We start from the raw sequence: 56,765 nt of genomic DNA on the forward strand, positions 1-56,765 counted from the left end.
GACGGACAACCGTCCGTCGCGCCACCGGCATATCCGCTTGAGTTCTCCCGCGGCGAGACCGGATCGCCGCGTACGGGAGAACGGGGGTGCCACGCGTGCGGATCGGCTTACTGACCGACGGTGGTTCGAGGCAGTGGTGCGACCGGCTCGTGCGCGGTCTCCCACAGCACGAGTTCACGCTCTACGCGCAGCCGCGGGGCGGGGCCGACGACGGCCGCCGCGGGCTCCGCCGCCGGGACCGGGCGCGGTTCGCGTCCGCGTTCCGGCTCCTGGCCGGCGCGATCTGTGCGACACCGGACCCCGGTGCCGGTGCGGATGCGGGCGGCCGGGCGAACGCGGGCGACCGGGCGGATGCCGGCCCCGGCCACGGCCGGGCCTTCGCAGGGGGGCTGTACGCCCTCGCGGAACTCGCCCAGGAGCAGGGCGGACTGAGCGCCGCCCTGCGTTCCGAGGACGCCCTCCGCGCACTGGAGGCCGGCTGCCGCGCCCCGGGTGCGCACCGCGCCGTCCAGGGGGCCGGCGCCGCGGACCTGGCGGACGCCGCGGCCGCGCTGGAACGGGCGCTCCGCCCGCTCTCCCTCGACTGGTACGAGAGCCTGGGCGCGGCCGACGTGGTGCACGCCGCAGCGGGTGGGACGGCGGCGCTTCCCGGGCTGGTGGCCAAACGCTTCTGCGGGGTCCCGCTGCTGGTCACCGAGTACGGCGTCCAGCTCCGCGCGCACTGCCTGGAGCAGAGCGGCACCAGGGCCGTACGGGCGCTGACCGGAGGCTTCCAGGCGCGGCTGGCGGCCGAACTGTACGACCGGGCCGACCTGCTGACCCCCGGCAACGCGCACGTCCGGCGCTGGCAGGAGCGGTGCGGGGCTCCGCGGGTGCGGGTACGGACGGTCTACCCCGGCATGGAGGCGGACCGATTCGCCGGAGTCGGGGAGGCGGAACTCGCCGGGGCCGACCCCGTGACGCTGGTCTGGGTCGGGCGGGTCGAACCGGCGAAGGACCTGATCGGACTGCTGCACGCGTTCGCGGAGGTCCGGCGCGCCGAACCGGCGGCCCGGCTCCGCATCTTCTGCACGAACCCGACGGCCACGACGGCCACGACAGCTCCGACGGCCACGGCAGCTCCGACAGCCGTGGCGGCCCAGTCGGCCCCGTCGGCCCCGGCCGACTCCCGTTACCTGGCGGACTGCCGGGCCCTCGCGGCCCAGCTGTTCCCCGACGAGGCGGCGGACCGGGTCTCGGCCGGGGAGAACCCGGTGAGCTTCGAGGAGGTCGGCGGCCCCTACGCGCCGTCGGTGGCGGAGGCGTACGCGACCGGACGGGTGGCCGTCTCCTCCTCCGCCGTGGAGGGCTTCCCCACCACGCTGGTCGAGGCGATGTTCTGCGGCCGCGCGACCGTGTCCACGGACGCGGGCGCGGTGTTCGAGGTCATCGGCGGCACCGGCCTGGTGGTCCCGACGCGCAACCCGCGGGCGCTGGCCGAGGCGTGCGTGTCCCTGCTGCGGGACCGGGAACGAGCGGCCCTGCTGGGCGCCGCCGCCCGCGCCCGGGCGCTGGAACTGTTCGCCGCGGAGCGGACGGTGGAGGCGTTCGGGGAGATGTACGTCGACCTGATCGCGGCCGCGGGCGGGAGCACGGGCCGCACCGGCCGCTGGGAGGTCCCCTTCGCGGTCCCGGCCGAGGCGAGGGTGCCCGGCCACTGGACCACCCCGAGCCGAGTGGCGGAGGCGCCGGTATGAACCCCTCCCGCCGGAACCCGAACCCGCCGACGTACACGCTCCCCGCCCCTCGGCCCGCCCCGGTGGCTCCCGCCCCGGAGGGCGCCGCGGCCGAGAGCGGATCGAGGGGACCGAGGGGATCGAGCGGATCCCGCCCGGTCGTCCTGGGATCCGCCTCCGACGGCAGGTCCCGCCGGGCCGGTCAGGGCTCCGCCCCGCGACCGTTCCGGGGGGCCGCCCCGATGGCCGTGCCGGACCTGTCCGGCCGGGGCGCGGCGTCCGCGGGCGCACGCCGACCGGACCCGCGGGGCTCCGTCCCGCGCCCGGCGCCGCGGACACCGGCGCGGCCGGCCCCCGTCCGCTCCGCGGCGGACCGGACGCCGGCGAGGCGCACCGCCGCCGGCTCCGCCGTGGGCCGGGGCGAGGCGGACGCCGCCGTACTCGTGGGTGTGCCGCAGCCGGACACGTGGGACGGAGCCGCGCGGGAGACCCGGACCGGGCCGCGCGCCGTCGAGCCGTTGCAGATCGTGTGGAGGGGGAGCGTCGTGCAGGGATTCGGCCCGGAGCCGGTGCCGCCGGCCCGTCGTACGGACGAGGCCCCCGGGTCCGGCATCCCGGCCCCGTCGGCCGACGGCGACCGGGTCCGGCACCACCCGGAAGCCTCCGCAGGACCGGGCACACCGTACGGAACCCCCGGCGCCGGCTCGGCCGGCTCGACCGGTTCGGGGGCAGGAACGCCCTCCGGCCGGGACGGCACGGCCGGGTTCCCGCGGCGGCGGGCCGGCGGGGATCCCGTCAAGGCGCTGATGCACCGGCACCGGGAGCTCTGCGAACGGGCCGTCGGGCCGCTGGAGATCGCCGCCGGGCTGGAGGCCGCCGGGGTCACCGACCGGACCGCCGCCCGGTGCCGCCACCGCGACGTGTTCTCGCTGGCCGAGGAGATCCACGCCAGGGTGCCCAGGCCCGCCACCGGCTTCGCCCCGGAGACCCGGCCCGCGCCCCCGCGCGACCGGCTCGCCGCCCTCCGGACCACCGCCCGGGCCGTGTCGCCCGCCGGTCTCGCCGCCCTGGCCGCCTTACTGTCCGGGCCCGTCGCGGGCGGCTGGGCGGCGGTGCTGACCGGGATCGCGGTCGCGCTGGCCTTCCTCTGGCCGGCCGGGCCGCACGCAGCCGTCCGGGCGAAGGCCGCGGCCCTGCCCCGGTGGGCCGCCGCGGCCGCCGCCGCCGGAGTGGCGTACGCCGTCCACGTCCACGGGGCCGCTCTCGGGGTCGGGCTCGCGCTGGCCGCGCTGCCCGCCCACTGGGCCGCGGCCTGGTACTCCGACCGGGCCCGGCGCCGCCTGCGCACCGCCCCGACACTGGACGACTTCGCCGCCTCCGTCCGCCCGCTGCCGTTCGCGGCCACCGCCGGGTACGCGGCCGCCGCCCTCCCCGTGCTCGCGCTCACCGGCGCACCGCTCGGCACCGCGGCGCCGGTCGCCCTGCTGCTCTTCCTCGCCCGGCTGCTCTGCGCCCACCGGGGCCGGCGGGCGGCCGCCGCAGCCCTCGCGCTCGGGCTGCTGCCCTTCCCCGGCCTCGCCGTCGTACTCGCCGGAGCCGCCGCCGTACACGTCACCGTCGCGCTGTCCCGAGCCTCCGCGCACGTACGGCGCCCGCACCCGGGCCCCGGCCGAGGACCCGGACACCCCGTTTCCCGACACCCCGAACCCAGACGAGGAGAAGACATGAACTGCCGGCGAATCGAGCAGGGGGCCGCGCGATGAGGGTGCTGCTGATCGGAGCCAACGGATACCTCGGCCGCTACGTCGCCGACCGGCTGCTCGCCGACCCCGCCGTCCAGCTCACCGCCCTCGGGCGGGGGGACGACGCCGACGTCCGCTTCGACCTGGCCACGGGGAGCCCCGGCGCGCTCACCCGGTTCCTGGACGCCGTCCACCCCGGCGTGGTGATCAACTGCTCCGGGGCCACCCGCGGCGGCGCCCGCGAGCTGACCCGGCACAACACCGTCGCCGTCGCCACCATCTGCGAGTCGCTGCGCCGCAGCGGCTGCGGCGCCCGGCTCGTCCAGCTCGGCTGCGCCGCCGAGTACGGACCCAGCCAGCCCGGTTCCAGCACGGCCGAGGACGCCGTGCCCAGACCCGGCGGTCCCTACGGCGTCAGCAAGCTGGCCGCGACCGAGCTGGTGCTCGGCTCCGGGCTGGACGCCGTCGTGCTCCGGGTGTTCTCACCCGTCGGACCCGGCACCCCCGCCGGGTCCCCGCTCGGCCGTCTCGCCGAGGCCATGCGCCGCGCCATGCAGTCCGGGGACAGCGAGATCAAGCTCAGCGGCCTCGGCGTGCAGCGCGACTTCGTCGACGTACGGGACGTGGCGCGCGCCGTGCACGCCGCGAGCCTGTCCGCCGCCCAGGGCGTGGTCAACATCGGCACCGGCCGCGCCGTCCGGCTCCGGGACGCCGCCGCCGTGCTCGCCCGGGTCGCCGGATACGGCGGCGCCCTGCACGAGATCGACGCCCCGGACCGCCCGCACGCACACGGGCTGCCCGCCCGGCACGCCGGGATCGGCGCCCCGCGCACCGAGCCCACCGCCGAGCAGCTCGCCGCCGCGGTCCCGCCCCCCTACCCCTACCCCGACGGCTGCGGGGCCTGGCAGCAGGCCGACGTCCGCACCGCCCGGGACCGGCTGGGCTGGCGGCCGCGGATCAACCTGGAGGAATCCCTCGCGGACATCTGGATGGAGGCGGCATGCCGCATCTGACCACCCCGCCGGGCGCCGCCCCGGCCGCCACCGAGGCCGGCCGGCTCGGCCTCGGCGTACCCGGCTACGCGCACCCGCTGCTCGCCCCCGCCGAGTGGGGTGAGCTGGCCCGGCCCGGCACTCCGCTGCACTGGGCCGTGCTCAACGTGGCCGACGGGCCCGGACAGCGGCCCGACCCGCACTGCTCCGAAGCCGCGCACAAGCTGCGCGAGGCCGGCGGCACCCTGCTCGGGCACCTCGCCGTACGGGACGGGGAGCGGACCGTCGGGGAGCTGCTCTCCGACGCCCACCGGTACGTGGACTGGTACAAGGTCGGGGGCTTCTACCTGGCCGAGGCCCCCTCGGACCGGGCCTCGCTCGCGGCCGTGCGCCGGGTCGTGGACACCCTGCGGACCCTCGGCGACGCGCCCCGGATCGTGCTGGGGCACGGCACCCATCCGTACGCCGGCTACGCCGAGACCGCCGACCAGCTGGTCACCTTCTCGGGGGCCTGGGCGGACTACCGCTGGTCGCAGGTGGCCGAGTGGACCGCCGAGTACCCGCCGGAGCGGTTCTGCCACCTGGTGCACGGGGTGCCGCGCACCCATCTGGAGGAGGCGATGCGGATCGCCCGCTGGCAGGGGGCCGGGACGATCTGGTTCACCGACCGGTCGGACCGCGCCGGCCACCGCGGGAACGGGGACCCATGGGCGGGAATGCCCGCGTACTGGGACGAAATCGTCTCGCGTATCGGACAGGGTGTCTCGGAATGAAGAAGGGCGTGGCACTGTTACGGGAAGTACAACCATCAGTTTGCTCCCCGCGCGAGCGGGGACGCTCCCCATCTACGGAGTGCCCGTGTCGCTGCCACCCCTGGTCGAGCCAGCTGCTGAGCTCACCGTTGACGAGGTCCGTCGGTACTCCCGGCACCTGATCATCCCGGATGTCGGGATGGACGGCCAGAAGCGCCTGAAGAACGCCAAGGTGCTCGCGGTCGGCGCCGGCGGCCTCGGCTCGCCCGCCCTGATGTACCTGGCGGCGGCCGGTGTGGGCACGCTGGGCATCGTGGAGTTCGACGAGGTCGACGAGTCGAACCTGCAGCGCCAGATCATCCACAGCCAGTCGGACATCGGCCGTTCCAAGGCCGAGTCCGCCCGTGACTCCGTCCTCGGCATCAACCCGTACGTGAACGTGATCCTGCACGAAGAGCGGCTCGAGGCCGACAACGTGATGGACATCTTCAGCCAGTACGACCTGATCGTCGACGGCACGGACAACTTCGCCACCCGTTACCTGGTGAACGACGCCTGCGTGCTGCTGAACAAGCCGTACGTGTGGGGCTCGATCTACCGGTTCGACGGCCAGGCGTCGGTGTTCTGGTCCGAGCACGGCCCGTGCTACCGCTGCCTCTACCCGGAGCCGCCGCCGCCGGGCATGGTCCCGTCCTGCGCCGAGGGCGGCGTGCTGGGCGTGCTCTGCGCGTCCATCGGTTCCATCCAGGTCACCGAGGCCATCAAGCTGCTCGCGGGCGTCGGCGAGCCGCTGGTCGGCCGTCTGATGATCTACGACGCCCTGGAGATGCAGTACCGCCAGGTCAAGGTCCGCAAGGACCCCGACTGCGCGGTCTGCGGCCCGAACGCGACCGTCACCGAGCTCATCGACTACGAGGCCTTCTGCGGCGTCGTGTCGGAGGAGGCCCAGGAGGCGGCCGCCGGTTCGACGATCACTCCCAAGCAGCTCAAGGAGTGGATCGACGAAGGCGAGAACATCGAGATCATCGACGTCCGCGAGGTCAACGAGTACGAGATCGTCTCGATCCCCGGCGCCAAGCTGATCCCCAAGGGCGAGTTCCTGATGGGCAACGCCCTCCAGGACCTGCCGCAGGACAAGAAGATCGTCCTGCATTGCAAGACGGGTGTCCGCAGTGCGGAAGTCCTCGCGGTGCTGAAGTCCGCGGGCTTCGCAGACGCGGTGCACGTCGGCGGCGGCGTGATCGGCTGGGTCCACCAGATCGAGCCGTCGAAGCCGGTCTACTAGACCGGACCGGTCCCCCGTGGACCGGTTCCACGCTCACCGGACGGGGTCGGGCTGGCGGTGCCGCCGGACCTGTCCGATGATGTGACGACCCGGAGGGGCCGTACCGCGCGGGATGCGGTACGGCCCCTCCGTGCGTCCGGACCCCGACCGGTGTGGCGTCAGCCGGCGGCGGACGAGGCGGGGGGTGTCGCCGGGAGGGTCTCGGGGGGTGCCGAGGGGGCGGTGCAGACCGTCTTCGCCGGCGGGACCGTGCCGTTGAGCAGGAAGCCGTCCACCGCCTTCTGCACGCACGGGTCGCCGCTGTTGTACGCCCCGTGGCCCTCGCCCTGGTAGGTCATCTCCACGCCGACCCCGGGCCCGAGCCGTTCCACCATGTGCTGGGCGCCCTCGTACGGGGTGGCCGGGTCGCCCGTGCCGCCGATCACCAGGATCGGACCGGCGCCCGGCGCGCTCACGTCGGGGGTGTTCCAGGCGCCGCCCACCGGCCAGCCGGTGCAGCTCATCAGCGCCCAGCCGAGGAACTCGCCGAACACCGGCGAGGCCGCCTTGAACTGGGGCAGCTTCGCCTTCGTCTGCGCCAGGTCGAACCGCTGCTTGGAGTCGGCGCAGTTCACGGCGGTGTTGGCGGAGAGGATGTTGCTGTAGTTGCCCTGCTGGTCACGGCCGTTGAGGTTGTCCGAGAGCGCCATCAGCAGCTGGCCCTGGCCGCCCTCCGCCTCGTCCAGCCCCTGCTCCAGCAGCGGCCACAGCTCCTTGGAGTACAGCGCCTGCGCGATGCCGTTGGTGGCGGCCGACTGGGTGAGCTTGCGGTCGCCGATCCCGGGGATGGGCTCCTTCTCCAGCCGCTGCTGCAGCTTGATGATGTTGTCCTCGATCTCCTTGACGGTGCTGCCCTGCAGCTGGCAGGCGTCGCCCCGGTCCACGCAGTCCTGGGCGAAGTTGTCCAGCGCCAGCTGGAAGCCCTTCGCCTGGCCCAGTGCGCCCTGCTCGGCCGTCTGGGTCGGGTCCACCACCGCGTCGAACACCGTCCGGCCGACCTTGTCGGGGAAGAGGTGGGCGTAGACCCCGCCGAGCTCGGTGCCGTAGGAGATGCCGAAGTAGTTCAGCTTCTCGTCGCCCAGGGCCTGCCGGAGCACGTCCATGTCGCGGGCGGCGTTCGTCGTGCCGACGTAGGGGAGGAGGGCGCCGGAGTTCTTCTCGCACGCCTTCGTGTACGCCTGGAGGCCGTCGACGAAGTCCTTTTCCTGGGCGGGGGTGCTCGGGGTGCTGTCCTGGGCGTAGTACTTGTCCAGCTGCTGGTTGCTCTCGCAGATCACCGGCTCGCTGGCGCCGACCCCGCGCGGGTCGAAGCTGACCAGGTCGTAGCGCTGGTTCAGGGCGGCGTAGTCCTGGGCGGCGCCCGGCAGGGTGGTGACGCCGGAGCCGCCGGGGCCGCCGAAGTTGTAGACGAGCGAGCCGAGGCGCTTGCTCTTGTCCTTGGCGGGGGAGCGGATCAGGGCGAGCTCGATCTGCTCGCCGCCGGGGTCGGCGTAGTCGCGCGGCACCTTGAGGGTGGCGCACTGCCATTCCTTGGACGGCGTCTCACCGCCACCCTGGGCCGTGGTGGGGGGTGGGCAGGTCTTCCAGTCGAGCTTCTGCGGGGCGGCCTGTGGGCTGCCGGTGCCACCGGTGCTCTCGGTCTGCCCCGAGCCGTCGGAACAGCCCGCCGTGGCGAGCAGGGTGGCGGTGAGGGTGGCGGCAGCGGTGGCCCGCAGGGCTTTTCCCGTCATGAACCCATCCTGTGGGTGATTCCGTCGTCCCGCCCCCCGCCGAGACCCGTTCGGGGGTGGGCGTTCCGTGCCGGTCCGTGGTGACCTGGTGGGTATGAACGGCGAGACGGACGATACGGCCGGTATGCGCGGGACGGCCGGGATGCACGAGACGGCCGGTACCGGCGTGGACGGCGAACGGGACGGGCTCGGCGGGGGCCGGGACCGGCACGGCGGGAGCCGGACGCACCGCGGGCGGACCACGGTCGGGATCGGTGAGGCCGCGGTGCTGGCCGGGACCACGCCGACGGCGATCCGCCACCATCACCGCGCCGGAGTGCTCCCGGAACCGGAGCGCGGGCCGGACGGCCGCCGCCGGTACGGGTACGACGACCTGGTCCGGATCCTGTGGGCGGTGCGGATGACGGAGCTGGGGCTGCCGCAGGCGGACGTACGGTCGGCCCTCGATCCCGGTACCGGAGGCGAGGGGCTGCTGGCCGGGCTGGACGCGGCGTTCCGGGCCAGGCGGCCGACGGTGGCCGGGCCGCGGCCGCACCCGCTGGGCCGGGAGGTGGCGGCGTACGAGGCGGCCGGGCGGCACGTGGAGGCCGCGCACCCCAGGCTCCGGGCGGAGCGGACGCGGCTGGAGGCGGAGCTGGAGGCGCTGGCGGAGGCGGCGGCGGAGGACGTACGGGTGGAGCGGCTGGCCCACGACTGGTTCGTGCACATCCAGGCGCTGGAGGCGGCGGCCCGGGCGACGGGGTTCCCGGAACCGGACTTCACCGACGCGGAACCGGACCTCGCGAGGACGGAGCGGATCCCCGTCGGCGGCCCCCCGCCGAGGGAGCCCTCCCCGGCCCAGTCCCGCTGCGCCCAGCTCCTGGGCGTCCTCCTGGACGACTGGTGCCCCCCGGAACCGAAGCCGGACCCGTACGGCTGACCCGTGCTGACCCGTACGGCCGGCCCCTGCGACCGGGCCCGCGCCCCTGAGACCTGCCCCGTGCGGCCCTGCCGGCGGGCGGTGCCGGACCGCCCGCCGGGACGCTAGATCGCTTCCTTGCGGGTGAGGTAGTTGAACGACAGCCACCCCGGCAGGACCGGCAGCCAGAACGTCATCAGCCGGAACAGCAGTACCGCCGAGATCGCGATCTCCTTGTCCAGACCGGCCGCGATCAGACCCAGCGTCAGCGTGGTCTCCACCGCGCCCACACCACCGGGCGTCGGCGCCGCCGAGCCCAGCGCGTTGCCCGCCAGGAACACCACCGCGATGCTCGCCAGCGAGATCGTGTTGCCGCCGCCGAATGCGCGGATCGACGCGTCCAGGCACATCACGAAGCATCCGGTCAGCAGCAGCATGCCGCCGATGCCGGTCAGCAGCTTCTGCGGCCGCTGCAGCACGTCCAGCATGCGCGGCACCACGCCCGCGAACAGCGCACGCACCCGGGTCGCCACGAACTTCCGCATGAACGGGATCGCCGTCACCACCAGCACCAGCACCGCGACCGTCAGCAGGCCCGCGATGACCGTCCGCGAGGGAGTCATCTCCGGGGTCTTCTCGGTGCCCGTCAGATAGCCGAAGGACAGCAGCAGCAGGATGTGCGCCCCCAGCCCGAACAGCTGGGACGCGCCCACGCTCGCCACCGCGAGACCCGGCCGCACTCCCGCGCGCTGCAGGAAGCGGGTGTTCAGCGCGACGCCGCCGACCGCCGCCGGGGCCACCAGCTTCACGAACGACCCCGCCACCTGCGCGCACACCGTCCGCAGGAACGGAACCCGCTCGGGTACGAAGCCGAGCAGGCTCATCGCCGCGGCGAAGTAGCTGAGCGCCGAGAAGGCCACCGCCGCCCCGACCCAGCCCCACTGCGCCTCGCCGACGATGGTCCCGAAGTCCACGTGCGTGAGCTGCGACAGCAGGAAGTACGCGGCGAAGGCACCGGCGATGAACGACACCAGCGTGCGCGGCCGGATCCGCTCCAGGCGGGCGGGCTCCACCGGGGCCTGCGGCCGGATCAGCAGCACCTGGCGGCGGATCTGGCTGAGCAGGTCCTCCTCCCGGGCCTCGTCCAGCGCCACGTCCAGCGCCCGCTTCTCCGCCCGCTTCTCCGCCTTGGACTCGGCCTTCGCCGACTTCGCCGAGGCCGGCGCCTTCCGGGCCGCGGCCTCCGCCTCCCGCTGTTCCTTCGCCAGCCGGGAGGACTCCAGGACCGCCTCGCGTTCGCGCTCCGCCCGTTCCCGGGCCAGCCGCCGGAGCGTCGCCCGGGTGGACCGGCTCAGTGCGATCGGCTGGAGCAGCGGCAGGCAGTCCGCGACCGCGTCCCCGCCGAGCACCGACACCGCGGCGGCCACCGACCGCTCCGCACCCACCCGCAGACCGAGGGTGGTCAGCAGCTGGGCGATGTCCATCCGCAGCACCAGATCGCCCGCGGCGATCTCGCCGCCGCGCAGGTCGGTGAGGGTGACATTGCCGGAACGATCCACCACCAGGGCGTCTCCGGTGAGCCGCCGGTGCGCGATGCGCCGCGAGTGCAGGGCCCGTACCTGCTCCCACGCGTTGCGGGTCAGCGCGTCGGTGATCTCCTCGTCGGAGAGGGAGTCCAGGCTGCGTCCGCCCAGGTGCTCGTAGACGAGCATCACGGCGTCCGGGCCGAGCTCCGAGGTGGCGATCAGCCGGGGCGCGTTGGCGCCGGCGGCGATGGCGGCGTAGGCGAGCAGGGCCTCCTGCTCCAGCGCCTGGCGGAGCGACTGGAGGCTGCGCCGGGTGGTGATGCCGCGGAGGGTGAGGCGGCGCCAGACCCGGTAGAAGAACCCGTGCGCCTGCTGCTCGCGGTCGACGACGGTGACGTCGAGCGGCGGGCCGTCCTCCAGGGTCACGTGGTACCGGCGGCCGCGGTCCCGCTGCTCGGGGACCTCGGGGCCCTCCAGCGGCTCGGCGCGCATGGCGGTGACCGGCTGGAAGCCGACCCGGCGCAGGCCGGCGAGGAGGTTCTGGCCGGTGGGCCGGACGTTCGGGGAGCCGACCGCGTAGAGGGTCCCGTACGCGACGGTCCAGCCGATCAGCACCGTGAGGATGATCGAGAAGGGGGTGGTGTAGCCGCCGACGAGCATCGCGAAGGCGTCGAGCAGCAGGACCGCCCACAGCGCCACCCGCCAGCGGGGGCGCCGGGTCATGCCGACGGCGGTCATGTACGCGATCACCGGCGCGAGGTAGCCGTGCACGGGATCGGTGAGGCCCTCGCCGACGCCGGTGGCGCGGGTGAGGGCGTCCTGGATGCTCTCCGGGGCGGACCGGGACACCCACAGGTCGGTGGCGAGCGTCACCCCGTGGGCGAGGACGGCGGCGAGCACGCCGTCGGCGATCCGCAGGCCGTCGCGTTTGATCAGCCGCTCGATCGCGAAGGCGACCGGGACCAGGAGCACGGCGATGCTGCCGACCAGTCCGGCCACCTTGATCAGCAGCGGCGGCGCCTCCTGGGTGCCGGCGCTGATGTCGGCCTCCAGACCGGCGGCGGTGCCGTGCGCGAAGGCGGCGATGCCGAGCACCAGGACGATGCCGAGGATGCCGATCAGCAGCCGGACCAGGTCGGAGGGCCGGTGCACGCGCGCGGCGAGCAGCGGCTCGTCGATCTCCACCCGGTCGGCGGTGGGGTGACCGGTGCGGGGGTCGGTGTCGGGGGCGGGCCCGCGGTCCGAGCCGGAGCCGGAGTCGGAGCCGGAGCCGGAGTCGGGGTCTTGGTTGGGGTTGGGCTTGGGCTTGGCGTTCGCCCCTGCCCTTGCCCTTGCCTTGGCCTTTCCGTTCGGCTTTGCCCCGGACGTCACCTGCACGTCCGGCTTTGCTCCGGTTCCTTTGTCTGGGTCCGCTTCCGGCTCGGCTTCCGGCCCGGCTTCCGCGTTGGCGGTGGCGTCGCCGTCGGCCGCGGCCGTGACGTCGGTCGCTTCCTTGCCGTCGGTGCCGTTCTGCGCACCGCCCGTGCCGGAGCCCGGCTCCGGCACGGCGGGCGCGTTTCGCCGCGCCTCCGCGTCGTCCGGAGGACTCGCACCCCGCTGGTTCGCCGTCACTTCCGTCTCTTCTTGATCACGTATCACCGGTCACCGCCCGCACGATGGTGGCACGGACGGACGGTACGGCGGGGCACCAGGGTGCGACCCGGTACGGAAAGAAACGTTCCGTGCACCTCTCCGGTACGTACGGCACCATGTCCCGAATGAGCGAGCAGACCCCCGCCCCGGCTGCCCTGCCCGACTACGCGGAGCGGGTGCTGGAAGCCGCCGAGCGCATTCCGCCCGGCCGGGTGATGACCTACGGCGACGTCGCCGAATGGCTGGAGGAAGGCGGCCCGCGCCAGGTGGGGCGGGTGATGGCCCTCTACGGCGGAGCCGTCCCCTGGTGGCGCGTGGTCCGCGCGGACGGCGTCCCGCTGCCCGGCAGCGAGCGGCGCGCCCTGGAGCACTACCGGGCCGAGGGGACCCCGCTGCGCGAGTCGACGGCCGGGCCGCGGCTGGACATGCGGCGGGCGCGCTGGGACGGCCCGGACGGCGGACGAGGTCTGTCTCACACTTGACAGCTTCCGTGATTCCGGCGCCGCGCGGAGGCTCTTCCGGACGATCACGGACCCGTACGGGGGATGCGCGGACGGAACTGCGCCGGGCGCGCGGGTTGCCGTAGCGTTGCCTCTTCGGCAGACGCAGACCCACCCCTCAGGACCGGACCGGCACCCCACGTGATCACCTCTTCCTCCCACGGCCGCACGCGGAACCACGACGCGTACCGGCTGCTGCGCGGCGGACCGGAACGCGTGGCTCCCCCCGTGCTGGACGCAGCACAGCGCGCGGTGGTTGACCATACGGAAGGGCCGCTGCTCGTGCTCGCCGGGCCCGGCACCGGCAAGACCACCACGCTGGTCGAGGCGGTCGCGGCCCGGGTCGAGGCCGGGGCGGATCCGGCCAGGATCCTGGTCCTCACCTTCAGCCGCAAGGCCGCGGTGGAGCTCCGCGACCGGACCGCGCTGCGACTGGGCGGCGCGCGGGCGCCGCAGGCCACCACCTTCCACTCGTTCTGTTACGGGCTGCTGCGCGCCCACCAGGACGCGGACCTGTTCACCGAGCCGCTGCGCCTGCTGTCCGGCCCCGAGCAGGACGTGACCGTACGGGCCCTGCTGGAGGGGCAGCGGGAACTGGGGTCCATCCCGTGGCCCGACGACCTGCGGGCCGCGCTGACCACGCGCGGCTTCGCGGACGAGGTCAGGGCGGTGCTCGCCCGGAGCCGCGAGCTCGGCCTCGGCCCGGACGCACTGGCCGGCTTCGCCCGGCGGATCGGCCGTCCCGACTGGGCGGCCGCCTCGGCCTTCCTCTCCGAGTACCTGGACGTCCTGGACATGCAGGGCACCCTGGACTACACGGAGCTGCTGCACCGGGCCGTGCTGCTGGCCGAGCGCACCCCGTCGGTGGCCTCCCTCTACGACACGATCTACGTCGACGAGTACCAGGACACGGACGCCTCGCAGATCCGGCTGCTCCAGGCGCTGACGGGCGGGGGCGCCCGGCTGGTCGCCTTCGGCGATCCCGACCAGTCGATCTACGCCTTCCGCGGTGCCGACGTGAACGGCATCCTCGACTTCGCCGGGTCCTTCCCCGGCGCGGCCGTCACCCCGCTGACGGTCTCCCGCCGCTCCGGAGCCACGCTGCTGGCGGCGACCCGGCTGCTCACGATGCGGATGCCGGTGCCGCGCCTGCCCGCCGCGGCGGTGCGTGCGCACCGTGACCTCCGGGCGACCCGGGAGGGCGGCCGGCTGGAGGTCTTCACGTACCCGTCGCCGGCAGCCGAGCTCGACAACATCGCCGACATCCTGCGCCGGGCCCACCTGGAGGACGGCGTGCCGTGGCAGGACATGGCCGTCCTGGTCCGCGCGGGCGGCCGTACGCTCCCCTCGATGCGCCGCGCCCTGATCTCCGCGGGCGTCCCGGTCGAGACCGACGGCGCGGACATCCCCCTCCGCCACGAGCCCGCGGCAGCCCCCCTCCTCACGGCCCTCCGCCTGTGCGCGGAATCCGCCTTGCAGCCTGCCGCCCCTGCCGAGCCCGCCGCCGGCGACGGTGACCGTGTGGGCGACTCCGGCGAGTCTGCCGCCACCGGCCGTGCGGGCGGGTCCGCCGAGTCCGCCTGCCGTGTGGGCAGGCGTGCCGCAGGGCGGCACGGGTGGGCACACGGCACACCGGCCGGCACCGATCGCGCAGCGTCCCCCGACGGTGCCTCGACCGCCGGGTCGGCCGAGGCCGAGACCGCCGCAGCGGAGCCGAGCTCCGCGGAGCCCGGCTCAGCCGAGCCCGGAGCCGAGCCCGGAGCCGAGCCCGGCTCCGCCAACGTCCGCACCGGCGAGATCGGCTCCGCGACCACCCGCACCGGCGAGACCGCCGAAGCCGCCATAGAGCTGCTCAGCTCCCCCCTCGGCGGCATGGACGCCGCCGACCTCCGCCGCCTCGGCCGAGCCCTCCGCGAGGAGGAACGCGCCGCCGGAGTCCTCGTACCCGCCCCCTCCGACGTCCTGCTCGCCCGAGCCCTCGCCGAGCCCGAACGCCTCCTCGCGCACGATCCCGCGTACGCCCGCGGCGCCCACCGCCTCGGCACCCTGCTGCGCAAGGCCACCGAGCTGCTCGCCGGCGGCGGCACCGCCGAGGAGGCCCTCTGGGCCCTCTGGGACGGCACCCCCTGGCCGCAGCGGCTCGAACGCAACGCCCGCCGAGGCGGCGCCGCCGGCCGCAACGCCGACCGCGACCTCGACGCCGTCTGCGCGCTCTTCGAGAACGCGGCCCGCGCCGAGGAGCGCACCGGCGGCCGCGGCGCCCTCAACTTCCTCGAACAGCTGGAGGCCGAGGACATCGCCGCGGACACCCTTGCGAAGCGGCAGACCGGGCGGGAGGCCGTACGCCTCATGACCGCGCACCGCTCCAAGGGCCTGGAGTGGGGTCTCGTCGTGGTCGCCGGGGTCCAGGAAGGGCTCTGGCCCGATCTGCGCCGCCGCGGTTCCCTCCTCGAAGCCGACCGGATCGGCCTCGACGGCCTCGCCGAGCCGCTCACCCCCGGCGCGCTCCTCGCCGAGGAACGCCGGCTCTTCTACGTCGCGGCCACCCGCGCCCGCGAGCGCCTGGTCGTGACCGCCGTCAAGGCGCCCGCCGACGACGGCGACCAGCCGTCCCGGTTCCTCACCGAGCTCGGGGTGCCCCCGAAGGACATCACCGGCCGGCCGCGCCGGCCGCTCGCCGTGCCCGCGCTCGTCGCCGAGCTGCGCGCCACCACCGTCGACCCCGACGCGTCCCCGGCGCTCCGCGACGCCGCAGCCCGCCGCCTCGCCCGCCTTGCCGCGCTCGCCGACGAGGACGGCCGGCCGATGGTCCCCGCGGCGCACCCGCAGCGCTGGTGGGGGCTGTACGAGCCGACCCGGGCGAGCGTCCCGCTGCGCGACCGCGACCGGCCCGTGGTCCTCTCCGGCAGCGCCCTGGACCAGCTCGCCAACACCTGCTCCCTCCAGTGGTTCCTCGGCCGCGAGGTCAAGGCCGACGCCCCGTCCACCGCGGCCCAGGGCTTCGGCAACGTGGTGCACGTCCTCGCCGACGAGGTCGCGTCCGGGCGCACGCCCGCCGACCTGGACGTGCTGATGGAACGGCTCGACTCGGTCTGGGACGCGCTCGCCTTCGACGCGCCGTGGAAGTCCCGGCAGGAGAAGGAGAACGCGCGCGCCGCGCTGGAGCGCTTCCTGCAGTGGCACCACTCCGACCGGGCCGGCCGTACGGCCGTCGCCAGCGAGCAGGACTTCGACGTCACCCTGGGGGCGGGGGAGTACGAGGTCCGGATCCGCGGGTCCATGGACCGCGTGGAGACGGACGGGCAGGGACGCGCGTACGTCGTCGACTTCAAGACCGGAAAGGGCGCGCCGACCAAGGCCGAGGTGGCCCGGCACCCCCAGCTCGCGGTCTACCAGCTGGCCGTGCGCGAGGGCGCCGTCGACGAGCACTTCGACGGGGCCCGCCCCGAGCCCGGCGGAGCCGAACTCGTCCAGCTCCGGCAGGGCGCCGCGGCCCGCGACGGCGGCGACCGCAACCCCAAGGTCCAGGCGCAGCAGCCGCTGCAGTCCGACCCGTCCGGCGAGTGGGTCGGCGACCTCCTCGCCACCGCCGCCGGCCGCGTCCTCGACGAGCGCTTCACCCCGAGCACGGGCTCGCACTGCGACCACTGCTCCTTCCGCGCGGCGTGCAGCGCCCGCCCGGAGGGACGGCAGACGGTGGAGTAGGGGGTATGGCGCGGCCCGCTCCACCCCCTGAGCCCACCGGGCCCGGGCGGGGTTGCCCACCCACCCCCGGGCACCCCTGTGACGCCGTCCAGGCGAAGCATCGGCACACCACCACCCCACCCGCCGGCCGCCAGCGGCGCCCGGCCACCCACAGGCGGCTCGACATCGAGATCCCTTGTACGGGTGGGCGGGTGGGAGACCCCCCGCGCGGAGCGCGGAAAACGCCCGGCGCACCGGCCGCAGAGCGGAGCCCGGCCACCCACAGCGGCGGAGCCGCGCAGCGTGGGCGGGGTTGTCGGTGGGCCCGGCTAGCCTGGACGGGTGTCCGCACGTGCCACCCGACTCACCGACCCCGAGCAGCTCAAGGAGCTGCTCGGGATTCCGTTCACGCCCGAACAGATGGCCTGTATCACCGCCCCCGCCGCGCCGCAGGTGATCGTTGCGGGTGCCGGTTCGGGCAAGACCACCGTCATGGCCGCGCGGGTGGTCTGGCTGGTCGGGACGGGCACGGTGGCTCCCGAGCAGGTCCTCGGTCTGACCTTCACCAACAAGGCCGCCGCCGAGCTGGCCGAGCGGGTGCGCAAGGCGCTCGCGAAGGCCGGGATCACCGATCCGGATCCTTCCCCCGCGGACGGCGGCGGGGTGGACGGCGGGGTGGTGGGGGAGCCGCGGATCTCCACGTATCACGCCTTCGCCGGGCAGCTGCTCAAGGACCACGGGCTGCGCATCGGGCTGGAGCCCAGTTCGCGGCTGCTCGCCGATGCCACCCGGTTCCAGCTCGCCGCGCGCGTGCTCCGCGAGGCCCCGGGGCCGTACCCCTCGTTGACCAAGTCCGTCCCCGACCTGGTCAGTGACCTGCTGGCGCTGGACGCGGAGCTTTCGGAGCACCTGGTCGCCCCGGATGGCCTCCGTGCGTACGACACCGCCCTGCTCGACGCCCTCGCCGGTGCCCGGCTCACCAATGACGACCTCCGCAAGGTGCCGGAAGCCGCCCGTGGCCGCCTGGAGCTGCTGGAGCTCGTCGGTCGTTACCGGGCGGCCAAGCGGTCCCGGGACCTGTTCGACTTCAGCGACCAGATCGCGCTGTCCGCGGAGCTGGCGACCACCCGGCCCGAGGTGGGCGGGCTGCTCCGGGAGGAGTTCCGGATCGTCCTGCTCGACGAGTACCAGGACACCTCGGTGGCGCAGCGGCTGCTGCTGTCCGGGCTGTTCGGCGGCGGTACGGGGCACGCCGTGACCGCGGTCGGCGACCCCTGCCAGGCGATCTACGGGTGGCGCGGCGCCTCCGTGGCCAACCTGGACGACTTCCCCGAGCACTTCCCCCACGCCGACGGCACCCCCGCCACCCGCTACTCGCTCAGCGAGAACCGGCGCAGCGGCGGACGCCTGCTGGACCTCGCCAACACCCTGGCCGCGCCGCTCCGCTCGATGCACGCGGGTGTGGAGGCGCTGCGGCCCGCGGAGGGTGCGGAGCACACGGGCTTCGTACGGTGTGCGCTGCTCGACACCCATGCGGAGGAGCTGGCCTGGCTGGCCGACTCCGTCGCCCATCAGGTGCGTACGGGGAAGGAGCCCAGGGACGTCGCGGTGCTGTGCCGTTCCGGCGCGGACTTCGCGGCGATCCAGGCCGCGCTGGTGGCCCGGGACGTTCCGGTGGAGGTGGTCGGCCTGTCCGGGTTGCTCCACCTGCCGGAGGTCGCCGATCTGGTCTCCGTCTGCGAGGTGCTCCAGGACCCGGGCGCGAACGCGGCCCTGGTGCGGCTGCTGATCGGCCCGCGCTGGCGGATCGGCGCCCGTGACCTGGCCCTGCTGGGCCGCCGGGCCCGGCTGTTGGTCTCCCGGCAGTCCTCCGGGGCGGGAGATGACCCCGACCTGCGGCTGGCCGCGGCGGTGGAGGGGGTGGACCCGGCCGAGATCATCTCCCTTGCGGATGCCCTCGATACCTTCCTGGATGGTGCGGGTGCGGGTGCGGGTGCGGGTGCGGGTTCGGGGGGCGGGTCGGCGCGCTCCGGGGGCGGGGCGGATGACGGGCTGCCGTTTTCCGCCGAGGCGCGGGTGCGGTTCGCCCATCTCGCGCAGGAGCTCCGCGACCTGCGCCGTTCCCTGTCCGACCCGCTGATGGACGTCCTGCACCGGGTGCTGGCGACCACCGGCCTGGACGTCGAGCTCGCCGCCTCCCCGCACGCGCTCGCGGCGCGCCGCCGGGAGACGCTGTCCAACTTCCTCGACGTGGCGGCGGGCTTCGCCGCGCTCGACGGCGAGGCGAGCCTGCTTGCCTTCCTGTCCTTCCTGCGCACCGCCGAACGGTACGAGAAGGGCCTGGACAACGCCCTGCCGGGCGGCGAGAACACCGTCAAGGTGCTGACGGCGCACAAGTCCAAGGGCCTGGAGTGGGACGTGGTGGCCGTGCCCGGCCTGTACGCGGGGGCGTTCCCGAGTGAGCAGCCGCGCGAGGCATGGACCTCGTACGCGAGGGTGCTGCCGCACGCGCTGCGCGGGGACGCGGCCACCCTCCCGGCGGACCCGCCGTGGACGGCGGCCGGCCTGAAGGCCTTCCGTGCCGGCCTCCGCTCCCACCAGCAGGTGGAGGAGCTCCGCCTCGGCTATGTGACCTTCACGCGTCCCAAGTCCCTGCTCCTGGCTTCCGCGCACTGGTGGGGGCCGACGCAGAAGAGGCGCCGGGGGCCCTCGGACTTCCTCACCGCCCTGCGCGAGCACTGCGGGCTGCCGGGGCGCGGCGAGGTGGAGGTGTGGGCCGACGAGCCCGAGGCCGATGCCGAGAACCCGGCCCTGACCGGGACCACCGACGAGCACCGGTCCTGGCCCCTGCCCCTGGACCCGGCCTCGCTCCGTCTCCGCCGCGCGGCCGCGGCCCTGGTCGAGTCCCACCTGTCGGCACCGCCGGAGGACCCGTACCTCTGGCCGCCCTCCTGCGAGGACCCGGCGTACGAGGAAGAACCGCAGACGTACGGGGACGCCGACGACCTGTGGGCCGCAGATGAAGCCGGTCAGCCGACCGTCGTGCCCCCGCGCACCGGAGCCGGGGCCGTCCTCCCGGCCTCGGCCGACGGACTCGGCGGGCCCGGCCTGCCGGTGGCCGAAGCCTTCGTCGTCCGTGCGCGTGATGCGGCCGCCGATGCGCCGGATGACGATCTGTGGGGGCCGGAGGCGGCTGTTTCCGGCGCGGGTGCACCCGTGCGTTCCGGGGCCGGAGCCGCCGTGCCCCCGGCCCGGGACGGTGGGACGCTCGGGCTCGACCCGTGGGCGGCCGACGGGGACGGCCCGGCCGCCGGCCTGTCCGCGCGCGGGGCGGACGGGTTCCGGGGCGGAGCTCCGGTTTCGGGAAGGGGCGGAGTGGGGGACCGGTCCCAGGCTCCCGCCGGAGCCGGCCTTCGCCGGTCCGACGACCTGTGGGCGGATGGGCTCGTGCCCGAGGAGCCGGCGTACGGGGACGACCCCTGGAGCGGCTCCCACGAGGACGGCCGGGCGGGCATCCCGGCCCACGGCGGCGAGCACGGCGAGCACCGCCGCCGGGGCGTCCAGGCGGCGGGCGGCGCCCACGACGACCCGTGGGCGGGTGACTCCGAGGACGGCCCGGCCCACAGGGATGATGCGCCGGCGGACCGGCACGGGGACGCGGCCGCCGGGGACCCCGCCCGCGGGAGCCGCCGCGCGGTGCGCGGGCGCCGTGGGGAGCTGCCCCGGCCCCGCCGGGAGGCCGGCGGGGACCGGCTCGCGCCGGAGGAGCTGCGGGCGGTCGACTCGTGGGACCGGGATCTCGACGCCCTGACCCGTGAGCTGCGCCGGACCCGCGCCGCCGTGCGTGACGTTCCGCTGCCCGCCTCCCTGTCCGCGAGCGACCTGCTCCGTCTCGCCGCCGACGAGGAGGCGTTCGTACGCGAGCTCGCGCGGCCCATGCCCAAGCCGCCGCAGCCGGCGGCCCGGCAGGGCACCCGGTTCCACGCGTGGGTCGAATCGCGGTTCGAGGACCTGCCCCTGCCGCTGCTCGACGTGCTCGACCCCGCAGGCGATCTTCCCGGGTCCGACCAGGAGGTCGCCGACGCGCACGACCTGGAGGCCCTCAAGGCCGCCTTCGAGCGCAGCGAGTACGCCGACCGCACCCCGCACCTGATGGAGGTTCCGGTCCAGCTGACACTGGCCGGACGCGTCGTGCGCGGCCGGATCGACGCCGTGTACGCGACCCCCGGCGGCGGCTTCGAGATCGTCGACTGGAAGACCGGCCGGTCCGCGGACGCCGATCCGCTGCAGCTCGCGATCTACCGCCTGGCCTGGGCGGAGACCACCGGCACCCCGCTGGAGAAGGTCACCGCCGCGTTCCTGCACGTCCGCAGCGGCCGCGTCGTACGGCCCCGGAACCTGCCCACCCGTGAGCGGCTGGAGCGGATCCTCCTCGGTGGAGCGGACCCGGCCGGTGCCCACCAGGCGGACAGCTAGGCTCGTAGGCATGAGCCAGACCCCGGACAGCGCCGTCCGTACGTACATCGACACGCACCGTGCAGCCTTCCTCGACGACCTCGCGGACTGGCTGCGCATCCCCTCCGTCTCGGCACAGCCCGAGCACGACGCCGATGTACGCCGCAGTGCCGACTGGCTGGCCGGGAAGTTCAAGGAGACCGGTTTCCCGACGGCGGAGGTCTGGGACACCCCGGGTGCCCCGGCCGTGTTCGCCGAGTGGCCCAGCGGGGACCCGGACGCGCCGACCGTGCTGGTCTACGGCCACCACGACGTCCAGCCCGCCGCGCTCGCCGACGGCTGGCACAGCGAGCCCTTCGAGCCGGTCGTCCGGGACGGCCGGATGTACGCGCGGGGTGCCGCCGACGACAAGGGCCAGGTGTTCTTCCACACCCTGGGCGTGCGCGCCCACCTCGCCGCGACCGGCCGGACCGCGCCCGCCGTCAACCTCAAGCTGCTGGTGGAGGGCGAGGAGGAGTCCGGATCCACGCACTTCCGCGCCCTGGTCGAGCGCGAGCGCGACCGCCTCGCCGCGGACGTCGTGATCGTCTCCGACACCGGCATGTGGAACGAGACCACCCCGACCGTCTGCACCGGCCTGCGCGGCATCGCCGACTGCGAGATCGAGCTGTTCGGACCGGACCAGGACATCCACTCCGGGGCCTTCGGCGGGGCCGTTCCCAACCCGGCGACCGTCGCCGCCCGCCTCGTCGCGGCGCTGCACGACGCCGACGAGCGGGTGACCGTCCCCGGTTTCTACGACAACGTGGTCGAGCTGACGGACGCCGAGCGCGCCCTGATCGCCGAGCTGCCCTTCGACGAGGAGGAGTGGCTCGCCGCCGCCAAGTCGCACGGCACGCTCGGAGAGGCCGGCTACTCCACCCTGGAGCGGGTCTGGGCCCGGCCGACCGCCGAGGTCAACGGCATCGGCGGCGGCTACCAGGGCCCCGGCGGCAAGACCATCGTTCCGGCCACCGCCCACCTGAAGCTGTCGTTCCGGCTGGTCGCGGGGCAGGACCCGTACGAGGTGGAGGCCGCCGTCCGGAACTGGGTCGCGGCCCTCGTCCCGGCCGGCATCCGGCACTCCATCGTCTTCGGCGCGCCGACCCGGCCCTGCCTGACCCCGCTGGACCACCCGGCGCTGCAGTCGGTCGTACGGGCCATGGGGCGCGCCTTCGAGCAGAAGATCCGCTTCACCCGGGAGGGCGGCTCGGGTCCCGCGGCCGACCTCCAGGACGTGCTCGGGGCGCCGGTGCTCTTCCTGGGCATCTCCGTCCCGTCGGACGGCTGGCACGCGCCGAACGAGAAGGTCGAGCTCGACCTGCTGGTGAAGGGCGTGGAGACCGCCGCGTACCTGTGGGCGGACCTGGCCGGGACCTGGAGGCCCGAGTGACACCGCACCCCGTCTGAGATCCGCGGCCGCACGCCCGCGGAGGCGCGTACGCCCCCCACGTCCCGTACGCCCGAAGCGCCCGTACGCCCGAAGCGCCCGTACGTCCCCCCGACAGCCCGTCCGTCCTCCCACAGCCCGTCCGTATCCGCCGTCGTCCCCGTCCGGACCCGTACCGCCCGTTCCCGCCTGTTCCCGTCCGTTCCCACCCGTTCAGAAGCCCGCACCGCGCGCCCCGCACCGCGCCGCGTCGCCCGCACCGAACAAGTCTGCCCGCTGCCTGTCCCACCACCGGGGGAGTTGGAATCTCACTGTGAGCATCTTGACCGAGCGGCCCGTCTCGCTTACCGCGCCCAGCGGAATCGATCGCGCCGCGCACCACCGCCTCGACGAGGCCTGGCTGGCCGCTGCCTGGAGCCACCCGACGACCCGGGTCTTCGTGGTCTCCGGCGGGCAGGTCCTGATCGACGACACCCCGGACGGTGGGACGGAGATCGTGATGACCCCCGCCTTCGAGGCGCCGATCACCGAGACCCACCGCTACTTCCTCGGCACCGACGAGGACGGGGTGAGCTACTTCGCGCTGCAGAAGGACTCGCTGCCGGGCCGCATGGACCAGTCGGCGCGCCCGGCCGGGCTGCGCGAGGCGGGCCTGCTGCTGGGCCCGCGGGACGCGGCCCTGATGGTGCACGCGGTGGCGCTGGAGAACTGGCAGCGGATGCACCGCTTCTGCTCCCGCTGCGGAGAGCGCACGGTCGTCGCGGCCGCCGGACACGTCCGGCGCTGCCCGGGCTGCGGCGCCGAGCACTACCCGCGCACCGACCCGGCCGTGATCATGCTGGTCACCGACGAGCAGGACCGGGCGCTGCTGGGCCGCCAGGTGCACTGGCCCGAGGGCCGGTTCTCGACCCTGGCCGGGTTCGTCGAGCCCGGCGAGTCCATCGAGCAGTCGGTGGTCCGCGAGGTCTGGGAGGAGGCGGGCGTCCGGGTCGGCGAGGTCGACTACGTCGCCAGCCAGCCGTGGCCGTTCCCGTACAGCCTGATGCTGGGCTTCACCGCCCGCGCGGTCTCCTCGGAGATCAACGTGGACGGCGAGGAGATCCAGGAGGCCCGCTGGTTCTCCCGGGAGGAGCTCCGCACGGCCATCGAGACGGGTGCGGTCCTGCCGCCGTCCGGGATCTCGATCGCGGCGCGTCTGGTCGAGCTCTGGTACGGCGAGCCGCTGCCGAAGCCGCTGGGCTGAGCGCCCGGCCCGCCGCCCGGTGCGGCGGAACGCACGAAGGCCCCCCGCGGCAGCGGAGGGGCCTTCGTGCTGTGCGGGCCGCGGCGGCCCGGCCGGGCCGCCGTGGGCGGTGCGCCCGGGTCAGACCGCGAGGGCCTGCTGGACCTGGGCGAGGCTCGGGTTGGTCATGACCGACTCGGTGCCCTGGGGGGAGACGATGAGGACCGTGGGGACGGTCTGGTTGCCGCCGTTCGCCTTCTCGACGAACGCCGCGGACTGCGGGTCCTGCTCGATGTTGATCTCGGTGTACGCGATGCCTTCCCGGTCCAGCTGGGTCTTCAGCCGGCGGCAGTAGCCGCACCAGGTCGTGCTGTACATCGTCACGGAACCCTTGTCCTGCATGGGGGCGCTCTCTTTCGGGGCGGGGCGGTCGGTCCGGAGAAGAACGGTCCGGTTCGGGCCGGTCCGGTGCGGATCGGTCGGAAGCGGATCGTTCCGAAGTAGTCGAACGCGCCCGGTCGCCCGCCCATTCCCCGTGACCCCGGGCGCACGCCGGGTGACCGCGGGGGGCGTCGGTGTGACCCCCGGTATGACCGGAGTGCACGGGCTGTGGACAAGTGTCCGCCGGCCCCGGAGGACCTGGCAGCATGGCGGGGTGACAGCAGTAACGCACTCCTCATCCTTCCCGGACGTCGCCGAATCGGCCGACGCCGTGCTCCTCGGTCTCGACCCGGAGCAGCGCGAGGTCGCCACGACCCTGCGCGGGCCGGTGTGCGTGCTCGCCGGTGCGGGCACGGGCAAGACCCGCGCCATCACCCACCGGATCGCGTACGGGGTCCGGTCCGGTGCGTTCAAGCCGGCCAGCGTGCTCGCCGTCACCTTCACCAACCGCGCCGCCGGGGAGATGCGCGGCCGGCTCCGCGGCCTCGGCGCCGAGGGCGTCCAGGCCCGCACCTTCCACTCCGCCGCGCTCCGGCAGCTCCACTACTTCTGGCCGAAAGCCGTCGGTGGCGATCTGCCCCGGCTGGTCGAGCGGAAGGTCCAGCTGGTCGCCGAGGCCGGCGCCCGCTGCTCCGTCCGCCTCGACCGCAACGAGCTGCGGGACGTCACGGGCGAGATCGAGTGGTCGAAGGTCACCCAGATCATCCCCGGCGACTATGCCGCCGCGGCGGTGAAGGCCGGCCGCGAGGCCCCCCGCGACATGGCCGAAATCGCTCGGATCTATGCGGCGTACGAACAGCTCAAGCGCGACCGCGGAATGATCGACTTCGAGGACGTGCTGCTCCTCACCGTCGCCATCCTCCAGGACCAGCCCTTCATCGCGGACCAGATCCGCTCCCAGTACCAGCACTTCGTGGTCGACGAGTACCAGGACGTCAGCCCGCTCCAGCAGCGCCTGCTGGAGCTCTGGCTCGGGGACCGCGACAGCCTCTGCGTGGTCGGCGACGCCAGCCAGACGATCTACTCCTTCACCGGAGCCACCCCCGACCACCTGCTGAACTTCCGCAACCGCTTCCCGCAGGCCACGGTCGTCAAGCTGATCCGCGACTACCGCTCCACGCCCCAGGTGGTCCACCTGGCCAACGGCCTGCTGGGCCAGGCCCGCGGCCGGGCCGCCGACCACCGCCTGGAGCTGGTCTCGCAGCGCGAGCCCGGTCCCGACCCGGCGTACGCCGAATATCCCGACGAGCCCGCCGAGGCCGAGGGCGTCGCCCGCCGGGTCCGGGACCTCATCGCCGCCGGCGTCCCCGCCGGCGAGATCGCCGTACTGTTCCGGATCAACGCCCAGTCCGAGGTCTACGAGCAGGCCCTCGCCGACGCCGGGGTGCCCTACCAGCTGCGCGGCGCCGAGCGCTTCTTCGAGCGGCAGGAGGTCGGCCGGGCGGTGCTCGCACTGCGCGGCGCCGCCCATTCCGGCGCCCGCGACCCGCTGCTGGCCGACGTGGTGGACCTGGCCGGACAGGTGCGGGCCGTGCTCAGCGCCACCGGCTGGACGCCCGAGCCGCCGGCCGGCTCCGGAGCGGTCCGCGACCAGTGGGAATCGCTGGCCGCGCTGGTCCGGCTCGCCGAGGACTTCGGCCGGGCCCGCCCCGCGGCCACACTGGCCGACCTGGTGGCCGAGCTCGACGAACGCCGGGCCGCCCAGCACGCCCCGACCGTCCAGGGCGTCACCCTGGCCTCCCTGCACGCCGCGAAGGGCCTGGAGTGGGACGCGGTGTTCCTGGTCGGCCTCACCGACGGAATGCTGCCCATCACCTACGCCAGGACCGACGAGCAGATCGAGGAGGAACGCCGGCTGCTCTACGTCGGCGTGACCCGGGCCCGGCTCCACCTGACCCTGTCCTGGGCGCTGTCCCGGTCCCCGGGGGGCCGCGCCTCCAGGAAGCCCAGCCGCTTCCTGACCGGGCTGCGGCCCGGCTCCGCCGCCGCGGGACACCGGGCGCCGGCCGAGGGCGGCGGCAGCCGCAAGCGGAGCAGGCGCGGGCCGGTCCTCTGCCGGGTCTGCGGCAAGACCCTCACCGAAGCGGGCGAGGTCAAGCTGATGCGCTGCGAGGACTGCCCGTCCGACATGGACGAGGGCCTGTACGAGCGCCTCCGCGACTGGCGTGCGACCCAGGCGAAGGCCCAGGGCCTGCCCGCGTACTGCGTCTTCACCGACAAGACCCTGATGGCGATCGCCGAGGCGGCGCCCGACGAGCCGGGAGAGCTCGCCGTCATCCCGGGCGTCGGCAGCCGCAAGCTGGACCGGTACGGGGCCGATGTCCTGGCCATCTGCGCAGGTCAGGAGCTTGACCACGGGTCCGCTGACGACGCGTAGAAACTCGTCGGAAAAATAGTTTGCACATGCCCTGGGGATCCCCATAGGTTCTTAACCACGGGAACGGCGGCTTCTTCGAAGCCCTGTCTTCGTGCTGTACTTATCCGAATACACCGGGACAGGCCCACCACAGCCCGTCCCCGAGACGCCGAGAGGAGGCGAGTCCAGTGATCAGCTTCAACACCTTCACCAAAATGACCGATCGCTCGGTTGCCGCCTCCTGCCTGCTCGGCTCCACCTCGCTCCTCGCCGCCCCCGCCGCCTCCCTGGGTCAGGGCACCGGTCTGTCCGCGATTTCCGCGAACCGGCCTGCCGTCCTGGCGACCCTTCCGGTCCGAGAGCGCAGCGAGCGACCGACCCAGGCACCGGTGGCAGTAGCGAAGGAGCAGGCGGCACATGGCGCCTATGCCTTTGCGGCAGCCGGTGCCGGATCCCAGAAGCAGACGACGCAGCACCACCTGATGTGGGCCTTCCGCGGGCTCGAACCCTGGAGTGATCCAGCCTGATCGCATGATCAGGCCGGCGCCTTCAGGGCCGCGGAACCCCACCCGGGATCCGCGGCCCTTCTGTTTGTCCCGAACGGGACCGACAGGGCGAAGGGGCCTCGGGACTGGCAAGACCAGGTACCAGCCGACACCGGCCGACCGGCCGGAACGACCAGACGAGGAAGAAACCAACCGTGCAACTCGAAGCGCACGCCCCGTCCGTACCGCAGAACCGAACGATCTCCCCGCCTGCAGTCCCGGAGGACTCCACCTTGACTCCGCTCACCGCGCTCACCGCGCTCGACGACGCCATCGAGAAGCTCGGCGTGCCCGTTCCCTGCCGCTCGTACGACCCGGAGGTCTTCTTCGCCGAGTCCCCGGCAGACGTCGAGTACGCCAAGTCCCTCTGCCGCACCTGCCCGCTGGTCGAGGCCTGCCTCGCCGGCGCGGTCGAGCGCCGCGAGCCCTGGGGTGTCTGGGGTGGCGAGCTCTTCGTCCAGGGCGTGGTTGTCGCCCGCAAGCGGCCGCGTGGCCGCCCGCGCAAGAACCCGGTCATGGCATGAACACCGCCCACCGCACCGGATTCGGAACCATCGACCGCCCCCTGACGCACGACCCCCTGAAGCAGGCCCCCATGACCGCCTACACGACGAGTGAGCTGACCCCCTCCAAGGCAGCCGCCACCGCCGAAGACTTCATCACCACCGGTGCGATCACCTCGCGCCAGAACAGGACCCGCGAAATGCAACTCATCCCAGAAGCCCTGGCCCGTGCCCATATGGCCGACCGCATGCGTGAGGCGCAGGCCGAGCGCCGCGCCGTCCGCCTGGTCAACGCGCGCCGCATGCAGCGGCGGGCCGAGCGCGTCTCGCTGCGCGCCCGGCGCGCGCTGGCCATGGCCGTCATGCACTGACGGCCCACGCGCCACGGCACCACCACAGCACCACCCTTGGGGGACCGGTCCGAACGGGCCGGTCCCCCGGTGCGTTGCGCCCGGCTGTCCGCGCCGTGCGGCGGTATCGTCTGGAGGTGGACCAGCCGACCCCCCATCCCGTACCGCAGGGGCCAGAGGACCGGACCGTCGTGTGCGCCCGCTGCGGCACCCGGTCCCCCGAAGGGGCCCCGATCACCTGGACCTGCTCCGTGGAGAACGGCGTCCGGGAATACTTCTGCCACGACTGCGCCCGGGCCAACATCCGGGCGATCGAAGGCAGACTCGATTCCTCCTGGTGGTGATCAGTCCCCGGCGGTGAATCCCGGGAGCCATGCCTCCAGTTCGTCCCGGAGCCGCACCGTCGCGCCCAGCTGGCACAGCACCCCGATGGTGCTCAGCGTCACCCGGTGGATCAGCAGGTAGGAGGGCGGCAGGTTCAGCTGCTTGCCCAACCGGTGGGCGGGGGAGCGCGGATCGGCGAGCCGTGCCGCCTGCCCGCGCATCCACCCCCGGGTGAAGGTGAACTGCTCGACCACGGCGGGCTCGATGATCGGCCGGAGGTAGTCCAGCACGGCGTCCGGGTCGAGTTCGATCGTCTCCTTGACGAACCCTTCGGCGCACAACTGCTCGTAGACCGCTTCGGCATCGCCCTGCAGGGTCATCCGCAGCGACACCCCTATCGAGCGGGGCAGCCCGCCGGGCAGCCGGTCGACGGTGCCGAAGTCCAGCACCCCCAGCCGGGCGTGGCCGTCCGGTCCCGGCACCAGCCGGAAGTTCCCCGGGTGCGGATCCGCGTGCAGCAGCCCGGTCCGGGCCGGCCCGGAGAAGAGGAACCGGGCCAACAGCTGCCCCGCGCGGTCGCGTTCCTCCTCGGTTCCGCCGGATATCACCTCCGACAGCGGGACGCCCTCGACCCATTCGGTGACCAGTACCTGGTCGCCCTGGTGCACCACGTCCGGCACCAGCACGTCCGGGTCCCCCTCGAACGCCTCCGCGTGGATGCGCTGGGCCTCCGCCTCCAGCTCGTAGTCCAGCTCCTCCGCGACCCGGTCCCGCAGCTCCCGGATCAGCGGTTTGACGTCCATCCCCGGAATGAGCGGCCCCAGCAGTCCGGCGAAGCGGCCCAGCTGCTTCAGGTCCGACAACAGGGCCTCGCCGGCCCCCGGGTACTGCACCTTGACCGCGACCTGCCGTCCGTCGTGCCACACCGCCCGGTGCACCTGCCCGATCGACGCGGCCGCGGCCGGTTTGTCCTCGAAGGAGACGAACAGCTCGCGCCAGTCCTCGCCCAGCCGCTCCGCCAGCACCTGGTGCACCGTCCCCGCGGGCAGCGGCGGAGCCGCCTCCTGCAGCTTGGTCAGCGCGGCCCGGTACGGCCCGGCCACCTCCTCGGGCAGCGCCGATTCGAACACCGACAGGGCCTGCCCGAACTTCATCGCACCGCCCTTCAGCTCCCCGAGGACCTTGAACAGCTGTTCGGCGGTGCGCTGTTGGAGTTCCTGTGCGACGAACTCCGCGGACTTCCCGCCGATCCGCTTGCCCAGCCCCCAGGTGGCCCGGCCCGCGATGCCGAGCGGCAGCGTGGCCAGCTTGACGGTCCGGGCGACCGCCTTCCGGGGAAGATCAGACATGTGCCCCTCCAGTGCCAGAAACCGTGCCGCGAGCGGCGGTTACCGGGCCATTGTGTCCTGTGCTTCTCGAATGCCGGACGGGCGCCCCGGCTCTCGCGCGGCCCCGCAGCCGCACTCCGGATGTGCCGTCAGCCCGGTCCGCTGCCAGTGCAGTCCGGGCAGGGCCGCTTCCCAGCGGGCCCCCGCGGACGCGGGCAGCTCCCCGTCGAGGAAGGCCAGCGCATGTGCCGCCGCCAGACCGGCGACCGCCGTGGCCAGTCCCACGTCGCAGGCCGGAACCGCCCGCCGCCGGTGCGCCGTACGCCACTGCACCAGCAGCCGGGGCCATGCCGGGTCCCGGGCCACCCGCTCCCGCTCCATGCAGCCCGCGCACGCCGTCCCGCCCGGCAGCACCAGCGGCCCCACCACCCCCGTGCCCTCCAGCACCCCCGCGTACAGGTGCGGTGTGCCCGTCGCGATCCAGTCGGCGGCCGTGTCCGGGTCGGGCGCCCAGGCCTGCAGCCCGTCCCGGGGTGCGACCACCACCAGGGCCAGTCCCGGCTCCGCACCCGGCGGGCCGGTGGCCGCCGGAGGCCTGGCCGGCGCCGGTGCCCGGACCAGTGCCGCCCCGGCCTCCGCCCGCAGCCGGCCCACGGAGTCCGGTCCCAGCCCGCCGGGCGAGAGGTCCCCGGGCTCGACCCGGCCGCCGTCCATCACCTCCACGCGGCCCACCCCGGCCGAGGACAGCACGGCGGCCACCGCCGCCCCGACCCGGCCGGCCCCGCGCACCCGGACCCGTACCGCCCGCCGTGCCGCGAGCCGTTCCTGCACCCCGGCCGGGTCCCGGGACAGCACCGACAGCGACCCCAGGTCCGGTCCCAGCCGCTCCGGGGCCCCGCGCCGCAGGGCCTGCGCCGCCGGGTGGCCGGCGGTGGCGTCGTCGATCAGTCCCGCTCCGGCCAGTCCGCGGACCAGTTCGTCCGCCCGGCCGTCGGGCAGCCCCAGCGCCCTGGCCTCCGCCCGCAGCAGCTCCATGCCCCGGGTGCCGTCGATCCGGTCGATCAGCGACCCCGTCGCCGTGTCCAGCGGGCCGAACACCACCGCGTGCGCCGGGGTCACCCCGAACTGCACGGTCTCCAGGTCCCGCCAGGCCCTCGCCAGCGCGGGCTTCACCTTCGGATGCATCGCCGTCCCCCTCACACCGTCCAACTCGGCCGTCGCGGCAGGCTCCTCGTCCCGCCCGATGACCGCAGCATGCCCACCCCGGCCGACGCCCGTGAGAAGTTGTCCACAGGTCCTTCTATTCGTCATACGAGATGACGGGACGTCCGGCGTGCCCGGCAGGTACCGTCGGGGGCGTGTCCGCCGAGCCTCCCCCCTGCCCCGTCGAAGTCCGCCGGAGCACGCGCCGCCGCCGGACCGTGTCCGCCTACCGCGAGGGCGACCGCACGGTCGTGCTCATCCCTGCCCGGATGTCGGAGGCGGAGGAGCGGCGCTGGGTGGGCGTGATGCTCGACAAGCTGGCCCGGCAGGAGAGCCGCCGTACCCTGGGCGACTCGGAACTGCTCGACCGCGCCGGACGTCTCTCCGAGCAGTACTTCGAGGGCCGTGCCCGCCCCCGCTCGGTGCGCTGGGTCACCAACCAGAACACCCGGTGGGGCTCCTGCACCCCGGCCGAGGGCAGCATCCGGCTGTCCCACCGGCTCCGCGGGATGCCGGAGTACGTGGTGGACTACGTGCTGCTGCACGAGCTCGCGCACCTGCTGGTGCCGGGCCACGGGCCGCGGTTCTGGCAGCTGCTGGAGGCCTACCCGCGGACCGAGCGGGCGCGCGGCTACCTGGAGGGAGTGGCGGCGGCGGAACGGCTGCCGAAGCTGCCCGCACCGCGCGAGGAGTGAGGGCCGGTCATCCACAGGGCTTGGCCGAACCGGATCGGGTGCCGCTAGCCTGGCGGAACTCATTCACCTTTGGACGGGGGACGGTCACAGCACATGGCCAGGGAATTCCAACGCGGCCACAAGGCCAAGGTCAGTGACCTGACCGCGGGCACGGATCTGTACGTGGGCGTCCAGATCTCCGGCCCCGGGCTGGCCTTCGACATCAGCTGCTTCGGGCTCGACGCGGAGGAGCGGCTCTCCGACGACCGCTACTTCGTCTTCTACAACCAGCCGAAGTCGCCCGAGGAGTCCATCCAGCAGCTCGGCCCGCAGGCCGGGGACACCGAGTCGTTCCGGGTGACGCTGGACCGGATCCCGGCGGCCGTCCACAAGCTGTCCTTCACCGCCACCATCGACGGCGACGGGACGATGTCCCGGATCGGTCCCGGATACATCCGGGTCGTCGCGGGCGGCGAGGAGGTCGTCCGCTACTCCTTCAGCGGCGCCGAGTTCAGCACCGAGCGCGCGGTCATGCTCGGTGACTTCTACCTCAAGGACGTCTGGCGCTTCGCGGCCGTCGGCCAGGGCTTCGACGGCGGTCTCGCCGCCCTGCTGGAGAACTTCGGCGGAGAGGTCGCCGAGGAGCAGCGGGCCGAAGCCGTCGCCGCACCGCCCGCCGCCGCGCCCCCCGCCTTCGCACCCCCCGCCTTCGCACCCCCCGCCGTCGCGCCCCCGTCCGCCGCGCCCGCGGCCCCGGTGTCCCTGACGCCCGCCGCCCCGGCACCGGCAGCCCCGGCACCGGCAGCACCCGCCCCGGCCCCCGCGCCCGTGCCCGCCCCGGCACCCGCACCGGACTTCGGCACCCCGGCCCCGCAGACCGCCGCCTTCGGCTCCCCGCCGCCGTTCGGCGCCGTGCCGGCCCCCGCCGCGCCGATCGCCACGGCCCCGCCCTTCGGGGCCGTGCCGCCGCCCGGGGCGCCCGTGGCGCCGCCGTTCGGCGGGGTCCAGGCCGCCGCCCCGGTCCCGCCGGAGGCGGGCCTCCGCGTGGTTCTCGGCAAGTACGCCGAGGCGGCCACCGGCGACCGCTGGACCGAGCAGAACCCGCAGCAGGTCCGCGTCACCCTCACCAAGAACCAGTCCGTCCTCGCCAGGCAGGGCAGCATGGTCGCCTACCAGGGCGACATCGACTTCGCCCACAAGGGCTCCGGCCTGCTCGGCAAGCTCACCGGACAGCTCACCGGCCAGGGCATGTCCCTCATGCGCTGCTCCGGCGACGGCGAGGTCTTCCTCGCCGACGAGGCCAGCCGCCTCTTCGTCATCCGCCTCGAAGGCACCGACCAGCTCTACACCAGCGCCCAGGGCGTCCTCGCCTTCGACGAGTCGCTGAACACCGAGGTCCGCCGCATCGAAGGCGCCGGCCTGCCCGGCGGCGGCCTGTTCTCGATGCTCTTCTCCGGCACCGGAGCCGTGGTCGTCAAGACCCGCGGCACCCCGGTGGTGCTCCCGGTCGGCCCCGCCACCTACGTCGACGGCAATGCGGTCATCGCCTGGTCGGCCGGAGCCCAGGCGGTCACCACCACCGCCCTGCGGCTGCGCCGCTCCGGGTACGCCAGCCGCAGCGGGGAGGCCGTCAACCTCCAGTTCCGCGGAGCCCCCGGCAACTTCGTCGTCGTACAGCCCTTCGAGGTGTGAGGCAGTCATGGACACACAGACCCTCGGTGCCCACCGCGCCGCAGCCACCGGCGTCCGGATGGCCGTCCACAACGCCAAGACCCTCAAGGTCGCCATGACCACCGGCCAGGACCTGATCGCCAAGGCCGGCTCGATGATCGCCTACGACGGGTACGTCCAGTTCGACGCGGCACCCGCGGGCCTTCGCCGCTCGGCCGAGGAGATGGTCACCGGCGAGGGCGGCAAGCTGATGCTCTGCCGGGGCGACGGCGACCTCTTCCTCGCCGACTACGGCGCGGACGTCCTCGTCGTCCACCTCGCCGACGAGGCGCTCTCCGTCAACGGGGCCACCCTGCTGGCCTGCGACGCCACCCTCCAGCTCGCCATCGAGCCGGTCAAGGGCCTGGCCAAGCTGTCCGGCTCCGGCCTCACCAACCTCGTCATCCGGGGCACCGGCTGGGTCGCCCTGGTCAGCCGCGGCGTCCCCACCGTCCTCGACTGCGCCGAACGCGAGACCTACGTCGACCCCGACGCGCTGATCGGCTGGACCACCGGCCTCGACCTCAAGGCCAAGCGCACCGTCAAGGCGAGCGCGCTGATCGGCCGGGGCAGCGGCGAAGCCCTGCAGATCGGCTTCAAGGGCCAGGGCTTCGTGATCGTCCAGCCCAGCGAGGACACCGGCGACCGATTCAAGATCCGGGGCTGAGAGGAGCACCGAGCCACCATGCACAGCACACTCTTCGCCCACGTACCCGTGCCGTCCACCGGCCGCTACACCCTGCAGAACCCGCAGCTGCTCAAGGTCGACGTCAACCAGGGCAGCGGGGCCGTCCTCGCCCGCCAGGGCGCCATGGTCGCCTTCGAGGGCCAGATCGACTTCCAGAGCCAGTACCGCAACAACAGCTGGCGCAACGTCCGGCAGATGACCGGCGAGGGCATCGAACTGATGAAGTGCAAGGGCAACGGCCAGGTCTACCTGGCCAACTTCGCCCAGCACATCCACGTGATGGAGGTCGGCCGCGGCCTGACCGTCGACAGCAAGTACGTCCTTGCCTTCGACTCCACCCTCGGCGTGGGCATCGTCGCCATCGACAGCGCCGTCGAGATCGCCTCGGCCGGCGCCTACAACCTCGAACTCAGCGGAGCGGGCCAGGTCGCCCTGCTCACCTCCGGCGAGCCGCTGGTGCTGGAGGTCGGCCCCGGCAAGAACATCTGCGCGGACGCCGACGCCGTCATCGCCTGGTCCACCACCCTGCGCACCCAGCTCCAGGCCCCCACCTCCACCTCCGGGGTCTGGCGCCGCCGCGGCTCCACCGGAGAGGGCTGGGAGATGCAGTTCCAGGGCGAGGGCCACGTCCTGATCCAGCCCAGCGAGCTGCTCCCGCCGACCCACCTGCGCGGCGGCATGCTCGGCTTCGGCATGCGCGGCAACTCCCTGGGCGGCAGCCGCGCCTGACGGCCCCGGCCCACCACCTCCGCCAACAAGAGGGCGGTCCGGCAGCAGGCTGCCGGACCGCCCTCTTGCGGATCACACCGTCACAGCCGGGCGCGGGTCGCCTCCAGCAGCCGGACCACCGACGCATCGGCCACGTCCGCGACCTCGTCGTACGCGAACCAGCGCAGGTCCAGCGACTCGTCGCTGATCTCCGCGACCGCCTCGGCCGGTGCCAGTGCTGCGTACTGCACGTCCAGGTGCCAGTTGCACGGCGCCGGGATCGGATGCCGGTCCAGCCGCACCGGGCCGCCCGGCAGCAGCGACAGCCCGGACTCGATACCGGACTCCTCGCGCGCCTCGCGCAGGGCCACGTCCGCGAGGGTCGCGTCACCGGGCTCGCAGTGCCCGCCCATCTGCAGCCACATGCCCAGCTTCCTGTGCAGGGTGAGCAGCACCCGCCCGCCCACGGGGTCGATCACCAGCGCGCTGCCGGTGACGTGCCCCGCCGCACACGGCTTGAAGACCCCGTCCGGGTGCGCGGCCAGGTGCTCCAGGTACACGTCCCTCAGCTCGGGCTGGTGCTCGTACCCCTTGAGCACCAGCACCGCGTCATCGTGCAGGCTCACTTCGCGCCGTCGCCCTTGCCCTCGTCGCCGCCCTTGCCGCCCTCGGCGTCCTTGCCGCCCTCGCCCTGCGCGTCCCGCTGCTGCGCGGCCTCGCCGAGCATCTTGTCGATCTCCGAGAAGTCGAGCTGCTCGCGGTGCACGAAGCCGTCCGGGTCGTCCAGGTCCGAAGCGGTCGGCAGCATGTCCGGGTGCTCCCACAGCCCGTCCCGGCCGTCCATCCCGCGCGCGTCGGTGAGCGAGGCCCACAGTCGCGAGGCGTCCCGCAGCCGGCGCGGCCGCAGCTCCAGACCGATCAGCGTGGCGAAGGTCTGCTCGGCCGGACCACCGGTGGCACGACGCCGGCGCAGCATCTCGCGCAGCGCGTCCGCCGAGGTCAGCCGGGGCTTCGCGGCCTCGTGCACCACCGCGTCCACCCAGCCCTCGACCAGCGCGAGCGCCGTCTCCAGCCGGGCCAGGGCGGCCTTCTGCTCCGGGGTGTCCTGCGGCTGGAACATGCCGCCCTGCAGTGCTTCCTGCAGCTGCTCCGGATTCGTCGGGTCGAGCTGCCCGACCACGTCCTCCAGCTTCGAGGTGTCCACCTTGATCCCGCGCGCGTAGCCCTCGACCGCGCCGAACAGGTGCGACCGCAGCCACGGCACGTGCGCGAACAGGCGGGCGTGCGCCGCCTCGCGCAGCGCCAGGTACAGCCGGACCTCGTCGGACCCGATGCCCAGGTCCTTCCCGAAGGCCTCGATGTTCAGCGGGAGCAGGGCGGCCTTCCCGGCCGGGCCCAGCGGCAGGCCCACGTCGGTGGAGCCCACGACCTCGCCTGCGAGCACGCCGACGGCCTGGCCGATCTGCTGGCCGAACATGGCGCCGCCCATGGAGCGCATCATGCCGAGCAGCGGGCCCGCCATCGCCTGCATCTCCTCGGGCAGCACCTGGCCCATGGCCGCGCCGACCCGCTCGGCGACCGGGTCGACGAGCTCCTTCCACACCGGCAGGGTCGCCTCGACCCACTCGGCGCGGCTCCACGCCACCGCCGTGCCGGCCCCGGCGGGCAGCGAGGTCACGCCGTCCAGCCACAGGTCGGCCAGCCGCACGGCCTCCTCGACGGCCGCCTTCTCGGCGACGCCGACGCTGCGGTCCTTCACGCCGTCGGCCGTGCCCGCGGACACCGTCCGCCGGGCCACGTCCTTGGCCATGTCCCAGTTCACCGGGCCGCCCTCGTAGCTGAGCATCTGCCCCAGCTGCTGGAACGCGGCCCCCAGGTCGTTCGGGTTCATGGCGCCGAACATCGCGGCGAACGGGTTGTCCGTGCCGCCCGGCATGCCGGCCCCGCCGAACCCGAACGGATTGGGCGCGCCCTTCTTCTTGCCTTCGTCGCCGTCCTCCGGCTCCTCCGGCGGAAGGCCGAATCCGAATGGGGTGTCACTCACGGGTTTCCTCGGCTCGTAGGGCCGCCGGCACGCGCCGGCGGGCAATGGTCCCGACATCACCCCCAGCGTAGACACCGCACCCGCTTCCGGGCTCGGTGCTCCGCCGGCTCCCGGGCTGCGGCAGGATGGACGTCACCTGGTAGGTACGCGTCAGGACGCCTACCTACCGAAGACAACCGCTGGAGACGCCCGGTGAGTTCCCCAGATCCGCAGGTTCGAGCGCCGCAGGACGGCGAAGAACGGCACGGACAGGCCGCCCAGGCAGGCCGGGCCGATGCCGTGTCCGAAGCCGCCGACGGCGTTCGCCGGCCGCGAAACCCGGCCGTGCGCGGCCCCGTCGTCGCCGTCACCGGTGCCGCCGCGGGCGTCGGTGCCGCCCTGGTGGCCCGCCTCGCCGCCTCGGACGAGGTCAAGCAGGTCGTGGCGATCGACGAGCGGCGCGGCGACTGCGCCGCAGCCCAGTGGCACGTCCTGGACGTCCGGGACCCGGCGATCGCCGACAAGCTCCGCGGCGCCGACGTGGTCGTCCACCTCGCGCTCGACCTGGACCTGGAGACCGACTCCGCGGCCCGTACGGCGTACAACGTGCGCGGCACCCAGACCGTGCTGACCGCCGCCGCGGCGGCCGGCGTGCGGCGGGTGGTGCTCTGCACCTCCGCGATGGTCTACGGGGCGCTGCCGGACAACGACGTACCGCTCTCGGAGGACTCCGAGCTGCGGGCCACGGCGGAGGCCACGGGCGTCGGCGACCTGCTGGAGATCGAACGCCTCGGCCGGCGCGCCCCCCGCGCGCACCCCGGGCTGAACGTGACCGTGGTCCGCCCGGCCGTCCTGGTCGGCGGCACCGACACGGCCCTGACCCGCTACTTCGAGTCACCGCGGCTGCTGGTCGTCGCCGGGTCCCGGCCGATGTGGCAGTTCTGCCACGTCGAGGACCTGGTGTCGGCGCTGGAGTACGCGGCGCTGGAGAAGGTCGAGGGCGAGCTGGCGGTCGGCTGCGAGGGCTGGCTGGAGCAGGAGGAGGTGGAGGAGCTGAGCGGCATCCGCCGCATGGAGCTCCCCTCCGCGGTGGCCCTGGGGGCCGCCGCCCGGCTGCACCGGATCGGGCTGACGCCCTCCCCGGCCGGCGACCTCGCGTACACGATGCACCCGTGGGTGGTCAGCGTCAGCCGGCTGCACGCGGCGGGCTGGCGGCCGCGCTGGACGAACGAGGAGGTGCTGGCCGAGCTCCTGCAGGAGGTGGCGGGCCGGCACACGGTCGCCGGGCGCCGGCTCGGGCGCAAGGACGCGACGGCGGCGGGGGCCGCGGGAGCGACGGTCGCGCTGCTCGGTGCGGCGGCGGTGGTGCGGCGGGCGCGGCGGCGCCGGGGCATCTGACCTCCGATCCTGTACGTCGGCCGGTGCGGCCGGCCCGGCCCGTGGCGGGCGGCTCCGCCGGAGCCGGAGCCCCGCCGGGGGCCGTGCCCGTCCGGTGCCCTCGCGCGTCCCGGCGCGGGTGGATTCCCCCAGTCCGTCCTCCCCCGGCTCCGTCCGGGGGGACCCCCATCGCCCTGCGGGACGCCTGCCCACACCGGGAGGAAAGGGCGGGGCGCCGGCCCACGTCGGTGGGCGGCGGGTGCGGTCCGGCCGGATTTCGCTGTAGGAGGCTCCCAAGGCAGGGGGTGGCGGACGGGTGATCGGGGTATTCCGCCGCGTCCGCGGCGTAGGGCACGATGGAGGCTATGGCACCGCATTTCGATCACCCCGGCGAGCAAGCCGCCGCGGACCCCATCCGCCTCATCGGGATCCGTGAGACCCCGCTCTCCCTCGACGAGGTCTTCCGGGCCGTGGGGGACGACTCCAGCGGCGGGACGGCCCTGTTCGTGGGCACGGTGCGAAACCACGACGGAGGGGCCGACGTCGACGCGCTCGGCTACTCCTGCCACCCCACCGCGGAGGCGGAGATCCGCCGCGTGGCGGAGCGGGTCGTGGCCAAGTACCCCGTACGCGCCCTGGCCGCCGTGCACCGCGTCGGTGATCTCACCGTGGGTGACCTGGCCGTCATCGTGGCGGTCTCCTGCCCGCACCGCGGGGAGGCGTTCGAGGCGTGCCGGATGCTCATCGACGACCTCAAGCACGAGGTTCCGATCTGGAAGCACCAGACCTTCTCCGACGGCACCGAGGAGTGGGTCGGAGCCTGCTGAACGGGCCCTCCCGTCGCCCGTTCGGACGCGCAACACGCCCTCGATTTGCGTAACCCGGTCCCGGGACCGAGCGTTGCAATCACCAACAGCTCGATCTCGGGGTAGGGAGGCTCGGCATGGCGTCACTGGCGTGGTTGCTGATTCCGCTGGTTGCCGCGATAGGCGCAGCCATCTGGGGCCGCTGGGCGGCCCGTGACCGTACGGCCGGTGACATATCCGAGCTCGCGGGCTATGCGCGGTTCCGGGAGGCCATGGACCGGGTCGAGCAGGACCGGGCGGGGGCCGGCGCTCCCGGCACGGCGGCGCCCGTCTCCGACTCCGCGTCCGCCTGACGGACCGGCCCCGGGGGTCGTGCCCGCGGCGCTTCCCGTACTGTCGTTCCATGCCACGCCGCACTGCGACGATGCTCGCCTCCACGCTCATGCTGTTCGCGCTGCTCTGCGCGTGGGTCTTCATCAAGGTCCCGTACTCGGAGATGAGCCCGGGCCCGACGGTGAACACGCTGGGCGAGTCCGGCGGCGAACCGGTCCTGCAGATCTCCGGACGCAAGACCTACCCGACCACCGGCCACCTGAACATGACCACGGTCCGCGTCACCGGTGCCGACTACGACATGAGCCTGCCGGAAGCGGTGTACGGCTGGCTGGCGGACGACAACATCGTCGTCCCGCACGAGAACCTCTACCCGGACGGCAAGACGGAAGAGCAGTCCACGCAGGAGAACGCCGAGGAATTCAGCCAGTCGCAGGAGAGCGCCAAGGTGGCCGCCCTCAAGCAGCTGGGCATCCCGGTCACCGCCCGCGTGGCCGTCTTCACCGTGGTCAAGGACAGCCCGGCCGAGGGCAGGCTGCACGCCGGGGACGTGGTGAAGGCCGTGGACGGGGTCGCGGTGAAGGCCCCCGGCGACGTGGCCAAGCTGGTCACCAAGCACAAGGCCGGCGAGAAGGTCGAGTTCACGATCATCCCGGCCAAGGATGCCGCCGCCGCGGAGAAGGCCGGCAAGGAGCCCGAGGGCGGCGAGAAGGTGGCCATCACGACCGCCGCCGCCGAGGGCGACGGCCACGCGATCGTGGGCATCCGGGCCGAGACCGACCACACCTTCCCGTTCAGCATCGACATCAAGCTCGCCGACGTCGGCGGCCCCAGCGCCGGCCTGATGTTCGCCCTGGGCATCATCGACAAGCTGACCCCGGAGGACCTGACCGGCGGGAAGTTCATCGCGGGCACCGGCACCATCGACGACGAGGGCAAGGTCGGCCCCATCGGCGGCATCCAGATGAAGACCATCGGCGCCCGGGCGGCCGGCGCCCGGTACTTCCTGACCCCGGCCGACAACTGCGCCTCCGCCGTGAAGCAGATCCCCGACGGCCTCACCCTGGTCAAGGTGAACACCATCGACGACGCCTACAAGGCGCTGCAGAAGATCAGCAAGGGCGACACGGCCGGCCTGCCCGCCTGCACCGCGAAGTAGCGGCGGCGCGTCCTGCGCCGCGCGTAGCGCGTTCCGAGGCGGGCGGCCCCGGGGCCCCCGAGCCCCCGGGCCCGCCCGCACCGGCCGGCCGGGTCAGCCAGGCCGGCCCATCAGCCGGTCAGCCGGCCGGCCCGGTCAGGACAAGGTCGCCGCCAGGGCCTCGGCCAGGCCCGGCACCAGCCCGGCCCCGGTCAGCACCTCGTTCGGCGAGTCCTTTTCCCGCAGCCGTACGGCCGACTCGCGCGAGCCGTCCCGCAGCACCGCCACGGTCAGCCGGACCTCCTGCCGCTCCGGGTGCGCGGCCACCCACTTGGCCAGCTGCTTCTCGTTCATGCCGGACGGCACGGCGGCCTCGGCGGACGGCGGCAGCATCAGCCGCTCCACGGTGAGGGCGCAGCCGGCCACCGCGTCGGGCCAGGCGACGGTGCCCAGGAACTTGTCCAGGGGCGTGCCGGGCGGCAGCTCGTCCTGCTCGACCGGGGTGAGCTGGGCCTTGCCGGTGTCATCGGTGTCGAGCCCCAGCTGGGCGGCCAGCCGCGGCTCCGAGGACCGCAGCCGGGCGGTGTCGACCAGGGCGAAGAGGCGGGCCGGCTGGTCCCAGCCGAGGCCGGCGGCGTATTCGTCGATCTCCAGGCAGGCGCGGGTCAGCGGGCTGGCCGCCATCTGGCCCGACGGCGGAGTCGGCTGTTCGGACGGGGTACCGGGGGAGGGTGAAACGTTGGACATGGCAACATCCTGCCTCCTTCCACCCCCATACCGGGAACTGAGCAATCCCTCAGTAAGTTGCAAGAGTGGGCCCTACCATCAGGGGCCCCGACACGACACACAGCGACTTTCGAGGTGCGCACCTTGGCTTTCCAGATGCCGGACCGCGGCGGAGGCCCCTCCGGGCCACGGATCAGAGTCGGCCGCCCGTCCCGGCGCGCCCGCACTCTCCTCATGACCCTGGGCGTTCTGGCCGTCCTGGCCATGCTCTTCATCATGTTCGCGGGCTTCTGGACCGACTGGCTCTGGTACCGCTCGGTGGACTACTCGACGGTCTTCACGACCACGCTGTGGACCAAGATCGGCCTGTTCGCCGTCTTCGGCCTCCTGATGGCGGGCGCGGTCGGGCTGAACATCTGGCTGGCCCACCGGCTCCGGCCACCGCTGGCCGCCATGTCCGTGGAGCAGCAGAGCCTCGACCGGTACCGGATGAGCGTCGCCCCGTACAAGCGCTGGCTGCTGCTGGGCATCTCCGTGCTGGTCGGCCTGATCGCGGGCGCCTCCGCGGCCGGCCAGTGGAAGACCTGGCTGATGTACGTCAACGGCGTCCCGTTCGGCAAGAAGGACCCCCAGTTCCACCTGGACGTGTCCTTCTACGCCTTCGACCTGCCCTGGTACCGGTTCCTGCTGGGCTTCGGCTTCGCCGCCGTCGTGCTCTCGCTGATCGCCGCCGCCGTCGTGCACTACCTGTACGGCGGCCTCCGCGTGACCAGCCCCGGCGCCCGGGCCTCCGCCGCGGCCACCGGCCACCTGTCGGTGCTGCTCGGCCTCTTCGTGTCGCTCAAGGCGGTCGCGTACTGGCTGGACCGGTACGGCCTGGCGGTGAAGTCCAGCGACTTCAAGGCCTCCGACAACTGGACCGGCCTGCGGTACGTGGACGCCAACGCCTACCTGCCGGCCAAGACCATCCTCTTCTGCATCGCCGCGATCTGCGCCGTGCTGTTCTTCGCGACGCTGTGGCGCCGCACCTGGCAGCTTCCGGTGATCGGCTTCGGCCTGATGGTGCTCTCCGCGATCCTGATCGGCGGGCTGTACCCGGCGATCGTGCAGAAGTTCCAGGTCCAGCCGAACGAGCAGGCCAAGGAGTCGCCGTACGTCGAGAAGAACATCCAGGCGACGCGTGACGCGTACGGCATCGACAAGACCGAGGTCACGCCCTACCCGGGCAGCCCGAACCCCCAGGCGGACAAGAACAAGCTCCGCCAGGAGGCCAACACCACGGCCAGCGTCCGGCTGCTCGACCCGAACATCGTCTCCCCGGCCTTCCAGCAGGGCCAGCAGAACAAGAGCTACTACGGCTTCCCGTCCACCCTCGCGGTGGACCGGTACAAGGGCCAGGACACGGTGATCGGCCTCCGCGAGATGAACCTCGCGGGCATCCCGAAGAACAACTGGATCAACGACCACTTCCGCTACACGCACGGTTACGGCGCGGTCGCGGCCAAGGGCACCGAGGTCACCTCCAACGGCGAGCCCGTGTTCACCGAGTCCGGCCTCCCCTCCAAGGGCAACCTGGGCACGTACCAGCAGCGGATCTACTACGGCGAGCAGACCAAGCAGTACTCCATCGTCGGCGGCCCCCAGAAGGAGCTCGACTACGCCGACGACAGGGGCGAGAAGGAGACCACCTACGAGGGCAAGAGCGGGGTGAGCCTGGGCAACCCGCTCAACCGGGCCGCCTACGCCCTGGCCTTCAGCGAGCCGCAGATCCTCTACTCGGGCGCGATCGGCGAGGGTTCGAAGATCCTCTACAACCGCACGCCCAAGGAGCGGGTCGAGGCCGTCGCCCCCTGGCTGACCATCGACGGCGCGGCCTACCCGGCCGTGATCGGCGGGCGGATCCAGTGGATCGTGGACGCCTACACCACGACCAACGGCTACCCGTACGCCTCGCGCACCACGCTGGGCGACACCACGGCGGACTCGCTGACCGACTCCCAGCGCGCGGTCGTCGCGCAGGAGAACCGGGTCAACTACATCCGCAACTCGGTGAAGGCCACCGTCGACGCCTACGACGGCACGGTGAAGCTGTACCAGTGGGACACCCAGGACCCGGTCCTCAAGACCTGGATGAAGGCGTTCCCCAAGACGGTCAAGGACAGGAAGGACATCCCGCCGGCCCTGATGGAGCACCTGCGCTACCCGCAGGACCTCTTCAAGGTGCAGCGCGAGCTCCTCACCCGCTACCACGTCACCGACCCGCAGACCTTCCTCAGCGGCAGCGAGGTCTGGGCCGTCCCGGACGACCCGACCAACAGGGAGGGGAACGCGGTCCCGCCGTACTACCTCTCCATGAAGATGCCGGACCAGAAGGAGCCGAACCAGGTCTTCTCGCTCACCACGACCTTCACGCCGAACGGCCGTGACAACCTGAGCGCCTTCATGTCCGTCAACGCCGACCCGGGGACCGCCGACTACGGCAGGATCAGACTGCTGAAGCTGCCCACCACCAACCCGGTGGACGGCCCCAAGCTGGTCCAGGCGCGGTTCAACTCCAAGCCGGAGATCGCCCAGGAGATCAACATCCTGAGCCGGGGCGACTCGCAGGTGGAGTACGGCAACCTGCTCGCGGTGCCGCTCGACAAGGGCATGCTCTACGTCGAGCCGGTGTACGTCCGCGGCGGCGGCCTGAAGTACCCGCTGCTGAAGAAGGTGCTGGTCACCTACGGGGATCAGACCGCCTTCGAGAACACGCTGGAGAAGGCGCTGGACGTGGTCTTCGGGGCTTCGGCGCCGACCACGCAGCAGCCGCCGGCGACCCAGCCCGGCGACACCCCGCAGAAGCCGCCGGCCACCACCCCGCAGAACCCGACGGTCAAGGCGGCCCTGGCCGACGCGCAGAAGGCCATCGAGGCGGCCGACAAGGCGCGGCAGGACGGTGACTGGGCGGCCTACGGCAAGGCCCAGGACGACCTGAAGGCGGCGCTGCAGCGGGCGGTCGACGCGGAGGCCAAGCTCCAGCCGACACCCGGCACGGGAGGCTGACCCGGGGCGGCGGGCCCCGCCCCGGGGTCCGCCGTCCGGCTTCCGCTCCGCGTCGTGGTACTGTTGTTTCACCGACGCGGGGTGGAGCAGCTCGGTAGCTCGCTGGGCTCATAACCCAGAGGTCGCAGGTTCAAATCCTGTCCCCGCTACTGAAGATGAAGGCCCGGATCCATGGGATCCGGGCCTTCGTCGTGTACATCCATGTACAAGCACGCACATCCTCGTGTCCTCGGGGGTGAGTTGGGCGATGCACGTGTTTGACTTGTCCGACTGTGGGCATGTCGACAAAACGCTGAAGTGACCTCACTGGCTGCGACATACCAGGTGTACGCGGGTAGCAGGTGATGCGACGATGGGATTTATGGGGGACAGGTCAACTCTGCTGGAGACAGGGCGGTTTGTGCGGGCGGAGACCGAAGAGGGCATGGAAGCGGCCGGGGCGACCAACCCGGCAGAGCACGGCACGGGCACTGCACTGACCACTGCGGTGACCACGGCCGGGGCGTTCGCCGAGACCGAGACCGAAGCCTCCAGCGACGTCGAACTGGAGGCCCGGCACCGGGGCCCCGCCGACAAGGGGGACCCGGGCGCCATGAGCGTGCTCGGCGCACTCCTGCTGCGCCGGGGGGACCTGGAGGGCGCCGAGCCCTACCTGCGCGGGGCCACCGCCGCCGGCGACCGCGCCGCCGCCAACAACCTGGGCGTCCTGCTGCTCCAGCGCGGCTACCCCGAGGAGGCCGCCGACTGGTGGCGGGTCGCCGCCGTGGCCGGCTCGGCCCCCGCCGCGCACGCCCTCGGCCGGCACTACCGCGAGCGCGGCGACGAGCCGGCCGCCGAGTACTGGCTGCGGCAGGCGGCGGAATCCGGCCATGCGCTGGGCGCGTACGGCCTGGCCGACGTACTGGAGCACCGCGGCGACGAGGGCGCCGAGCGCTGGTACCGGCAGGCCGCCGAGCAGGGGCACCGCGAGGCCGCGTACCGGCTCGCGCGGATCCTGCGCCGCCGCGAGGGCGCCGAGGCCGAGCAGTGGTACCGGCAGGCCGCCGCCCGCGGCCACCGGCGGGCGGCCCTGCATCTGGGGATCCTGCTGGAGGCGCGCGGCGAGCTCAAGGAGGCCGGGCGCTGGTACCTCACCTCCGCCAAGCAGGGCGAGGCCCGGGCCGCGTGCGCCCTGGGCTTCCTGCTGCGCGACGCCGGGGACGAGGAGAGCGCGGCCACCTGGTGGCTGCGGGCCGCCCAGGACGGCGACGGCAACGCGGCCAACGCGCTCGGCGCCCTCCACGCGGCGCGCGGCGAGCCGCAGACCGCGGAGAAGTGGTACCGGGCCGCGATGGACGCCGGCGACCACAACGGGGCGTACAACCTCGCCCTGCTGTGCGCCGCGCAGGACCGTACGGCCCAGGCGGAGCAGTTCTACCGGCGCGCCGCCTACGCGGGTCACCGCGAGGCGGCGAACGCCCTGGCCATCCTGCTGCTCCAAGGCGGTGACGCGGCCGGCGCCGAGCCGTGGTTCTCCAAGGCGGCCGAGGCGGGCAGCGTGGACGCCGCCTTCAACCTGGGCATCCTCTTCGCCAGCCGGGACGACGACCGGACCGCGCTGCGGTGGTACGAGCGCGCCGCCGCGGCCGGCCACACCGACGCCGCCCTCCAGGTCGGCATCGCCCTGGTCCGGGACGGGGAGGAGCGGGCCGCCGAGCGGCACCTGCGCTGTGCCGCCGGGGGCGGCAGCGCCGAGGCCGCGTTCCGGCTGGCCTCGCTGCTGGAGTCGCTGGCCCCGCCGCCGGAGCCGCCCGCCCTGGGCGCGCCGGCCGCGGCCGCGAAGTCGGAGAGCGAGGAGTGGTACGAGCGGGCCGCCGAGCACGGCCACCGGCGCGCCCAGGTCCGGGTCGGCATGCTGGCCGCGGGCCGGGGCGAGCTGGGCGTGGCCGCGCGCTGGTACCGGGAGGCGGCGGAGGCCGGCTCCCGCAACGGCGCGTTCAACCTCGGGCTGCTGCTGGCCAGGGAGGGCAGCGAGCCCGAGGCGGCGCTGTGGTGGACCCGGGCGGCCGTGGCCGGCCACGGGCGGGCCGCGCTGCGGCTGGGACTGCTGGCCGCACGGCACGGCGACCTCGCGGAGGGCCAGAAGTGGTGCGCCCGTGCGATGGAACTGGGGCCGGCCGAGGTCTCGCAGCGCGCGGCGAAGCTCCGCGAGGCCCTCGCCGAGGAACTGTCCGCGTAGTGCGGCCTCAGGCCGCCCCACACCGCGCCGCGCCTACGGGCGACACCTCACCGTCAAGCGATTTGCGCTGCTCGGGGGCTTTGACGTAACGTTGGGTTCACCGACGCGGGGTGGAGCAGCTCGGTAGCTCGCTGGGCTCATAACCCAGAGGTCGCAGGTTCAAATCCTGTCCCCGCTACTGATGCCGAAGGGCCCGGATCCACTGGATCCGGGCCCTTCGGTGTGTTCGGGGTCGTCTTCGGGGTTGCGTTCGGGACGGTGCCGCGCGGCCGGGGCGGTGAGGTGCGGCAGGGGCGGTGCCGCGCGGCCCGGGGGCGGCGCGGCATCCGCGGCGGGGTACTAGAGGGCGGCGCAGGTGGGGCAGATGCCCCGGTAGGTGACCTCCACGCCTTCGACCGTGAAGCCGAAGCGCTCCGCAGTCGGGAGGTCGGCCAGCGGGTTGCCGGTCGGGTGGACGTCGCGGATGGCGCCGCAGCGGGCGCACACCAGGTGCTGGTGGGGCCGGTGGGCGTTGGGGTCGTACCGCTTGGCGCGCCGGTCCGTGGAGACCTCCAGGACCTCGCCGAGGGACACCAGCTCGCCCAGGGTGTTGTAGACCGTGGCCCGGGAGATCTCGGGCAGCTTGGTCACCGCGCGCGCGTGCACTTCGTCCGCCGTCAGGTGCACGTGGTCACCGTCGAGCACCTCGGCCACGACGCGCCGCTGCGCGGTCATGCGCCAGCCACGTCCGCGGAGCCGTTCCAGCAGGTCACTCATGGGGCCCAGGGTAACAGTGGCCGGATCTCGCCTTGCCTGGCGGACGACGGGCCGGAAACCCCGGTTTCCGGCCCGCCGCCCCCGTTCGATCCCGATCCGGTTCCGTGCCGGGTCAGGCCGCGACCGCGCCGCGGCCGCTGCGGACCCAGCAGCGGATGATGTCGCGGACCGAGACGATGCCGACCGCGCCGCCGTGCTCCAGCACGATCAGATGCCTGAAGCCGCCGACGGCCATGGCCTCGGCGGCTTCCTCCAGGGTGGCGTCCGGGGTGCAGAACACGACGTTGTTGGTGGTGTGCGCGCTGACGGTCTCCCGGTCGGGGTCGTGTCCCGCGCCGATGGAGTTGAGGATGTCGCGCTCGGTCAGGATGCCGATGCCGCTGTGGTCGGGATCGAGGACGACGGCCGCGCCGACGCGCCGGCCGGACATCAGGCCGGCGGCCTGGCGGATGGTGTGGGCGGGTCCGAGGGTGAGGATCAGGGTGCTCATGGCGTCACGGACGAGCAAGAGAGCCACCTCCTGGGGCGAAGACCCTCCGCTCGGGCGGAGCGCCCGGGACCCGTTCCGCCTAGAGAACGGATTCACAAGCGCACAAGCGGAGGAGTATCAGATTCCCACGGCCACACAGGGTCATCAAGGGGGCGCGCAGCGCATTCGGGCGTGCCGCCGGGGCGCGTCCGGGTGTGCCGCGGCCGCTTCCCGGTCGCTTCCCGGAACCCGCTCGGGATCTGCTCGGGATCTGCTCGGGATCCGCTCGGTTACACGGTCCGGTGCGCGTCGCGCGACGCGCACCGGGCGGGTCTCAGGCGCTCGGCCGCAGGTGGGTCAGCATCGCCTCGTGGAGCAGCCCGTTGGAGGCCGCCGCGTTGCCGCCGTGCACCCCGTCGACCCCGTCCAGGCCGGTGAACCGGCCGCCCGCCTCCTGCACCACCACCGCGATCGCGGCCATGTCCCACAGGTTCAGCTCGGGCTCGGCACAGAGGTCCAGCGAGCCCTCGGCGACCATCATGTACGGCCAGAAGTCGCCGTAGCCGCGGGTCCGCCAGCAGGCCCTGGTCAGGTCCAGGAAGCCGGGCAGCCGGCCCTGCTCCTCCCAGCCGGTCAGCGAGGAGTACGCGAACGAGGCGTCGGCGAGCGAGGCCACCTTGGAGACGCCCAGCCGGACATCGCCGCCGCCGAGGCCGCCGCCCGCGTACGCGCCGCCGCCCTCGGTGGCCCACCAGCGGCGGCCCAGCGCGGGCGCGGACACCACGCCGACGACCGGACGGAACGTGCCCTCCTCGTCCGCCTCCATCAGGGAGATCAGGGTGGCCCAGACCGGCACCCCGCGCACGTAGTTCTTGGTGCCGTCGATGGGGTCGACCACCCAGCGCCGCGGGCCCTCGCCCACCAGCCCGTACTCCTCGCCGAGGATCGCGTCCTGCGGCCGCGCCTCCTCGATCAGCCTGCGGACGGCCGCCTCCGTGGCGGTGTCGGCCTCGCTGACCGGGGTCATGTCCGGCTTGGTCTCCACCTTGAGGTCCAGGGCCCGGAAACGGGCCATGGTGACCGCGTCGGCGGCGTCGGCAAGGGCATGGGCAAGGCGCAGGTCATCGTCATACTCGGGCATGGCCGAACATTATCGGCACCCTTCCCGGCGGACCACACGGGCCGCACCGACCGTCTTGACACCTCGTCAGGGCCCGTCAACCCTGTCCCGGAGGCCGGACGCCCCCGGCGGCCGGAGGGCGGGGGCCGGAGGCGGCGGGAGGCGCGATGCCGGCAGCGCGGGAGTCATTGCTGGAGGCGGCGGGAGCGGCCGTGGCCGCACGGCCCTGGACGGCCGTGCGGATGGTGGACGTGGCGGCTGCGGCCGGGGTGTCCCGGCAGACCCTCTACAACGAGTTCGGCGGCAAGGCCGGGCTCGGGCGCGCCCTGGTCCGACGGGAGGCCGAGTGGTACCTGGCGGGTGTGGACCGGGTGCTGGCCGGAAGCGCTCCCGGCCGGGTCAGGCTGGCCGGGGTGGCGGCCTGGACCGTACGGGCGGCCGGTGCGCGCCCGCTGGTACGGGCCCTGCTCACCGGGGCCTGGACGCCGGGCCTGCCGCCGCAGCGCGCCGCGGCCGGGCCGGGGGACCTGCTCCGGTCCGTACGGGACCGGGCGGTGGCCGCGCTGGGACCCGCCGGGAGCTCGCCGGAGCACTGCGAACTGGTGGTGCGGCTGGCGCTGTCCTACGTGGTCGCGCCCGGCGTCGATCAGTGGGAGGAGCCCGACAGCTGCAGGCCGATGACGCCCGCGATGACCAGGGTGATCGAGACGATCTTGAGGGTGGAGACCAGGTCGCCCAGGAAGACCATGCCGTAGATGGCCGTGCCGGCGGCGCCGATGCCCGTCCACACCGCGTAGGCCGGTCCGACGTCGAGCTTCTTCAGCGCGAGGGTGAGCAGGCCGAAGCTGCCGAGGGCGAAGCATGCGAAGGCGATCGTCGGCCACAGCCGGGTGAAGCCGTGGGACAGCTTCAGACAGACCGCGAAACCCGTCTCCAGGAACCCCGCGACCACCACGAGCAGCCACGCCATGGCAAATGCCTCCCCGCGTCATGTGACACGGACGGCCCGGCCGCGCGCCACTTGGTGCGATTATGCATTTACCAGACATGACGCCCGGCAAACGTGCCCCGGCGGTCGCAGCCCCTGGATGATCCACGCTCCCGGCAAGGTCAGAACCGGTCCGCCCCTGATCAGGCCTGATCCGAAAGGTGCGGCCCCGGGCCCGTCCGGCCGTGATCCGCCGGACAGGCTCATGGATCGAAGAGACACGGCCTAGCTAGTCGCCTTCGCGCCGCTCCCGCGTCGCCAGCAGCCGCCGCAGCGAGTCCAGCCGGGCCGGCTCCGCGTGCCCCTGGGTCACCCACTCGTCCAGCGCGCAGTCCGGCTCGTCGTGGCTGCACGCCCGCGGGCAGCCCTCCGTACCGTCCACCAGGTCGGGGAAGGCCAGGATCACCCGGGACGGATCCACGTGGTGCAGACCGAAGGAACGCACGCCCGGGGTGTCGATCACCCAGCCGTCCTCGTCCGGCAGCGGCAGTGCAAGCGCCGAGGTCGTGGTGTGCCGGCCCCGGCCGGTGACCGCGTTGACGTGGCCGGTGGCCCGCCGCCGGTCCGCCGCCACCAGTGAGTTCACCAGGGTGGTCTTGCCGACGCCGGAATGGCCCACGAAGGCGGTGATCTTGCCCGCCAGGCGCTCCCGCACCCGGTCCGCCGCGTCCCCGTTCTCCAGCTCGTCGCGGTTGACCACCACGAAGTCCAGGCCCAGCGTGGAGTACGTCTCCAGCAGCTTGTCGGCCGGCGCCAGGTCCGACTTGGTCAGCACCAGCAGCGGCACCAGTCCGGCGTCGTACGCCGCCACCAGGCAGCGGTCGATCATCCGCGGCCGCGGCTCCGGGTCGGCCAGTGCCGTGACGATGGCCAGCTGGTCGGCGTTGGCGACGACCACCCGCTCGAACGGGTCGTCGTCGTCCGCGGTCCGGCGCAGCACCGACGAGCGCTCCTGGATCCGCACGATCCGGGCCAGGGTGTCCTTCTTGCCGGACAGGTCGCCGACCAGCGACACCCGGTCGCCGACCACCGCCGCCTTCCGCCCCAGCTCGCGGGCCTTCATCGCGGTGATCCGGCGGTCGTCGACCAGGCAGGTCAGCCGGCCGCGGTCGACCGTGAGGACGAACCCCTCGGCCGCGTCCTCGTGCTTGGGCCGGATGTTCGTCCGGGGCCGGTTCCCCTTGGGGTTGGGGCGGGCCCGGATGTCGTCCTCGTCGGTGTGCTTCCCGTACCGGCGCATGGCGCTACTCCCCGGCTCCCGACAGCATGTCCGCCCACATCTTCGGGAAGTCCGGCAGGGTCTTCGCGGTGGTGGCCACGTTCTCGATCTCCACGCCCGGCACCGCCAGGCCGATCACGGCGCCCGCGGTGGCCATCCGGTGGTCGTCGTAGGTGTGGAAGATCCCGCCGTGCAGCTTCCGCGGACGGATGTGCAGGCCGTCCGCCGTCTCGGTGACGTCGCCGCCGAGCTCGTTGATCTCCTTGGTGAGGGCCGCCAGCCGGTCCGTCTCGTGCAGCCGCAGGTGGGCCACGCCGCGCAGGGTGGACGGGGAATCGGCCAGCGCCGCCACCGCCGCGATGCCCGGGGTCAGCTCGCCGACCTCGCTCAGGTCCACGTCGATGCCGTGGATGGCGCCCGTGCCGGTGAAGACCAGGCCCGCGTCGGTCAGCTCGCAGGAACCGCCCATCTCGGTGAAGATCCGGCGCAGTTCGTCACCCGGCTGTGTGGTCCGGCGGGGCCAGTCGGGGATGGTGACCGTACCGCCGGTGATCATCGCGGCGGCCAGGAACGGCTGCGCGTTCGACAGGTCGGGCTCGACCACCATGTCGCGGCCCAGCAGCGCACCCGGCGCCACCCGCCACACGTCCTTCTCGCCGCCCGCCTCGGGGGTGTCCACCTGGGCGCCGGCCGCGCGCAGCATCTCCACCGTCATCCGGATGTGCGGCAGCGACGGCAGGTTGCCGCCCACGTGCCGCACCTCGACGCCCTGGTTGAAGCGCGGGGCGGAGAGCAGCAGCGCGGAGACGAACTGGGAGGAGTTGGAGGCGTCGATCTCGACCGTGCCGCCCTCCAGGGCCCCGCCGCCGTGCACCGTCATCGGCAGGGCGCCGCGGCCGTCGTCGTCGATCCGGGCGCCGAGGGTCCGAAGGGCGGTGATGACCTGGCCCAGCGGGCGCTCGTACGAACGGGGGTCGCCGTCGAAGCGGATGTCACCGGCGGCCAGCGTGGCCACCGGCGGCAGGAAGCGCATGACCGTGCCGGCGTTGCCGACGTCCACGGTGGCCGGGCCGTGCAGGGCCGCCGGGATGACGCGCCAGGCCTCGCCGGAGCCCGCGCCCGCCCCGGAGCTGGAGGACACGGTCTCCTCGATGCCCACGCCCATCGCCCGCAGCGCGTCCGACATCAGCTGGGAGTCGCGGGACCGCAGCGGCCGGCGCACCCAGCCCGGCTCGGCGGCCAGCGAGGCCAGCACCAGAGCGCGGTTGGTGACGGACTTCGACCCCGGCACGGTGACGGTGGCGCGGACTGCGCCGTCCGCGAGCGGGGCGGGCCAGAGGGCGGGATGCGCGGGGGTCTGGGTCATGGCCCTTACTTTAGTTGTTGCCCGCGGGCGGACTCGCCCCGCGGCCGGGCCGTCTCAGAGGCCGAGCAGCCAGCGGCCGCCGCCGATGAGCGAGGTCAGCGACACCGCGTGGAACAGGAACAGCCAGAGCGCGGCCGGCACGTTCGTCAGCCGGGACAGCTGGTCCGCGTCGGAGTCCGGGGCACCGCCGTGCCTCCGCTTCCCCTGCAGCTCGAACACCGGCCGTACGCCGCCCAGCAGCAGGAACCACACCGCCGCGTACGCGAAGGCCGCCTGCACCCCGGCCGGGGCCAGCCAGGACACCAGGACGAAGGCCCCGCCGGCCAGGACCACGGTCAGTGCGCCGTACGCGTTCCGGATCATCACCAGCATCACCAGCAGCAGGACGGTGGCCACCCACAGCAGCAGGGTGATCCGGTGCGCGGACAGCAGCCAGGCCCCGCCCAGGCCCAGCAGCGAGGGCGCCGTGTACCCGGCGGCGGCCGTGAGGATCATCCCGGGCCCGGTCGGCCGGCCCCGGCTCACGGTCAGCCCGCTGGTGTCGGAGTGCAGCCTGATGCCGTCAAGTCGGCGTCCGGTCAGCACGGCCACCAGGCCGTGGCCGCCCTCGTGGGCGATGGTGATCGCGTTCCGGGACAGCCGCCACAGCGGGTGCGGGAGCACGACGGCCAGCGCGGCCGCCGCGGTCAGCAGCACCAGCCACTGCGGGGGCGCGTCCTGGAGGCCGGTGAGCCGCTCCCACAGGCCGTCCGCGAGACTGCCCGCGGCCGAGGTGTGCGCGGCCGGTATGTGCGTGTCCGGGATCATCGGGTTCATGGGGTCGGACGGCTCCTTGCCGTGGTGTTCCGGTGGTACCTCCAGCGGTGGCCGGTGGCAGTGACATGGCAGTGTGGCAGCCATGTGCGGACGCTATGCATCCAGTCGCCGGCCCGAGGAGCTGGCGAAGGCCTTCGGGATCGAGAAGTGGGAGCCCGGGGAGACCCTGGCCCCCGACTACAACGTGGCCCCGACGAAGGAGGTCTTCGTCGTACTCGACCGTCCCCTGAAGGACGCTCCGGACCCGCGTCCGGTTCGCCAGCTGCGCGTCCTGAAATGGGGACTGGTCCCGTCCTGGGCGAAGAACCCCGACGGGGCCGCGCGGATGATCAACGCGCGGTCGGAGACCCTGCACGAGAAGCCCTCCTTCCGCCGGCCGTTCGCACAGCGCCGCTGCATCATCCCGGCCGACGGCTACTACGAGTGGGTCACCGGGACCGACGAGCGGCAGCTGGAGGTCGAGGGCAAGCGGAAGCGGCCGCGCAAGCAGCCGTACTTCGTGCTGCCCGCCGACGGCTCGGTCTTCGCCATGGCCGGCATATACGAGTTCTGGCGCGACCGGACCCTGCCCGACGAGCACCCGCACGCCTGGTGGGCGACCTGCTCGGTGATCACCACGGAGGCCGAGACCGGGCCGCTGGCCACGGCCCCGGTGCAGGGCCCGCGCTCGCTGGCGGAGATCCACCCGCGGATGCCGCTGATGCTCACCCCCGACCGCTGGGACGCCTGGCTGGACCCGGCGGACACCGACACCGAGGGCTCGCTGCGGGACCTGCTGGCCCCGCCGCCCGGCGGGCTGATGCGCGCCTACCCGGTGCCCACCTCGGTGAGCAACGTCCGCAACAACGGACCGGAGCTGCTGACCGAGCTGGAGGCCCCCGAGGAGGGCACGCTGTTCTGATGAGCACGCACGCGCAGGAACCCGCGCAGGAGCACGCGCAGCACCACGCGCCGACCCGTACCGAGAGCGTCGCGACCCCCGCCGGGGAGGCCCGGATCACCTGGCACACCGCCCGTACCGCCCGCCTGGTGCTGGCCCTCGGCCATGGTGCCGGCGGCGGCATCGAAGCCCGTGACCTGCAGGCCCTGGCCGCGGCCCTGCCCGCCCGGGGCATCACCGTGGCCCTGGTCGAGCAGCCCTGGCGGGTGGCCGGGAAGAAGGTCGCGGCCGCCCCCAAGGTGCTCGACCAGGGCTGGCACGGCCTGTGGCCCGCCCTGACGGCGCCCGGACTCCCGGTGGTGGCCGGCGGGCGCAGCGCGGGGGCCCGGGTGGCCTGCCGGACCGCGGCCGGGCTCGGTGCCGCCGGCGTGCTGGCCCTCGCCTTCCCCCTGCATCCGCCGGGCAGGCCGGAGAGGTCCCGCGCCGGGGAGCTCACCGGGGCGGGCGTGCCCACCCTGGTGGTCCAGGGCGGCCGGGACGCCTTCGGGCGCCCCGGGGAGTTCCCGGAGGGGACCTTCGAGCTGGTCGAGGTGGAGGCGGCCGACCACGGCATGGCCGTGCCGAAGAAGGCCCCGCTCACCCAGGAGGAGGCGCTGGAAGTGATCACCGGGGCGGTGGGGGACTGGCTCGGCCGTCTGGCGTCCTGACATCGCCGCGCCCTGGCATTACTCCGCCCTGACATGACAAACGAACCGGTGGCCGATTTCGCCCGGAGCTGACAAACCCCGTCCCGTGAACGGGCCTTCCGCCCCCGGGAATGCACCGGCCGGCCCCTTGGTTGTTCGGGGTGCCGTGACGCACGGACGCCGTGCCGAACGGATGCCGAGAGGGACCCAGAGGGAGAGGGAGTGCCGCATGACCCGGGTCATCAGCCCGAACCGTACACAGGCTTCTGACCTGGACTGGTCGGTGCTGCCCGCGGCCAGGTACGCCCCCGGCCGGGCGGCGGATGGCCGGGATGGTCGACTATTCTCCGATTCGAGTGGGTCCGCATTCGGATCCGCCACGCTGTCGGAGGAGGTGGGTCCTGTTTCCGGGACCGACGAAGGCCAGGCGGAGGAGACGACCGCGGAGCGCAATGCGCGCTTCGAACGCGACGCCCTCGGTTACCTCGACCAGATGTATTCGGCCGCGCTGCGCATGACGCGCAACCCGGCCGACGCCGAGGACCTGGTTCAGGAGACGTTCGCCAAGGCGTACGCGTCCTTCCACCAGTTCCGCGAAGGCACCAACCTCAAGGCGTGGCTCTACCGCATCCTGACCAACACGTTCATCAACTCCTACCGCAAGAAGCAGCGCGAGCCGCAGCGCAGCGCCGCGGAGGAGATCGAGGACTGGCAGCTGGCGCGTGCCGAGTCGCACATGTCCACCGGTCTGCGCTCGGCCGAATCGCAGGCGCTCGATCACCTGCCCGATTCGGACGTGAAGGAAGCACTCCAGGCGATTCCCGAGGAGTTCCGCATCGCCGTGTATCTGGCCGACGTAGAGGGCTTTGCGTACAAGGAGATCGCGGACATCATGGGTACACCCATCGGTACGGTCATGTCGCGACTGCACCGTGGCCGCCGTCAACTCCGCGGAATGCTGGAGGACTATGCCCGTGAGCGCGGGCTGGTTCCGGCCGGCGCGGGAGAGTCGAACGACCGGAAAGGCTCAGGCTCATGAGCTGCGGAGAGCCGCACGAGACGGAGTGCTCCGAGGTCCTGGACCACTTGTACGAGTTCCTCGACCACGAGATGCCCGACAGTGATTGCACGAAGTTCGAAACACACTTCGGCGAGTGCAATCCCTGTCTGGAGAAGTACGGCCTGGAACAGGCCGTGAAGAAGCTGGTCAAGCGCTGCTGCGGATCGGATGACGTACCGACCGACCTGCGGTCGAAGGTGATGGGCAGGATCGAGCTGATCCGTTCCGGACAGGCCGTTCCGGACGAGGACATCACCGCAGGACCGGCGACCGCAGGACCGGCCACTGCCGGACCCGCCGCCGGCTGACAAAACCTGACGAGACCCCAGCCCCCGGAACAGGACTTCGTTCACCCGAAGGTGCTAATCCGGGGGCACCCGCGTGTCGCAATACGAAAATGCGGCCCGTGCGCGCAGGGGCCGCACCTATTCTCCCCAACCGGTACCGGTCCGATCCGGTGACCGGTTTGCCTGCCAGGCCACAGGGGGAGGAGAACGCCGATGCGCGGACTTCCGCCGGGCGCGCGCTTTTTCCTCTGCTGCGCCGTCGCCGGTTCCGTCGCGTGCCTGCTGCCGGCACTCACCGGCGCCGCCGCCGTCCCGTGGCCGGCCGCGGCCCTGCTGTGCGCGCTCTCCCTCGTCTGCGAACGGGCCAAGGCATGCCGGCTGCTGGGCAGTCGCGTGCCCGAACACATGGGCTCCTTCTTCCCCGTCGCGCTCGCCGCCGTCTTCCTGCTGCCGCCCCCGGCCGCCGCACTGGCCGTGCTGCCCGGGGCGCTCGCCGGGAAGGTCGAGCAGCGGCCGGCCGGGGTCCGCAGGGTCTGGCAGGCGGCCCGGCAGTCCATGGCCGCCTGGGCGGCCGGCGGGGTGTTCGGCCTGCTGGGCGGGCCCGCCGCACTCGGCGGCCCGGGCGGCTCCGGCGGCTCCGTCGCATCCGTCGCCGGCGGGGGATCGGGACCACCGGAATTCCCCGGGGTGATGCTCCCGGCCGCCGCCGCGGCCCTGGTCCTGTGCCTGGTGCTCGCCGCCCTCGACGGGGCGATCCTGGCCGTCGCCGAGCGGCACCCCGTCGCGACCGCCTGGCGCACACCGCTCGCCCGGTCCGTCGTCCCGCACCTGGTGCACGCCCCGGCCGCGCTGATGATGGCCGTGCTCTGGCGCAGCCCGTACGGGCCCCCGGCCGCGCTCGCCGTCCTGCTCCCGGTCGGCATCTCCTGCTGGGTCTTCGCCCAGTACCACCACGAACGCGGCGCCCACCAGGCCACCATCCGCGCCCTCGTCCAGGCGGTCGACATCAAGGACCGCTACA

General features: G+C 73.6%; 47 protein-coding genes and 2 tRNA genes (1 of these 49 running past the window's edge). 34 read left to right on the plus strand and 15 right to left on the minus strand.

The window, feature by feature from the left end; genetic code table 11:
* The first annotated feature begins 95 nt into the window (after window positions 1–95).
* The 5 genes from AB0O36_RS26230 to moeZ all read left to right on the plus strand — a co-directional run bounded on the left by AB0O36_RS26230 (window position 96) and on the right by moeZ (window position 6,486).
* On the plus strand, window positions 96–1,736 hold the full coding sequence (locus AB0O36_RS26230; protein WP_365114650.1) for a glycosyltransferase: 1,641 nt from the start codon (window positions 96–98) through the stop codon (window positions 1,734–1,736).
* A 524-nt stretch (window positions 1,737–2,260) separates the two neighbouring features.
* Window positions 2,261–3,478 (plus strand): hypothetical protein, encoded by a 1,218-nt coding sequence (locus tag AB0O36_RS26235; RefSeq protein WP_365114651.1) that lies wholly within the window; start codon window positions 2,261–2,263, stop codon window positions 3,476–3,478.
* Entirely contained in the window at window positions 3,475–4,470 is a 996-nt protein-coding gene (locus AB0O36_RS26240) for an NAD-dependent epimerase/dehydratase (protein ID WP_365114652.1), read from the plus strand. Before AB0O36_RS26235 ends, AB0O36_RS26240 begins: the two co-directional genes overlap by 4 nt.
* Window positions 4,458–5,222 carry a spherulation-specific family 4 protein gene (locus tag AB0O36_RS26245; RefSeq protein WP_365114653.1) on the plus strand — a complete coding sequence of 255 codons (765 nt, stop codon included), beginning with the start codon at window positions 4,458–4,460 and terminating at the stop codon, window positions 5,220–5,222. Before AB0O36_RS26240 ends, AB0O36_RS26245 begins: the two co-directional genes overlap by 13 nt.
* An 85-nt stretch (window positions 5,223–5,307) precedes the next feature.
* A complete protein-coding gene (gene moeZ / locus AB0O36_RS26250; RefSeq protein WP_365114654.1) occupies window positions 5,308–6,486 on the plus strand; it encodes an adenylyltransferase/sulfurtransferase MoeZ in 1,179 nt (392 codons plus the stop codon).
* Between the two features lie 158 nt (window positions 6,487–6,644).
* Here moeZ and AB0O36_RS26255 read toward each other — a convergent pair whose 3' ends face one another.
* The gene (locus tag AB0O36_RS26255) at window positions 6,645–8,255 is read right to left on the minus strand and encodes an alpha/beta hydrolase (protein WP_365114655.1); all 1,611 of its coding nucleotides are present in this window, start codon (window positions 8,253–8,255) and stop codon (window positions 6,645–6,647) included.
* Between the two features lie 94 nt (window positions 8,256–8,349).
* On the opposite strand from AB0O36_RS26255, the gene AB0O36_RS26260 reads away from it, so the two are divergent.
* On the plus strand, window positions 8,350–9,174 hold the full coding sequence (locus AB0O36_RS26260; protein WP_365114656.1) for a MerR family transcriptional regulator: 825 nt from the start codon (window positions 8,350–8,352) through the stop codon (window positions 9,172–9,174).
* 104 nt (window positions 9,175–9,278) lie between these two features.
* On the opposite strand, the gene AB0O36_RS26265 is transcribed toward AB0O36_RS26260, so the two are convergent.
* On the minus strand, window positions 9,279–12,290 hold the full coding sequence (locus AB0O36_RS26265) for a lysylphosphatidylglycerol synthase transmembrane domain-containing protein (protein WP_365114657.1): 3,012 nt from the start codon (window positions 12,288–12,290) through the stop codon (window positions 9,279–9,281).
* Between the two features lie 146 nt (window positions 12,291–12,436).
* Here AB0O36_RS26265 and AB0O36_RS26270 point away from each other — a divergent pair, with 146 nt between their 5' ends.
* From AB0O36_RS26270 to nudC, 5 genes are all read left to right on the plus strand, one after another.
* Window positions 12,437–12,793 carry an MGMT family protein gene (locus AB0O36_RS26270; RefSeq protein WP_365114658.1) on the plus strand — a complete coding sequence of 119 codons (357 nt, stop codon included), beginning with the start codon at window positions 12,437–12,439 and terminating at the stop codon, window positions 12,791–12,793.
* A gap of 234 nt (window positions 12,794–13,027) precedes the next feature.
* Entirely contained in the window at window positions 13,028–16,516 is a 3,489-nt protein-coding gene (locus AB0O36_RS26275; protein ID WP_365114728.1) for an ATP-dependent DNA helicase, read from the plus strand.
* Between the two features lie 399 nt (window positions 16,517–16,915).
* A complete protein-coding gene (locus AB0O36_RS26280; RefSeq protein ID WP_365114729.1) occupies window positions 16,916–20,971 on the plus strand; it encodes a UvrD-helicase domain-containing protein in 4,056 nt (1,351 codons plus the stop codon).
* A 10-nt stretch (window positions 20,972–20,981) separates the two neighbouring features.
* A complete protein-coding gene (locus tag AB0O36_RS26285) occupies window positions 20,982–22,382 on the plus strand; it encodes a dipeptidase (protein WP_365114659.1) in 1,401 nt (466 codons plus the stop codon).
* Between the two features lie 310 nt (window positions 22,383–22,692).
* On the plus strand, window positions 22,693–23,622 hold the full coding sequence (gene nudC / locus AB0O36_RS26290) for an NAD(+) diphosphatase (protein WP_365114660.1): 930 nt from the start codon (window positions 22,693–22,695) through the stop codon (window positions 23,620–23,622).
* A 120-nt stretch (window positions 23,623–23,742) separates the two neighbouring features.
* Here nudC and AB0O36_RS26295 read toward each other — a convergent pair whose 3' ends face one another.
* On the minus strand, window positions 23,743–24,003 hold the full coding sequence (locus AB0O36_RS26295) for a mycoredoxin (protein ID WP_365114661.1): 261 nt from the start codon (window positions 24,001–24,003) through the stop codon (window positions 23,743–23,745).
* A 187-nt stretch (window positions 24,004–24,190) separates the two neighbouring features.
* On the opposite strand from AB0O36_RS26295, the gene AB0O36_RS26300 reads away from it, so the two are divergent.
* From AB0O36_RS26300 to AB0O36_RS26320, 5 genes are all read left to right on the plus strand, one after another.
* The gene (locus tag AB0O36_RS26300) at window positions 24,191–26,419 is read left to right on the plus strand and encodes an ATP-dependent DNA helicase UvrD2 (protein ID WP_365114662.1); all 2,229 of its coding nucleotides are present in this window, start codon (window positions 24,191–24,193) and stop codon (window positions 26,417–26,419) included.
* A gap of 194 nt (window positions 26,420–26,613) precedes the next feature.
* Window positions 26,614–26,925 carry a hypothetical protein gene (locus AB0O36_RS26305; protein WP_365114730.1) on the plus strand — a complete coding sequence of 104 codons (312 nt, stop codon included), beginning with the start codon at window positions 26,614–26,616 and terminating at the stop codon, window positions 26,923–26,925.
* Between the two features lie 173 nt (window positions 26,926–27,098).
* Complete coding sequence (locus AB0O36_RS26310; protein ID WP_365114663.1) at window positions 27,099–27,467, plus strand: WhiB family transcriptional regulator; 369 nt, start codon at window positions 27,099–27,101, stop codon at window positions 27,465–27,467.
* Window positions 27,464–27,817, plus strand: a complete 354-nt coding sequence (locus tag AB0O36_RS26315; protein ID WP_365114664.1) for a hypothetical protein — start codon at window positions 27,464–27,466, stop codon at window positions 27,815–27,817. Before AB0O36_RS26310 ends, AB0O36_RS26315 begins: the two co-directional genes overlap by 4 nt.
* Window positions 27,818–27,933: 116 nt before the next feature.
* Window positions 27,934–28,140, plus strand: coding sequence for a hypothetical protein (locus AB0O36_RS26320; RefSeq protein ID WP_365114665.1), 207 nt, complete (start codon window positions 27,934–27,936; stop codon window positions 28,138–28,140).
* On the opposite strand, the gene AB0O36_RS26325 is transcribed toward AB0O36_RS26320, so the two are convergent.
* Both AB0O36_RS26325 and AB0O36_RS26330 read right to left on the minus strand, forming a co-directional pair.
* A complete protein-coding gene (locus AB0O36_RS26325) occupies window positions 28,141–29,469 on the minus strand; it encodes an AarF/ABC1/UbiB kinase family protein (RefSeq protein ID WP_365114666.1) in 1,329 nt (442 codons plus the stop codon).
* Between the two features lie 39 nt (window positions 29,470–29,508).
* On the minus strand, window positions 29,509–30,633 hold the full coding sequence (locus AB0O36_RS26330; protein WP_365114667.1) for a ThiF family adenylyltransferase: 1,125 nt from the start codon (window positions 30,631–30,633) through the stop codon (window positions 29,509–29,511).
* A gap of 131 nt (window positions 30,634–30,764) precedes the next feature.
* Here AB0O36_RS26330 and AB0O36_RS26335 point away from each other — a divergent pair, with 131 nt between their 5' ends.
* The 4 genes from AB0O36_RS26335 (at window position 30,765) to AB0O36_RS26350 (ending at window position 34,452) form a co-directional block, all read left to right on the plus strand.
* Window positions 30,765–31,346 (plus strand): M48 family metallopeptidase, encoded by a 582-nt coding sequence (locus AB0O36_RS26335; protein WP_365114668.1) that lies wholly within the window; start codon window positions 30,765–30,767, stop codon window positions 31,344–31,346.
* 93 nt (window positions 31,347–31,439) lie between these two features.
* The gene (locus AB0O36_RS26340; protein WP_365114669.1) at window positions 31,440–33,017 is read left to right on the plus strand and encodes a TerD family protein; all 1,578 of its coding nucleotides are present in this window, start codon (window positions 31,440–31,442) and stop codon (window positions 33,015–33,017) included.
* Window positions 33,018–33,024: 7 nt separating this feature from the next.
* A complete protein-coding gene (locus AB0O36_RS26345) occupies window positions 33,025–33,702 on the plus strand; it encodes an AIM24 family protein (RefSeq protein WP_365114670.1) in 678 nt (225 codons plus the stop codon).
* An 18-nt stretch (window positions 33,703–33,720) separates the two neighbouring features.
* Complete coding sequence (locus AB0O36_RS26350; RefSeq protein WP_365114671.1) at window positions 33,721–34,452, plus strand: AIM24 family protein; 732 nt, start codon at window positions 33,721–33,723, stop codon at window positions 34,450–34,452.
* Between the two features lie 80 nt (window positions 34,453–34,532).
* Here the strand turns inward: AB0O36_RS26350 and AB0O36_RS26355 are convergent, their stop codons facing one another.
* Complete coding sequence (locus tag AB0O36_RS26355; RefSeq protein ID WP_365114672.1) at window positions 34,533–35,057, minus strand: NUDIX hydrolase; 525 nt, start codon at window positions 35,055–35,057, stop codon at window positions 34,533–34,535.
* The gene (locus AB0O36_RS26360) at window positions 35,054–36,475 is read right to left on the minus strand and encodes a zinc-dependent metalloprotease (protein ID WP_365114673.1); all 1,422 of its coding nucleotides are present in this window, start codon (window positions 36,473–36,475) and stop codon (window positions 35,054–35,056) included. The genes AB0O36_RS26355 and AB0O36_RS26360 overlap by 4 nt, the downstream gene beginning before the upstream one ends.
* Window positions 36,476–36,754: 279 nt before the next feature.
* On the opposite strand from AB0O36_RS26360, the gene AB0O36_RS26365 reads away from it, so the two are divergent.
* From AB0O36_RS26365 to AB0O36_RS26380, 4 genes are all read left to right on the plus strand, one after another.
* Entirely contained in the window at window positions 36,755–37,852 is a 1,098-nt protein-coding gene (locus AB0O36_RS26365) for an SDR family oxidoreductase (RefSeq protein WP_365114731.1), read from the plus strand.
* A gap of 344 nt (window positions 37,853–38,196) precedes the next feature.
* Window positions 38,197–38,658: a molybdenum cofactor biosynthesis protein MoaE gene (locus AB0O36_RS26370; protein ID WP_365114674.1), complete on the plus strand. Its 462-nt coding sequence runs from the start codon at window positions 38,197–38,199 to the stop codon at window positions 38,656–38,658.
* Between the two features lie 116 nt (window positions 38,659–38,774).
* Window positions 38,775–38,990, plus strand: a complete 216-nt coding sequence (locus AB0O36_RS26375; protein WP_365114675.1) for a hypothetical protein — start codon at window positions 38,775–38,777, stop codon at window positions 38,988–38,990.
* A gap of 50 nt (window positions 38,991–39,040) precedes the next feature.
* Window positions 39,041–40,129: a PDZ domain-containing protein gene (locus AB0O36_RS26380; RefSeq protein WP_365114676.1), complete on the plus strand. Its 1,089-nt coding sequence runs from the start codon at window positions 39,041–39,043 to the stop codon at window positions 40,127–40,129.
* Window positions 40,130–40,264: 135 nt separating this feature from the next.
* Here AB0O36_RS26380 and AB0O36_RS26385 read toward each other — a convergent pair whose 3' ends face one another.
* The gene (locus AB0O36_RS26385; protein ID WP_365114732.1) at window positions 40,265–40,792 is read right to left on the minus strand and encodes a PPA1309 family protein; all 528 of its coding nucleotides are present in this window, start codon (window positions 40,790–40,792) and stop codon (window positions 40,265–40,267) included.
* Window positions 40,793–40,969: 177 nt separating this feature from the next.
* On the opposite strand from AB0O36_RS26385, the gene AB0O36_RS26390 reads away from it, so the two are divergent.
* The 4 genes from AB0O36_RS26390 to AB0O36_RS26405 all read left to right on the plus strand — a co-directional run bounded on the left by AB0O36_RS26390 (window position 40,970) and on the right by AB0O36_RS26405 (window position 46,275).
* On the plus strand, window positions 40,970–43,879 hold the full coding sequence (locus AB0O36_RS26390; RefSeq protein ID WP_365114677.1) for a UPF0182 family protein: 2,910 nt from the start codon (window positions 40,970–40,972) through the stop codon (window positions 43,877–43,879).
* Window positions 43,880–43,954: 75 nt separating this feature from the next.
* Window positions 43,955–44,028: transfer RNA gene (locus AB0O36_RS26395), tRNA-Met, on the plus strand.
* A 203-nt stretch (window positions 44,029–44,231) separates the two neighbouring features.
* Window positions 44,232–46,097 carry a tetratricopeptide repeat protein gene (locus AB0O36_RS26400; protein ID WP_365114678.1) on the plus strand — a complete coding sequence of 622 codons (1,866 nt, stop codon included), beginning with the start codon at window positions 44,232–44,234 and terminating at the stop codon, window positions 46,095–46,097.
* Window positions 46,098–46,201: 104 nt separating this feature from the next.
* Window positions 46,202–46,275, plus strand: a tRNA-Met gene (locus AB0O36_RS26405).
* A gap of 161 nt (window positions 46,276–46,436) precedes the next feature.
* On the opposite strand, the gene AB0O36_RS26410 is transcribed toward AB0O36_RS26405, so the two are convergent.
* From AB0O36_RS26410 to hisN, 3 genes are all read right to left on the minus strand, one after another.
* Entirely contained in the window at window positions 46,437–46,853 is a 417-nt protein-coding gene (locus AB0O36_RS26410) for a Fur family transcriptional regulator (RefSeq protein WP_365114679.1), read from the minus strand.
* Between the two features lie 112 nt (window positions 46,854–46,965).
* On the minus strand, window positions 46,966–47,361 hold the full coding sequence (locus AB0O36_RS26415) for a CBS domain-containing protein (protein WP_365114680.1): 396 nt from the start codon (window positions 47,359–47,361) through the stop codon (window positions 46,966–46,968).
* Window positions 47,362–47,656: 295 nt separating this feature from the next.
* The gene (hisN, locus tag AB0O36_RS26420) at window positions 47,657–48,463 is read right to left on the minus strand and encodes a histidinol-phosphatase (protein WP_365114681.1); all 807 of its coding nucleotides are present in this window, start codon (window positions 48,461–48,463) and stop codon (window positions 47,657–47,659) included.
* 146 nt (window positions 48,464–48,609) lie between these two features.
* On the opposite strand from hisN, the gene AB0O36_RS26425 reads away from it, so the two are divergent.
* Window positions 48,610–49,197, plus strand: a complete 588-nt coding sequence (locus tag AB0O36_RS26425; protein WP_365114682.1) for a TetR/AcrR family transcriptional regulator — start codon at window positions 48,610–48,612, stop codon at window positions 49,195–49,197.
* Here AB0O36_RS26425 and AB0O36_RS26430 read toward each other — a convergent pair.
* The 4 genes from AB0O36_RS26430 to AB0O36_RS26445 all read right to left on the minus strand — a co-directional run bounded on the left by AB0O36_RS26430 (window position 49,089) and on the right by AB0O36_RS26445 (window position 52,822).
* Window positions 49,089–49,412: a multidrug efflux SMR transporter gene (locus AB0O36_RS26430; RefSeq protein ID WP_365114683.1), complete on the minus strand. Its 324-nt coding sequence runs from the start codon at window positions 49,410–49,412 to the stop codon at window positions 49,089–49,091. The two genes, AB0O36_RS26425 and AB0O36_RS26430, sit on opposite strands and share 109 nt — an antisense overlap.
* A gap of 247 nt (window positions 49,413–49,659) precedes the next feature.
* Complete coding sequence (rsgA, locus tag AB0O36_RS26435) at window positions 49,660–50,670, minus strand: ribosome small subunit-dependent GTPase A (RefSeq protein WP_365114684.1); 1,011 nt, start codon at window positions 50,668–50,670, stop codon at window positions 49,660–49,662.
* A 4-nt stretch (window positions 50,671–50,674) separates the two neighbouring features.
* On the minus strand, window positions 50,675–52,015 hold the full coding sequence (gene aroA / locus AB0O36_RS26440; RefSeq protein ID WP_365114685.1) for a 3-phosphoshikimate 1-carboxyvinyltransferase: 1,341 nt from the start codon (window positions 52,013–52,015) through the stop codon (window positions 50,675–50,677).
* Window positions 52,016–52,069: 54 nt separating this feature from the next.
* Window positions 52,070–52,822: a M50 family metallopeptidase gene (locus tag AB0O36_RS26445; protein ID WP_365114733.1), complete on the minus strand. Its 753-nt coding sequence runs from the start codon at window positions 52,820–52,822 to the stop codon at window positions 52,070–52,072.
* 91 nt (window positions 52,823–52,913) lie between these two features.
* Between AB0O36_RS26445 and AB0O36_RS26450 the strand changes: the two genes are divergently transcribed.
* From AB0O36_RS26450 to AB0O36_RS26470, 5 genes are all read left to right on the plus strand, one after another.
* Complete coding sequence (locus tag AB0O36_RS26450; protein ID WP_365114686.1) at window positions 52,914–53,732, plus strand: SOS response-associated peptidase; 819 nt, start codon at window positions 52,914–52,916, stop codon at window positions 53,730–53,732.
* Window positions 53,732–54,418, plus strand: coding sequence for an alpha/beta family hydrolase (locus AB0O36_RS26455; protein ID WP_365114687.1), 687 nt, complete (start codon window positions 53,732–53,734; stop codon window positions 54,416–54,418). The genes AB0O36_RS26450 and AB0O36_RS26455 overlap by 1 nt, the downstream gene beginning before the upstream one ends.
* Window positions 54,419–54,626: 208 nt before the next feature.
* The gene (locus tag AB0O36_RS26460; RefSeq protein ID WP_365114688.1) at window positions 54,627–55,436 is read left to right on the plus strand and encodes a sigma-70 family RNA polymerase sigma factor; all 810 of its coding nucleotides are present in this window, start codon (window positions 54,627–54,629) and stop codon (window positions 55,434–55,436) included.
* A complete protein-coding gene (gene rsrA / locus AB0O36_RS26465) occupies window positions 55,433–55,765 on the plus strand; it encodes a mycothiol system anti-sigma-R factor (RefSeq protein WP_365114689.1) in 333 nt (110 codons plus the stop codon). Before AB0O36_RS26460 ends, rsrA begins: the two co-directional genes overlap by 4 nt.
* Window positions 55,766–55,957: 192 nt before the next feature.
* Window positions 55,958–56,765: the 5' portion of an HD domain-containing phosphohydrolase gene (locus AB0O36_RS26470; protein WP_365114690.1), read on the plus strand. The gene runs 746 nt beyond the window's last position; the window shows 808 of its 1,554 coding nt (coding positions 1–808); it begins with the start codon at window positions 55,958–55,960; its stop codon lies off the right edge, out of view.

The organism is Streptomyces sp. NPDC089799 (genome assembly GCF_040684755.1).
Classification (GTDB): Bacteria; Actinomycetota; Actinomycetes; order Streptomycetales; family Streptomycetaceae; genus Streptomyces.

What these genes read in the sequence shown, in the direction of transcription:
- AB0O36_RS26240 (WP_365114652.1), top strand. Translation starts at nt 3,475, where the DNA reads ATGAGGGTGCTGCTGATCGGAGCCAACGGATACCTCGGCCGCTACGTC.
- AB0O36_RS26245 (WP_365114653.1), top strand. Translation starts at nt 4,458, where the DNA reads ATGCCGCATCTGACCACCCCGCCGGGCGCCGCCCCGGCCGCCACCGAG.
- AB0O36_RS26255 (WP_365114655.1), bottom strand. Translation starts at nt 8,255, where the DNA reads ATGACGGGAAAAGCCCTGCGGGCCACCGCTGCCGCCACCCTCACCGCC.
- AB0O36_RS26260 (WP_365114656.1), top strand. Translation starts at nt 8,350, where the DNA reads ATGAACGGCGAGACGGACGATACGGCCGGTATGCGCGGGACGGCCGGG.
- AB0O36_RS26270 (WP_365114658.1), top strand. Translation starts at nt 12,437, where the DNA reads ATGAGCGAGCAGACCCCCGCCCCGGCTGCCCTGCCCGACTACGCGGAG.
- AB0O36_RS26280 (WP_365114729.1), top strand. Translation starts at nt 16,916, where the DNA reads ATGGCCTGTATCACCGCCCCCGCCGCGCCGCAGGTGATCGTTGCGGGT.
- AB0O36_RS26285 (WP_365114659.1), top strand. Translation starts at nt 20,982, where the DNA reads ATGAGCCAGACCCCGGACAGCGCCGTCCGTACGTACATCGACACGCAC.
- AB0O36_RS26295 (WP_365114661.1), bottom strand. Translation starts at nt 24,003, where the DNA reads ATGCAGGACAAGGGTTCCGTGACGATGTACAGCACGACCTGGTGCGGC.
- AB0O36_RS26300 (WP_365114662.1), top strand. Translation starts at nt 24,191, where the DNA reads ATGACCGGAGTGCACGGGCTGTGGACAAGTGTCCGCCGGCCCCGGAGG.
- AB0O36_RS26305 (WP_365114730.1), top strand. Translation starts at nt 26,614, where the DNA reads ATGACCGATCGCTCGGTTGCCGCCTCCTGCCTGCTCGGCTCCACCTCG.
- AB0O36_RS26315 (WP_365114664.1), top strand. Translation starts at nt 27,464, where the DNA reads ATGAACACCGCCCACCGCACCGGATTCGGAACCATCGACCGCCCCCTG.
- AB0O36_RS26325 (WP_365114666.1), bottom strand. Translation starts at nt 29,469, where the DNA reads ATGTCTGATCTTCCCCGGAAGGCGGTCGCCCGGACCGTCAAGCTGGCC.
- AB0O36_RS26330 (WP_365114667.1), bottom strand. Translation starts at nt 30,633, where the DNA reads ATGCATCCGAAGGTGAAGCCCGCGCTGGCGAGGGCCTGGCGGGACCTG.
- AB0O36_RS26335 (WP_365114668.1), top strand. Translation starts at nt 30,765, where the DNA reads ATGACGGGACGTCCGGCGTGCCCGGCAGGTACCGTCGGGGGCGTGTCC.
- AB0O36_RS26340 (WP_365114669.1), top strand. Translation starts at nt 31,440, where the DNA reads ATGGCCAGGGAATTCCAACGCGGCCACAAGGCCAAGGTCAGTGACCTG.
- AB0O36_RS26345 (WP_365114670.1), top strand. Translation starts at nt 33,025, where the DNA reads ATGGACACACAGACCCTCGGTGCCCACCGCGCCGCAGCCACCGGCGTC.
- AB0O36_RS26350 (WP_365114671.1), top strand. Translation starts at nt 33,721, where the DNA reads ATGCACAGCACACTCTTCGCCCACGTACCCGTGCCGTCCACCGGCCGC.
- AB0O36_RS26370 (WP_365114674.1), top strand. Translation starts at nt 38,197, where the DNA reads ATGGCACCGCATTTCGATCACCCCGGCGAGCAAGCCGCCGCGGACCCC.
- AB0O36_RS26375 (WP_365114675.1), top strand. Translation starts at nt 38,775, where the DNA reads ATGGCGTCACTGGCGTGGTTGCTGATTCCGCTGGTTGCCGCGATAGGC.
- AB0O36_RS26380 (WP_365114676.1), top strand. Translation starts at nt 39,041, where the DNA reads ATGCCACGCCGCACTGCGACGATGCTCGCCTCCACGCTCATGCTGTTC.
- AB0O36_RS26385 (WP_365114732.1), bottom strand. Translation starts at nt 40,792, where the DNA reads ATGGCGGCCAGCCCGCTGACCCGCGCCTGCCTGGAGATCGACGAATAC.
- AB0O36_RS26400 (WP_365114678.1), top strand. Translation starts at nt 44,232, where the DNA reads ATGGGATTTATGGGGGACAGGTCAACTCTGCTGGAGACAGGGCGGTTT.
- AB0O36_RS26410 (WP_365114679.1), bottom strand. Translation starts at nt 46,853, where the DNA reads ATGAGTGACCTGCTGGAACGGCTCCGCGGACGTGGCTGGCGCATGACC.
- hisN (WP_365114681.1), bottom strand. Translation starts at nt 48,463, where the DNA reads ATGCCCGAGTATGACGATGACCTGCGCCTTGCCCATGCCCTTGCCGAC.
- AB0O36_RS26425 (WP_365114682.1), top strand. Translation starts at nt 48,610, where the DNA reads ATGCCGGCAGCGCGGGAGTCATTGCTGGAGGCGGCGGGAGCGGCCGTG.
- AB0O36_RS26430 (WP_365114683.1), bottom strand. Translation starts at nt 49,412, where the DNA reads ATGGCGTGGCTGCTCGTGGTGGTCGCGGGGTTCCTGGAGACGGGTTTC.
- rsgA (WP_365114684.1), bottom strand. Translation starts at nt 50,670, where the DNA reads ATGCGCCGGTACGGGAAGCACACCGACGAGGACGACATCCGGGCCCGC.
- aroA (WP_365114685.1), bottom strand. Translation starts at nt 52,015, where the DNA reads ATGACCCAGACCCCCGCGCATCCCGCCCTCTGGCCCGCCCCGCTCGCG.
- AB0O36_RS26445 (WP_365114733.1), bottom strand. Translation starts at nt 52,822, where the DNA reads ATGATCCCGGACACGCACATACCGGCCGCGCACACCTCGGCCGCGGGC.
- AB0O36_RS26450 (WP_365114686.1), top strand. Translation starts at nt 52,914, where the DNA reads ATGTGCGGACGCTATGCATCCAGTCGCCGGCCCGAGGAGCTGGCGAAG.
- AB0O36_RS26455 (WP_365114687.1), top strand. Translation starts at nt 53,732, where the DNA reads ATGAGCACGCACGCGCAGGAACCCGCGCAGGAGCACGCGCAGCACCAC.
- AB0O36_RS26460 (WP_365114688.1), top strand. Translation starts at nt 54,627, where the DNA reads ATGACCCGGGTCATCAGCCCGAACCGTACACAGGCTTCTGACCTGGAC.
- rsrA (WP_365114689.1), top strand. Translation starts at nt 55,433, where the DNA reads ATGAGCTGCGGAGAGCCGCACGAGACGGAGTGCTCCGAGGTCCTGGAC.